A 56,214-nucleotide genomic window follows, 5' to 3' on the forward strand; every position below is an offset into this window, starting at 1 on the left:
TCCACGGCTCACCCTTCCAGGACGTGGCGTGCGCGGGCTGGTTCTCCATGCCCTCCCACCACACGTCGCCGTCCTCGGCGAGCGCCACGTTGGTGAACACCGAGTTGCCGCGCTCGAGGGTGCGGATCGCGTTCGGGTTCGTGGTCTCGTTGGTGCCGGGCGCGACGCCGAAGAACCCGAACTCCGGGTTGACGGCGTAGAGCCGGCCGTCCTCCCCGATCCGCATCCAGGCGATGTCGTCGCCGAGCGTCTCGACCTTCCAGTCCGGGATGGTCGGCGCGAGCATGGCGAGGTTCGTCTTGCCGCACGCGCTCGGGAACGCCGCGGCGACGTACTTGGTAACGCCCTGCGGGCTGGTCAGCTTGAGGATCAGCATGTGCTCGGCGAGCCAGCCCTCGTCGCGCGCCATCACGCTGGCGATCCGCAGGGCGTAGCACTTCTTCCCCAGCAGCGAGTTGCCGCCGTAGCCGGAGCCGTAGCTCCAGATCATCCGCTCCTCGGGGAAGTGCGAGATGTACTTCGTGTCGTTGCACGGCCACGGGACGTCGTCCTGGCCGGGCTCGAGCGGCGCGCCGACCGAGTGCAGCGCCGGCACCCAGTGGAAGGCCTTGCCCTTGGCGTCCAGGTCCTCCATCGCGCGGAGGATCTCGCTGCCCATCCGGGCCATCACGCGCATCGAGGCGACGACGTACGCCGAGTCGGTGATCTCCACGCCGAACATCGGCTTCTCGGCCTCGAGGTGGCCCATCACGAACGGGATGACGTACATCGTCCGGCCCTTCATGCAGCCCGCGTAGAGCTCGCGCATGGTGGCCTTCATCTCGTCGGGGTCCATCCAGTTGTTCGTCGGCCCCGCGTCCTTCTCCTCGCGGGAGCAGATGAAGGTGCGGCCCTCGACCCGAGCGACGTCGGAGGGGTCGGTGCGGGCCCAGAACGAGTTGGGCTTCTTGGCCGGGTCGAGCTTGACGAACGTGCCGCTCGCGACGAGGGCGTCGGTGAGCTCGGTCCACTCCTCGTCGGAGCCGGTGCACCAGTGGATGCGGTCGGGGGTCGTCATCGAGGCGACCTCGGTGACGAACTCGACGATGCCGCGGTGCGTCGTCGGGAGGGACCTCGAGTCGCCGTGCTCGTCGTGGTCGTCGTGGGTGGTGGGCCGGGTCTGCGTGTCAGCAGTCATCTGCGGTGCTGTTCCTTCCGTACGTCGCGGTGGTCACCGTGCCCTGCCCGAGCAGGTCCGAGAAGGACCACCGGTCCGTCGTGTCGACGGGGTGAACGTGAAGTGCTGCGATCGGCCGGCGTCGTTGTCGCCCGACGGCGTTGTGCTGTTGTCGTGCTCTGGACGTTACCGGTGTCAGGAGTCCTGACATATTGGATCGATCCAGCACCCGTGGCCGAGGTCACAGGTCTTGACGTACCCGATCTCGGCGTACTCACGCCGGTCCGCGCGTGGAGGCTCAGGGGTGCGGGTACCGCGTCCGGGACGAGAGGACACGGGTGTGAGCGAGAGGATCGACGACGACCTGTGGGAGCAGTTCCACGAGGTCGTGAACATGACGTCGCGCGAGCTCGAGGACTGGCTCCGCGAGAGCGAGGCGCTGCCCGACACCGAGCCGTTGCCGGACCAGGCGGGTTCCCCGGCAGGGCGGCAGGTGCTGGCGGTGCTGGGCAAGTGGCGCGGAGACCTGACGCCGGACGACGCGGACGTGATGCGCGCGGTCGTGGACCGGGTGCGCATGCAGCGGGGGGGAGCCGACGGCCGGCTCCACGGCCTGGCGGCACAGTCTGATGGGGCTGGGCCACGACCCGCTCAAGCCGGCCGGCGGCGCCGACCGCTCTCAGCGGTACGGCGAGTAGCGGATCTCGGCGAGCGCCCGGTCGAGGCTGAACGCGCCCGACTGGTGTGCCAGCCAGGGACGACTGACCCACAGGTAGCCGTCCACGAGCTTCTCGGCGGCCGCGGTCCGGCGGTCCGACAGCCCCCACTCGGGGGCGCCCACATCGGTGGTCGGCGGGATGCCGAGCGCCACGCAGTGCGTCTGGTCCGCCGACGCGCAGGGCTCTGCATAGCCGAGCGGCTTGCTCGGGTGGTGCTGGTGGTACCAGGCGCCGGTGAACGCGTGCCCGTTGTCGGAGGTGTCGATCACGAAGTGCCGGTGCGGGATCCCGTCCTGGGCGAGGGCGGACACGATGCTCGCGCCGAAGTCGATCTGGCGCCCGACGGAGTCGAAGTGGGAGGTGTCGAGGGCGAAGCCGCGGGCGTACTGGACGTCGGCGGCCCGGAGCATCCGCACGGCGTCCGCGGGACGGTCGCGGAACCAGTCCGCCGACCCCATCTCGACGTACACCGAGACGTTGGGCTGCGCCGACAAGGTGCGCGCCGCGTAGCTGAGCAGGCCTGCCGGGACCGAGGAGCCACGCGGGACGCAGCGCAGGAACGGCCCGTCGGGCTGGAGGATCACCGCCGCGTGCGTGTCACCGAGGGTCTGCGCCACGATGTCGACATAGCGCCGGTAGGACCTGCGCTCGGCCTTGGTGGGCAGCCGCTGGCAGGCCTCGCTCTCCCACGGCACCATCCGGAACAGGGTCAGCTGGACGAGCACGTCGGGGTCGCCGCCGGTGGCGTTGGCGACGTACTGGCGCACCTTCTCGGCGATCTCGGAGTCGGGGATCCAGGCACCGAAGAACTTCGCCTTCGGCGCCAGCGCGATCGTCGCGAGCTTCTGCTTCCGGGTGCCGGAGGCGTTGACGTAGGGCTGCCAGGCGGGGTCGGCGGGGCCACGGAAGACGCCCCACGCCCGGCCGGCCAGCGGGTTGCCCGGGTTGGCGGTCGGCGCGGGTGGCATCGGCACGGTGAGCGCACTGCTGCTGGACCTCGAGGCCGCGGCCGCGGCGTCCCCGGCACCCGGGACGCCGGTGACCAGGCCGAGACCGGCCAGGGCGAGCAGGGACGCGACGGTACGGCGGGACGGGCGCTTCACGCGGGGACGGTAGGTCGGCCTCGTCGCGTGCGTCCCGGAGTCGGCGAAGGACGGCCCGTTCGGTCGGCGTACCCCCTCCGGACGGACCAGTCCGCACTGGTCACCGGCGGTCGCCACCGATTCGGCGCCCCCTGGCAGGTCGGCTATCCTCGACCAGTCCTCGTCGCCGCTTCGCGTAGAAGCAGCGTGACCGGGACGCTGCGCCCGTAGCTCAACGGATAGAGCATCTGACTACGGATCAGAAGGTTGGGGTTTCGAATACCTCCGGGCGCGCAGCTGGACCCCGGTCGACCGATAGGTCCCCGGGGTCCTTCTCGTGGGGGCGGTGCGAGACGTCATACGGACGGTGCCATCCATGGCACTACCCGGATGACGTCCCGAGTGCCTCGCGCCCTTGACCCGGGCGGATCGCGGCGTCAAACTCCTTGTTGTTCCATAACACGCACAACTCTGCGTCATACGCAACAAGGAGTCTCCCGTGGCAGACGTCCCCGGAACGGCGCGCTGCGTCGTCATCGGTGCCGGCATCGTCGGCAACAGCCTGGTCCACCACCTGGCCCGTCTGGGCTGGCGCGACATCGTGCAGATCGACCAGGGGCCGCTGCCCAACCCCGGCGGGTCGACCGGTCACGCGTCGAACTTCATCTTCCTCACCGACCACTCGAGGGAGATCACCGATCTGACCCTCGACTCGGTCGAGCAGTACAAGGAGCTCGGCGTCTTCACCGAGTGCGGCGGCTTCGAGGTCGCCCGCACCGAGGAGCGGATGGAGGAGCTTCGCCGGCGGATGTCCTCGGCGAAGGCCTGGGGCATCGAGGCCGAGATCGTCGGTCCGGAGTTCGTCCAGGAGAAGGTGCCGTTCCTCGACAAGGACCAGATCATCGGCGCCTTCTGGCAGCCCGGCGTCGGCGTCGTCGACTCGTTGCGCGCCGGCACGATCATGCGCGAGGGCGCCGTCGCCTCCGGCGCACTGACCACGGTGCCGAACGTCGAGGTCGTCGGCCTCGACGTCGTGGACGGCCGGATCAAGCGGGTGCGCACCGACAAGGGCGACATCGAGGCCGAGTACGTCGTCATCGCGTGTGGCGTGTGGAGCCCGAAGATCGGCGACATGGCCGGGGTGAGCATCCCGCTGACGCCCGCCGTGCACCAGATGATCAGTGTCGGTCCCTGCCCCCAGCTGGCCGGGAAGGAGGGAGAGATCTCCTTCCCGATCGTGCGCGACATGGACACCTTCTGCTACGAGCGCCAGCACGGCGCCGACATGGAGGTCGGCTCCTACGCGCACCGGGCGATCCTGATGGAGCCCGAGGACATCCCAACGATCGAGCAGTCGAAGCTGTCGCCGACCGAGCTGCCCTTCACCGAGGAGGACTTCGACCCGCAGCTCGAGCAGGCCTACGAGCTGATGCCCGAGCTGCTCGGCGCCGACGGTGCCGAGATCCGCTACGCCATCAACGGCCTGTTGTCGCTCACCTGCGACGGCGCGCCGATCCTCGGCGAGAGCCATGTGAAGGGTCTCTGGACGGCGTCGGCGGTCTGGATCAAGGAGGGTCCGGGCGTCGGCCGCGCGGTCGCGGAGTGGATGACCCACGGCTTCTCCGAGATCGACCTCGCCCACAGCGACATCGCGCGCTTCCAGGAGCACCAGAAGCGCCGCGAGCACACCCGGCTACGCACCACCGAGTCGTTCATCAAGACCTACGGCATCATCCACCCCGCCGAGCAGTACGAGTCCGACCGCAACCAGCGCAAGTCGCCGATGTACGACAGCCAGCAGAAGCTCGGTGCGTTCTTCTTCGAGACCGCCGGTTGGGAGCGGCCGCACTGGTACGAGTCGAACGCCGGCCTCGTCGAGCTGTACGGCGAGGCCGTGATGCCGCGCCAGCACGAGTGGGACTCGCGCTGGTGGAGCCCGATCATCAACGCCGAGCACCTGCGCATGCGCGAGGCGGCGGGCGTCATCGACCTGACGGCGTTCCAGGTCTTCGACATCGAGGGGCCGGGCGCGCTGGAGAGCGTGCAGCAGACGTGCGTCGCGCAGTGCGACGTCGCGGTCGGCAAGGTCATCTACACGCCCGTGCTCGACGCCAACGGCGGCTTCCGCTCCGACCTGACCGTGATGCGGCTCGGCTCTCCCGAGTCCGGCGGAGACCACTTCCGTGTCGTCACCGGCGGCGCGCACGGCCCGGCCGACCGGCAGTGGTTCACCGACCACCTGGTCGGTGAGGCCACGCTCACCGACCGCACCGACGAGATCACGACGATCGGCCTCTGGGGCCCGAAGGCGCGCGACATCCTCGCCTCGCTCACCGACGCCGACGTCTCCGGCGAGGGCTTCCCGATGCTCACCTGCCGGGAGATCACGCTGTCGACCTCCGGCGGCGACGTGACGGTGCTGGCCTCGCGCATCTCCTACGTCGGCGAGCTCGGCTGGGAGCTGTACGTCGACTTCGACGACGCGGCCGCGCTCTGGGAGGCGCTGCTCGACACCGGTGACAGCCACGGCACCGTGCCGGTGGGGATCGGCGTCTACGGCACGACCGGCCGGATCGAGAAGGGCTACCGCGCGTACGGCTTCGAGCTCGACGCCGAGCGGAGCATCGTCGAGGCCGGTATGCAGCGGCCCAAGGTGAAGGCCGCCGACTTCGTCGGCAAAGAGGCCTACCTGGCGCAACGTGAGTCTGCACCGAAGACGGTGCTGTGCACGCTGACCGTCGAGGACCACACGTCCGCATCGGGGATGAAGCGGTACATGCTCGGCGGCGAGCCGATCCTGACCCGCGACGGCGGCACGCTCACCGACGGCCACGGCCACCACCCCTACGTCACCACCGCCGGGTCCGCGCCGTCGCTGGGCAAGCACGTGCTGCTGGCCTACCTTCCGCCGGAGCAGGCGGTGATCGGCACCGAGCTCGCGGTCTCCTACATGGAGGAGCTCTACCCGGTCACGGTCCGCTCGGTGGACGCGACCCCCCTGCTCGACCCGAGCAACGAGCGGATGCGCTGATGGTGCAGCCGCTAGGGGTGCTGGTCTGCGTGAAGCGGGTCCCCGACATCACCGAGGAGGTCGTGCTCAGCGAGGACGGCCAGTCGGTGGACGGCCGGCGTTCGGGCTTCACCATGAGTGCGCACGAGGAGTGCGCGGTCGAGCTGGCCGTGCAGATGGTCGGCGCAGGTGGTGGTGAGGCGACCGCGCTCACCATCGGCGACGCGGAGGCGGTCGAGCAGCTGCGCAACGCGCTCGCCGTCGGCTGTACGGCAGCGACCCACGTCGTGGGCGAGCCGTTCGCCTTCGGCCCCGCGGACGTCGCGCGCGAGGTCGCGGCCGTCGTCCGCGACCACGAGGCCGCCGGCCGTGCGCACGACCTGGTGCTGCTCGGCAACGACGCCGCCGACACCGGTGACTTCCAGGTCGGCATCCGGCTCGCCTACGAGCTCGGTCGACCGGTCGTCAACGGCGCGCACACGGTCACGGTCGAGGACTCGTCCGAGGGCGCGGTCGTGGTCGCGGTCGGCGAGGGTCCGGACGGCCAGGAGACCTACCGCGTGCCGCTGCCGGCCGTGGTGACGATCCGCGAGGGCGGCGTGGAACCGCGCTACCCCTCCGTGCCCGGCCGGCTCAAGGCCAAGAAGATCCCGATCGAGGAGCGGCAGCCGGTGTCCGAGCCCCGTGGGCCCGGCCGGGTCCGGATGGTGCTTCCTCCGCCCACCCCGAGCGCGGTCCAGATCCTCGGCGAGGGTCCCGAGGCCGCACCGGCGGTGGTCGACGTCCTCGAGAAGCTGGGAGTGCTGACCCCCGGAAAGGTGGCACCGTGATCCTCACCCTGGTCGAGACCGACCTCGACGGCGCCGCCACCGAGGTCTCGCTCGAGGCCGTGAGCTTCGCACGCGACATCTCGGCGGCGGGCAACGGCGTCCCCGTCGACGCGGTCGTGTTCGGCGACGTGTCGGAGGACCTGCGGGCCGAGCTGTCGGCGTACGGCGTGCGCACGGTGCACCGGGTCGGCGGCGACGACGTCGCGGCGTACTCCGGCGCGGGCTGGGCCTCCGCCATCCTGACCGTGCGCGACGCGGCCGGCTCGGTCGTGATCATGGCCGCCGGCACCGACCGCGGCAACGAGCTGATGGCGCACGTGGCCGCGCGCTCCGGCGCGTCGATGGCCGCCAACGTGCTCTCGTTCTCCGGCCTGACGCCGTTCGTGGTGACTCGTCAGGTCGTCGGCGGCGCGGCCATGGAGGAGATGAACCTCCACCAGCGGCCCGCCGTCTTCACCGTCGCCGGCCATGCCGTCGAGGCCAAGCCCGCCGACGTGTCCGGTGCCGGCGAGCTCGTCGAGCACACGCCGACTATCGCGCCCGAGGACCTGGTAGCACGCGTCGTGTCGACCGCTGAGCCCGAGGCCGACGAGTCCGGCGACCTGACCTCTGCGAAGGTCGTCGTCGGTGCCGGCCGGGGTGTCGGTGGGGCCGACAAGTTCGGCGACGTGGTCGAGCTGACCGAGCTCCTCGGAGCCGCCCTCGGCGTCTCGCGCGTGGTGACCAGCGCCGGATGGCGCCCCCACCACGAGCAGGTCGGCCAGACCGGCAGCCGGATCTCGCCCGACCTGTACGTCCCGTGCGGGATCAGCGGGGCGATCCAGCACTGGGCCGGCTGCTCCTCGGCCAAGACGATCCTGGCGATCAACTCCGACGCGGAGGCGCCGATGGTGACGCGCGCGACGTACGCCGTGATCGGTGACCTGCACGAGATCGTGCCGGCCATCAACGCCGAGATCCGCAAGCGCGGTTACGGAGCCTGACGCCGTCAGTACCGGACTTCCAGAGGCTCGCGCGACGGGTCGTCAGTAGAAGATCGCAGGCACCGGGTGACTCGAATCCTCCACGCAGAGCCTGGCGACCGGCCGCGGTGTCAGCGCGCGGGGCCCGGTCGTTCGAGCTGCCAGACACCAGGTCTGGACTTCGTCATCAGCCCCTCGTCGATGAGTGCCACGCGCGCGCGCCGAGCGGCGTACCTCCAGCGCAGCTCGCCCTCGGGGGTCGTCTCGCTGTCCTCGGGCAGCAGCCGGCCCTCGGTCAGGGTCTCCAGCTCCTGGAACACCTCGTCGGCCTCCAGCTCCCCGCCCGCGCGTTCAAGCACGGTGATGATGAGGGGCTTGAACGCCTCGGGGGGAGTCCAGCGCCGGTTCACGACCTTCGCCGGGGGCGTCGACGGGCGAGTCGGCGTCGTCGGCCGTCGCTTGGGCTTCGGCGGTGGGGTGGCCTTCTTCGGTGGCGGCGGTGGCAGGCCGTGCAGACATTGGGACCTGGGCAGGTCACACAGCTCGCAGTAGTCGTCGGATGCATCCATCACGACCAACCTAGCCAAGCCGCGGGACCATCCGTCCTCAGGTCAGCAGTTCCTCGGGCACTGCGGCCAGGGCGGCCTCGATGGCCGCGACGAGCTCGCGCGCCGAGGTCGCGGTGAGCTCGAGAGCCACCCGGGCACCCGGCCCCGTCGCCGGGTCGGACAGGTCGACGTTGAGCGTGTGCTCGGCCATCGCGTGGACCGGGTGGTCGTAGTAGACCGTGGCGTCCGTGACGTGGAACCACCCGCTCCCCGGCCCCTTGGCGCTGCCGTCGATGTGTGCCGTCTCCGTGGTGTAGGTGCACATGTCGGTCTCCTCAGCTCAGGTGGGTGCCGAAGAACGCCGCGATGCGCTCCCAGCCGTCGTTGGCCGCCACCACGCGGTACGACGGGCGGTCGACCGCGAAGAACCCGTGGCCCGCGTCGTCGTACCGGTGGAACTCGTAGGTCGATCCCTGGCCCTGCAGGATCTGCTCGAGCTCGTCGACCTGCTCGGGTGAGGGGAAGGAGTCCTCGTTGCCGAAGAGACCGAGCAGCGGGGCGGCCAGGTCGGGCAGCCGCTCGACCAGGTTCGTGATCGGCCGGTCGGGAGGCGGGGTGCCGGTGACGAAGGCGCCGTAGCAGTCGACGGCGGCCTGGAGGTCGAGGTGGCACGCCGCGAGCACCGCCTGGCGACCCCCGGAGCAGTGGCCGATGACGGCCACCTTGCCGTTGCTGCTGTCGAGACCGCGGAGGTACGCCGCGGCGCCGGCCACGTCGCCCACGAGCCGCTCGTCGGGCACGCCGCCTTGGGCGCGCGCGGTGGCCGCGGCGTCGTCCGGCGCGGCTCCGGGAGCCTCGCGGTGGTAGAGATTCGGACAGACGGCGTCGTAGCCCAGCTCGGCGAACCGACGCACCATCTCCTTGGTGGCCCGGTCGTAGCCGGGCATGTGGTGGATGACGACGACCCCGCCGCGCGGGGCGACGTCCTGCTCGCCCTCGGGCCGCGAGAGGTAGGCCTCGATCTCGGTGCCGTCGGCTCCCGTGATCGTCACGGTCGCGGCGCTCAGCGTGTCACTCATGTCTTGGATGAAAGCACGGAGCCCGCCACCTCGCGGTGGCGGGCTCCGGCGTTCTCGCTGGTCGGGCTCAGGGAATCAGGTGCCCTGCAGCCACTGGTTGACCAGATCCTGGTTGGCGGCGATCCACTTGTCGGCAGCCGCAGGACCGGGCATGCCGTCCTTGGCGATGTACTCGGCGACCTGGTTCTGGTCGTCGTTCGTCCAGTGGAAGTTCTTGATCAGCGTGACCGCCGGCGAGCCGGAGTCGGCGAACTTGGTCGAGATCAGCTTGTTCAGGTGGTACGGCGGGTAGTCGCAGGCCACCTTGGCCGGGTTGGAGTCACAGCCCGGCGTGTACTTCGGCAGGTGCACCCGCACCAGCTTCTCCTCGGAGAAGAACCACTGGGGCTCGTAGAAGTAGGCGAGCAACCAGGTGTGGTTCTTCTCGGCGGACCGGAAGCTCTGGATCAGAGCCGCCTCGCTGCCGCCGACCACCACCTTGTAGTTCAGGTGCAGGTTGGTGACCAGCGCCTGGTCGTTGGTGACGTACGACGGGTCGCCGTCGAGCAGCTGCCCCTTGCCTCCGGACTCGGAGGTCTTGAAGTCGCTGGCGTACTTGTTGAGGTTCTTCCAGTCGGTGATGTCGGGGTGCGCCTTGGCGATCCACGGTGGGACGTACCAGCCGATGATGCCCTGGTTCCCGGTCATTCCGGCGTCCTCGACCACGTGCTGCTGGGTGATGTACTTCTTCACCAGGTCGTCGTGGCCCCAGTTCTCCAAGATGGTGTCGACGGTTCCATTGGCCATCGCGCTCCAGCTGGGCTCCTCGGCGAGCTTGACGTACTTGACGTTGCAGCCCAGCTTGTTCTTGGCCAGCTCACCGACCACGTAGGCGTCGGCGTAGTAGCCGGTCCACGCGTTCATGGCGATGTTGAGATCACCGCAGGTCTTGCCACTGCCCGCCGTGGTCTTGGAGATGTTGCCACCGCCGCAGGCACTCAGGCCGAGTGCGCACGCGGCTGCGAAACTGATCCAGCCTGGCAGCCGGAGGTGTCGTCGTGCCATGCGTCCTTCTTCCTTGTCGATCCCGCCAGGGCGGCGAGATGTCCGGTGAGGCGAGCGGTCAGGTCCGCCCGCGGTTGGCGGCGGCCCGAGCCGTCCGGTCGAGCAGGATGCCGAGCGCGGTGACCGCGATGCCGGCGTTGATGCCCTTGCCGAGCAGGTTGTCCTGCGCGAAGCCCGAGATCGCGAGGTAGCCGAGGCTGCCGGCACCGACCATGCCGCCGATGACCACCATCGACAGCACGTAGAGCAATCCCTGGTTGGCGGCCAGAGCGATCGAGGAGCGGGCCATCGGCAGCTGGACCTTGAAGATCATCTGCCAGGTGGTGATGCCCTGCGAGCGCGCGGCCTCGATGGTCGTCGCGGAGACCCCGCGGATGCCGTCGGCGACGAGCTTGACCGCGATCGGCGCGGCGTAGAGCGTGGCCGCCACGATCGCGGTGAAGCGTGACGGCGAGAACAACGCCAGGGCAGGGATCAGGTACACGAACGACGGGAACGTCTGGAAGGCGTCGAGTATCGGCCGGATGATCCGGTCGGCGGTGCGGCTGCGCCCGATCCAGACGCCCACGATCAGTGCGATGATCATCACCAGGACGGTGGCGACGATGGTCATCGTCAGCGTGGTCATGGAGTCGTTCCAGAGCCCGACGCCCAGGATGACGCCCTCGCACACCAGCGTGGTCAGGAAGGGCTTGAGGCCGCCCACGACCCAGGAGATCGCCAGGAGGACCGGAGCTGTCAGCCACCACGGTGTGCTGGCCAGCAGGTCCTGCAGCGGGTTGAGGAAGCCGTAGCTGATCGCGTTCTTGACCCAGGCGGTGAAGGTGTCGACGTGGTTGACCACGGTGTCGGTCACCGAGTTGATCCCGTTGGAGAGGTGCGTGCCGACGTTCCATGCCGTGGGGAACTGGGCCAGGTCGAGATAGCTGTGGGAGAAGTAGACGCACACCAGCACCGGGACCAGGGTCACGAGGAGCACGATCCGGCGCATCAGCGGCGAGGGCCGTCGCCGTGGCGCGCGGGTGTCCTGGCTCGCCCACCGGGGAAGGTGCTCGAGCACGACGCTGACCAGCATCACGCCCGGGCTCGAGACGGCACCGAGCGACCCCTGCGTGCGTTCGCGGCGCTCGCTCGCCGCCGTGGTGGTGCGGTCGAGCACGATCGCGATCACCACGATCAGCAAGCCGGCGACGGCCCCGTCGCCGACGTTGAGGTTGGCCAGGGCGTAGATGACGTCCTGGCCGAGACCGGGGCCGTTGATCAGCCCGGCGATCACGGCCATCGACAGCGCGGCCAGCGTGCACTGGTTGACCCCGACGATGATGGTGCGTCGGGCCATCGGTAGCTGCACCTTGCGCAGCAGCTGGCCGCGCGTGACGCCCATCGAGCCGGCCGCCTCAATCGTGGTTGCGGACACGGACCTCAGGCCGTGCTCGGTGATCCGGACGAGCGGGGGGATCGCGTAGATGGTGGTGATCACCAGTGCGCAGGTCGCACCCGGACCGAAGATCACGACGGCGATCGGGATGTAGGCCAGCGATGGCATGGTCTGCATCACGTCGAGCACCGGCGTCAGCGTGGCGGACACCCACGGGCGTCGGGCCATCGCGATGCCGACCGGGATGCCGATCACGATGCTGACGACCACCGCCAGGATCGTGATGATGACGGTGTCGACGCTGTCCTGCCAGTAGCCGAGGACGCCGAACAACAAGGTGCCGACCAGCACCAGGCCGGCCGAGCGCAGCCCGGCGACGGCGTAGGCGATCCAGGTGAAGATCGCGACCACGCCCAGCCAGCCGACCTCGGGCACCGGCCGGCCGCCCGACGGGGTGGACAGCCATCCCTGGAGCTCGCCGATGACGTGGTCGTTGACGAACGTCGAGCCGTTGCCGATGACCCCGTGGAAGAACCAGTTGTGCAGGCCGGCCGCCTGGATGTTGTCGCGGATGTGGTTGAACCACTTGTCGAGCCCGTTGAGCTGGACGAACGGGCGGGACAGGGTGTCGTGGTTCTTGAACAGGAAGTAGCCGAGGCCCCACACCACCGCGATCGCGAGCAGGTAGAGACCGGTACGCCGAGTGCCGGTCTCGGCGACGCGAGGCTGCTCCTCCTTGGAGGTCGGCGCAGGAGGGGCAGGTGTCGCCTCGAGCGTGGTCACGAGCCTTGCTCCTCCGCGACCACGACGCGGAGGATGTCCTCGTCGTCGACCACGCCCACCACCCGGTCACCGTCGACCACGCGGACCGGGCCGTCGGCCGCGAGCACGGCACGGGCCGCCTCGCGGACGATCGTGTCGGACGGCAACGCGGGGGCGCCCTCGCCCTCGCCGGGCTGGGCCTCGCGCATCACCCAGCGCAGCGTCAGGACGTGGGACTTCGGGACGTCGGAGACGAAGTCCTTCACGTAGTCGTCGGCGGGTGCTCCGACCACCTCGTCGGGTCGTCCGACCTGGACGACCTCGCCGTCGCGCATGATCAGGATCCGGTCGCCGAGCTTGAGCGCCTCTGCGAGGTCGTGGGTGATGAACACCATCGTCTTGCCGACCTCGTGGTGCAGCCGGATCACCTCGTTCTGCATGTCGCGACGGATCAGCGGGTCGAGCGCGGAGAACGGCTCGTCGAACAGGAGCACGTCGGGATCGGAGGCCAGCGCCCTGGCCAGCCCCACGCGCTGCTGCATGCCTCCCGAGAGCTGGTCGGGATAGGAGCGCTCGTAGCCCGAGAGTCCGACCAGGTCGACCATCTCCTGGGCTCGGCCGCGGCGGTCGGAGCGATCCTCGCCCCTGACCTCGAGGCCGAATGCGACGTTCTCGATCACCTGGCGGTGCGGCAGGAGGCCGAAGTGCTGGAAGACCATGCCGACGCGCTTGCGACGTAGGTCGCGCAGGGACTTCTCGTCGGCGGAGGTGACGTCGTCGCCGCCGAGGTGCACGCTGCCCGCCGTCGGCTCGATCAGCCGGGTCAGCATCCGCACCAGCGTCGACTTGCCGGACCCCGACAGGCCCATCACGACGAACACCTCGCCCGGTGCGACCTCGAACGAGACGTCCTTGACCGCCATCACGCAGCCGGTCTTGGTCTGCAGCTCCTTGCGCGTCAGATCAGCGTCCGGCGTGCCGATGATCTTGCCGGCACCGGAGCCGAAGATCTTCCAGAGCCCGTCGACCTTGAGGGCGGCATCGCCGCCGTCGGCGGCCGTGGCCCGGGCGGACGTCGGGTCGATGGTGGGTGCGGTCATCGGGTGACCTCCTGGTTGTCGGCGGGGTCCTTCCGGTCGTCCCCGGGGGGATGGAGCGGCATGCCGTCGCGATACCGGTAGTAGGGGACGTCGAGCGCGGGTAGAGGCGTGTTGCCCAGGATGAGGTCCGCCGACTTCTCGGCGACCATCATCACGGGGGCATAGATGTTGCCGTTGGTGACGAACGGGAAGACCGACGCGTCGACCACGTGCAGGCCCTCGACGCCGTGGACGCCCATGGTGGTCGGGTCGACGACCGCTTCGTCCTCGATCCCCATCTTCGCGGTGCACGACGGGTGCAGGGCGGTCTCGGCGTCGCGGGCGACCCACGCGAGGATCTCCTCGTCGCTCTCCACCGACGGGCCGGGGGAGATCTCGCCGGCGTTGTACGCCGCGAGGCCGGGCTGGGTGAGGATGTTCCGCGCCACCCGGATCGCCTCGACCCATTCCCGGCGGTCGGTCGGCGTGGACAGGTAGTTGAAGAGCATCGAGGGGTGCTCGCGCGGGTCGGTCGAGCGGATCTTCACGTGGCCGCGGGTGTCGGCGTACATCGGGCCGACGTGCACCTGGTAGCCGTGGCCCTCCGCGGGCACGCTCCCGTCGTACCGGATCGCTACGGGCAGGAAGTGGAACATCAGGTTGGGGTAGTCGACGACGTCGTTGCTGCGGACGAAGCCGCCACCCTCGAAGTGGTTGGTCGCGCCGAGCCCCCGGCGGTGGAACAGCCACTGGTAGCCGATCCCCGGACGGGCCCGCCAGCGCAGGCCGGGCGCGATGGAGACCGGCTGCTTCGAGGCGTACTGGACGTAGACCTCGAGGTGGTCCTGGAGGTTCTGGCCCACGCCGGGAACGTCCGCCACCACGCGGATGCCGAGGCTGCGGAGCTCGTCGGGGTTCCCGACCCCGGACAGCTGCAGAAGCTGGGGAGTGTTGATCGCGCCGCCGCAGAGGATCACCTGGCCGGCGTCGGCGGTACGCCGTACCCGCCCGCCGCGCAGGTAGTCGACACCGACGGCGCGGGTCCCCTGGAACTTGATGCCGGTGACGAAGGAGAGGGTGTGGACGGTGAGGTTCTTCCGGTCCATCACCGGGTGGAGGTACGCCCGGGCGGCCGACAGCCTGCGGCCGCGGTGCACGTTGCGGTCGAACCTCGCGAACCCCTCCTGCCGGTAGCCGTTCACGTCGTCGGTCAACGGGTAGCCGGCGTCCTGGGCGGCCTGGAAGAACGCGCCGAACAGCGGGTTCTCCGCGGGGCCGCGCTCGAGGACCAGCGGGCCGTCGCCGCCCCGCCAGTCGTTCGCGCCGTTGCTCCCGTCGGGCAGGAGCAACGTCTCCATCCGCTTGAAGTAGGGCAGGCAGTGGGCGTAGTCCCACTCCTTCATCCCCGGCTCGGCCGCCCACCGCTCGTAGTCGAGCGGGTTGCCGCGCTGGAAGATCATGCCGTTGATGCTGCTCGAGCCGCCGAGCACCTTGCCGCGGGCGTGGTAGATGCGCCGCCCGTTCATGTGCGGCTCGGGGTCGGACTCGTACTTCCAGTCGTAGAGCCGGTTGCCGATCGGGATCGTCAGCGCGGCCGGCATGTGGATGAAGGGGTCGATCCGGAAGTCGGAGCGGCCCGCCTCGAGGAGCAGCACGCTGGTCGAGGGGTCGGCGGAGAGCCGGTTGGCCAGGGCGCACCCGGCCGACCCGCCGCCGACGATCACGACGTCGTACGCGGTCATGACGAGCCGCCGAACCAGCGCTGCTCGGTGGGGCGGATGTTGTGCCAGACGTGCTTGGTCTCGCGGTACTCCGCCAGTCCTGCCTCGCCGAGCTCCCGGCCGAAGCCGGACTGCTTGTAGCCGCCCCACTCGGCCTGTGGGACGTAGGGGTGGTAGTCGTTGATCCAGACCGTGCCCATCCGCATCCGGGCGGCGACCCGCTGGGCCTTGCCGGCGTCCTGGGTCCAGACCGCGCCGGCGAGCCCGTAGGTGCTGTCGTTGGCGATCGCCACCGCGTCGTCCTCGGAGGTGAAGGTCTCGACGGTGAGCACCGGTCCGAACGACTCGTTCTGGGTGACGCTCATGCCGCTCGTGCAGCCGTCGAGCACGGTGGGCAGGTAGTAGAAGCCGTCTGCCAGCGCGGGATCGGCGGGCGCCGCGCCGCCGCAGCGCAGCAGGGCCCCCTCGGCGACGCCGGCCGCGACGTACGCCGCCACCTTCTCGCGGTGGGCCGCGCTGATCAGTGCCCCGGTCTCGGCCTTGTCGTCGAAGGGGCCGCCGAGGCGGATCAGCTGCGCCCGCTCGACGAGCGCGTCGACGAACCGGTCGTGCAGCGACTCCTCGACGACCAGACGGGCGCCGGCGGAGCAGACCTGGCCCGAGTGCAGGAACACCGCTGTCAGCGCGTAGTCGAGCGCCACGTCGACATCGGCGTCGGCGAACACGAGGTTGGGATTCTTGCCGCCGAGCTCGAGGGCGACCCGCTTCACGGTCGCGGCAGCGGCGGCCATGATGGCGCGGCCGGTCTGCACGCCGCCGGTGAAGGAGACCAGGTCGACCCGCGGGTCGCTCGCGAGCGGAGCGCCGACCTCGGGGCCTGCGCCGAGCACGAGGTTGCCCACGCCGGCCGGCAGTCCTGCCTCCTCGAGCAGTCGCATCAGGTGGATCGAGGTGTGCGGCGTGAGCTCGCTCGGCTTGAGCACGAACGTGTTGCCCGCGGCCAGGCACGGGGCGACCTTCCAGGACGCCTGCAGCAACGGGTAGTTCCACGGGGCGATCAACCCGCAGACACCGACCGGCTCGTGCACGATCCGGCTGACCACGTCGGCGTTCCCGGTGTCGACGACGCGTCCGGCGTCCTCGGCGGCCACCCGCCCGTAGTAGCGGAGGACACCGACGACGTCCGCGACGTCGTACCGGCTCTCGACCAGGCGTTTGCCGGTGTCCTTCGACTCGGCCAGCGCCACGGCCTCCGCGTCGCGCTCGAGCAGGTCGGCGGTGCGGAGCAGCAGGTCGCCGCGCTCACGTGCGGACGTGTGCGGCCAGGGGCCCTCGTGGAAGGCGCGGTACGCCGCGGCGATGGCGCGTTCGGTGTCGGCCGCGGTGGCCTCGTCGACCTCCGCCACGAGCGTCCCGTCGGCGGGGCAGAGGATGGTGCGCGTGCCACCCGCGGACGCTTCCGCCCAGACCCCGTCCACGTAGAGCTCAGGCATCTGCCGCGCCCACTTCCTCGCACTCGCCGAGTTGCGTGATGTGCAACTCATTGCTTATGTCGCAACAATTCCTATGAACGGAGGATAGGTGACCTGGGCCACACGTCAAGGGGTGTGTCAGGGGAAGGACTAGTGCCGTCGTCCCCAGCCGAGACGGTGGGAGACCTCGAGCGCGGCGGCGACCACCTTGGGCACCTCGTCGGCCAGCCGTTCCTGGTCCAGCCTGAAGGTGGGACCGGAGATGCTCATCGAGGCGATGATGTCGCCGTGGTGGTTGCGGATCGGCGCGGCGGCGGCGGTGAGGCCGTTCTCGAGCTCGTCGATCGCGAGGGCGTAGCCGATCCGGCGTACCTCGGTCAGCTCCTCCTTCAGCCGGCTCCGTGACGTGATCGTCCGGTCGGTGAAGCGCGGCAGGTCGGGGAGGGCGGCCGCGAGGTCCTCGTCGGAGAGCTCGCTGAGCAGGACCTTGCCGTTGCTGGTGGCGTGCAGCGGGATGCGCTGGCCCACCCAGTTGTGCGACTGGAGCGCCGACGACCCGGCCTGCTGGTCGAGGTAGAGCGCGGAGGTGTCCGAGCGGACGGTGATGTTCACCGTCTCGCCGGTGTCGGTCGCGAGCTGCCGCGAGACCGGGCGGGCCTCGGTCACGACGTCGAGCCGGGCGGTGGTCGCGCCGGCCAGCCGGAGGTTCCCGACGCCGAGCCGGTAGCGGCCGCGGTCGTTGACCTGCTCGACCAGGCGGTGCGTCTCCAGGGTCGCCAGGAGACGGAACGCCGTGGACTTGTGGACCCCGAGCCCCGACGCGATCTCGGTGACGCTGGACTCGCCGTCGTGGGCGAGGAGCTCGAGGATGGTGAGTGCGCGGTCGACCGACTGCACCGGCGCCGCACCAGCGCCGTTCCCGGCCGGTGGCTGGATCTCGGCGACGGACATGCGGCGCAGCCTAGGTCAACGGTTGCGCATCGCGCAACCAGACCCGCCACGTGCAACAACTTCCTAGGGCTGACCGGATAGTACGGATCACCAGGCCGCCGCAGACGGTGCCTGGAGCGGCACGGTGATCCGTACTATCCCGAAGCGATGGTCAGCGGAAGACGACCGTCCTGCTGCCGTTGAGCAGGATCCGCGTCTGCGAGTGCCACCGGACAGCGCGGGAGAGCACCTGCGCCTCGACGTCGCGACCGGCGGCCACCAGCTGGTCCGGGCTCAGCGTGTGGTCGACCCGGGTCACGTCCTGCTCGATGATCGGGCCCTCGTCCAGGTCGCCGGTGACGTAGTGCGCCGTCGCCCCGATCAGCTTCACCCCACGCTCGAAGGCCTGGTGGTAGGGCTTGGCGCCCTTGAAGCTCGGCAGGAAAGAGTGGTGGATGTTGATGGCGCGGCCGCTCAACCGTCGGCACAGGTCGTCGGACAGGATCTGCATGTAGCGGGCCAGCACGACCAGGTGGATGCCGAGGTCGTCGACCAGCCGCATCAGCTCGGCCTCGGCCTCGGCCTTGGTGTCGGGCGTGACCGGGATGTGGCGGAAGTCGATGCCGTGCGAGCGCACCAGCGGCTCGGCATCGCGGTGGTTGGACACCACCAGCGGCACCTCGATCTGCAGGTCGCCGGTGGTGGTCCGGAACAGCAGGTCGTTGAGGCAGTGCAGCTGCTTGGAGCACATGATCAGCGTGCGGTACGGCGCATGGGCCGCCCACAGCTCGTAGCTCATCCCGAACCGCTCGGCCACCGGCGCGAAGTCGGACCGCAGCGCCTCGGCGTCGCTCGCCTGCGCGGTCTCGAAGTCGATCCGCATGAAGAAGCGCCCGCTCTCCCGGTCGCCGAACTGCTGGCTCTCGCGGATGTTGCCGCCCTTGTCCAGCAGGAACGAGGAGACCGCGTGCACGATCCCGGGCTGGTCGAGGCAGGACAGGGTGAGGACGTAGTCGCCCAGGGGCTCGATCGTGGAGGTCGTCATCAGTCGCCCAGCTCCTTGCGGCGGCGGGTGACGTAGGCCTCGAGCTCGTCGCGGACCGCGCTGTCGATCGGGGGCGGTTCGTACTCGGCGAGCTTCTGCTTGTAGATCTCGCCGGCTCGGGTCGCGGTGTCCTTCGCGCCGTTGCGCATCCAGCGCTCGTAGTTCTCCGAGGAGGACAGGAAGGGCCGGTAGAAGCAGGTGCGGAAGCGCTCCATGGTGTGCTGGGCGCCCAGGAAGTGGCCGCCGTGGCCGACCTCCTGGTGGGCGTCGAACGCCATCGAGGCCTCGTCGACCTCGAGCGGAGTGAACTCGTGCTGGAGCATCTGCACCAGCTCGACGTCGATCACGAACTTCTCGAAGCCGGCCACGAGGCCGCCCTCGAGCCACCCGGCGGAGTGCATCACCCAGTTGGCACCGGCGAGGAACGTCGGCATCAGGGTCATCAGCGCCTCGTAGCCGGCCTGCGCGTCGGGGACCTGCGACGAGGTCAGCCCGCCGCCGGTGCGGAAGGGCAGGCCGAAGTGCCGGGCGATCTGTCCGGTGCAGAGCAGGCCGATCCCGGACTCCGGCGTACCGAACGTCGGCGAGCCGGACTGCATGTCGATGTTGGAGAGGAACGAGCCGAACACGACGGGCGACCCGGGTCGGATCAGCTGTGAGAGAGCGATGCCGGAGAGCGCCTCGGTGATCTGCTGGACGAGAGCCGCCGGGATCGTCACCGGCGACATCGCGCCCATCAGGATGAACGGCGTGAGCACCACGGCCTGGTTGGCGGCGGAGTACTCGAACTGCGCCTCGAGCATCCGGTCGTCCCACCGCAGCGGGCTGTTGCAGTTGATCAGCGAGATGGTCGCCGGGGTCTGCTCGATCGACGCGCGCGAGCCGAAGAGGATCTCGGTCATCGCGATGGTGTCGGCGGCGTTCGTGCCGCTGACGACGTTGCCCATGTAGATCTTGTCGGTCAGCGTCTGCAGGGCGTAGGTCATGTCGAGGTGGCGGCTGTCGAGTGGGGTGTCGTTCGGCTCGGTGACGACACCCCCGGCGCTGTCGAGCGCCGAGAAGCTCTGGGCGAGCCGGCTGAAGTTGCGGAAGTCCTCGATGGTGCCGTCTCGGCGTACCTCCCCCTCGCGCACGAACGGCGGGCCGTAGACCGCGCCGAAGACCATCGCGTCACCGCCGATGTGCACGCTGTTCTCGGGGTTGCGGGCCTGCAGGTCGAACTCGCTCGGTGCCTTGGCCACCTGCTCGAGCACGAAGTCGGGGTCGAGGAAGACCGTGCGCTCCTCGACCTTCTGCCCCGCCTTCCGGAACAGGTCGAGGGCGCGGTCGTCCATGAACTCGACGCCGATCTCCGACATCAGCCGACGCCAGCCCCGGTCGAGGGTCGCCATCGCATCCTCGGAGAGCACCTCATAACGGGGCATCCGGTTGCGGAACATCGGTCCTCCTGTCTAACCTCATGATGTGGGACCACAGTTCCACATCATGGAACCTTCCCGAAAGACCCCCCTCCCAGAAATCCGTGGAGACAAATGACCGAGCCGAGCAGCGGGACGCAGGCTCTCGACCGCGCCGTCCAGCTCGCGTCGATGGTGGTCCAAGCCGACGAGCCGCTCTCCTTCGCCGAGCTCCAGGAGGCGAGCGGGCTCGCGAAGTCCACGACCTCGCGGATGCTGACCGCCCTCGAGCGCGGCGGCCTGCTGGAGCGTGACGAGAGCGGCGGGTACGTCGCCGGCCGTCTGTTCTGGCTGTACGCCGCCCGGCACGACCCGTGGGAGGAGCTGGTCCGGATCGCCCGTCCGGTGATGGAGCGGGTCGGCAGCGACACCCAGGAGAGCGTGCACCTGTCGGTGATGCGGGGCGACAAGGTCGTGCAGGTCGCTCAGGTCGACTCTCGTTACCTCCTCGGCACCCGCGACTGGACGCAGGTCGACGTACCCACGCACACCTCGGCCCTCGGCAAGGTCTTCTATGCCTGGGGCCTGCTCGACCTGCCGCGCGACGGCCTCGAGCGACTCACGCCGAGGACGCTGACCACACCGCCCGAGCTCCAGCGCGACGGTGCCACCGCGCGCCGGCGCGGCTATGCGGTGACGGTCGACGAGCTCGAGGTCGGCCTCACCGGTATCGCCGCCCCGGTCCGCGGAGCGCACGACGCCGTGGTGGCCGCACTCGGCATCTCGGGACCCACCAGCCGCCTCGACCACAGGGTCGAGGAGCTCGGCCGCAACCTCGTCACGCGCGCTGCCGAGGTCACCGCGGTCCTGCACGGCAGTCCCCACCATCTGAAGAAGGAAGGTGTTGCATGAGCAGTCCGGAGGAGATCCTGCAGGGTCTCTACGACGAGACCCTGGTGGGCAACGGCCCGCGCGTCCTCGAGCTCACCGAGGAGGGTCTCACGCTCGGCATGGAGCCGCAGACGCTGCTCTTCGACGCGCTCATCCCGTCGCTGGAGGAGGTCGGCGCCCGTTTCGAGCGCGGCGACTTCTTCGTGCCCGAGATGTTGATCGCCGGACGGGCGATGGCCGGCGCGATGGAGCGCCTGCGTCCGCTGCTGGCCGAGACCGGCGTCGAGACGATCGGCAAGTTCCTGATGGGCACGGTCAAGGGCGACGTCCACGACATCGGCAAGAACCTCGTCAACATCATGCTCGAGGGCGCCGGCTTCGAAGTGATCGACCTCGGCGTGCAGGTGGCACCGGAGAAGTTCGTGGAGCAGATCCAGGAGCACCACCCCGACATCGTCGGCTTCTCGGCGTTCCTGACCACGACCATGCCGATGTTCAAGGCCAACATCAACGCGCTGGAGAAGGCCGGCCTCCGCGACTCGGTCGTGGTCAGGGTGGGGGGAGCCCCGGTCACCCAGGAGTACGCCGACGCGGTCGGCGCCGACGGGTACGCAGCGGACGCCTCGGCCACGGTCAAGCGCGCCAAGGACCTGCTCAAGCAGCGCCGCGCCAAGGTCAACGCATGAGCGCCTCGTCGACCGCGCCCGCCGAGCCGAAGGAGACCCGGCTCCGCAGCGCGACCAAGGAGGTCGTGATCGGGCACGGCCACCGCTTCTGCATCATCGGCGAGCGGATCAACCCCACCGGTCGCCGGATCTTCCAGGAGCAGCTGCGGGCCGGCGACCTGTCCGCGATCGAGCGCGACGTCAAGGCCCAGGTCGAGGGCGGCGCCGACGTCCTCGACGTGAACATGGGTGTGCCGCTGACCGACGAGCCGGAGCTGCTCGCCAAGGCGATCACGATCGTGCAGGAGCTCACCGACCTGCCGATCTGCATCGACTCGTCCGTCGTCGAGGCCCTCGAGGCCGGCCTCGCCGCGTACCAGGGTCGTGCGCTGGTCAACTCGATGACCGCCGAGGACGACCGCCTCGCCGCGATCCTGCCCCTGGTCAAGAAGTACGACGCCGCGATCATCGCGTTGCCCAACGACCACGACGAGATCCCGATGGAGGCCGACAAGCGCCTCGTCCTGACCGAGAAGATCATCCGCGTCGCCACCGAGGAGTACGGCGTCGCAGCGGCCGACATCGTGATCGACCCACTGGCGATGCCGATCGGCGCCGACACGACCACCTCGCTGGTGACGATGGAGACGATGCGGCGCATCCGCGACCGGTTCGGGGTGAACATGACCTGCGGCGCCTCCAACGTGTCGTTCGGCATGCCCGACCGCCACACGCTGAACTCGGTCTGGCTGCCGATGGCGATGACCTCCGGACTGACCAGCGCGATCATGGACGCCCGCACGCCGCAGATCGTCGAGGCCGTGAAGGCGGCCGACGTGTTCCTCGATCACGACGACTGGGGCATGTCCTGGATCTCCGCCCACCGCGCCAAGCAGACGGCGTCCGCGTGAGCGGTGGTGCGTGAGGACGGTATGAGCCAGAGCGAGCGCGAGGAGCCGGAGTTCTCGCTCGACGCCGTACGCCGGGAGGGGCTGCTCGCGCCGTCCGGTGCGGAGCCGGTCGTCCACGACGGGACGGGGCGGGTGCAGCTCTCGTTCACCGTCGAGGACAAGGAGGCGCCGCCCGCCCAGCGCCAGGTGCGCGTCCCGCCGGGCGTCAGCGTCTTCGACTCCGCGTCGTGGAACGGCATCGCCATCGACTCCACCTGCGGCGGTCACGGCACCTGCCACAAGTGCAAGGTGCGCGTCTCGCCCGCGACGGCGGCGACGCTTCACGACCAGCGAACGTTCACGCCCGCCGAGCTGGACGCGGGCTGGCGGCTTGCCTGCCTGGTGCGGGCCACCCGCGACCACGAGGTCGTCGTACCCCCGCTGACGACCAGGCCGAAGGCCGCGACCGTCGGTGTCGGCCGGCAGGTGATCCTGCGGCCCGCCGTGCAGAAGCGGTACGTCGAGCTCGCAGAGCCGACCCTGGAGGACCAGCGTCCCGACCTGGTGCGTCTGCTCGACGCGATCGACGACCTCGAGCCGGTGCCCGACCTCCATGCCCTGCGCCGCCTGCCGTCGGTGCTCCGGCAGGCCGACTTCAAGGTGACAGCCGTGGTCGTCGACGAGGCGTTGGTCGACGTCGAGGCCGGCGACACCACGAACGTCCGCTACGCGATCGCCTTCGACCTCGGCACGACCACCGTGGTCGCGACGCTGCTCGACCTGGTCACCGGGACGCCGGTCGCGGTGGCGTCGATGCTGAACAAGCAGCAGCCGTTCGGCGGCGACGTGATCTCCAGGATCAGCGCGACGATGCTCGACCCCGCCGCGCTCGGCCGGCTGCAGGATGCCGCCGGGCAGACCCTGGCGACCCTCGCCGAGCAGGTCTGCCGCGAGGGCGGTGTCGACCCGCAGCACGTCTACGAGGCGGCACTGGCCGGCAACGCCACGATGACCGCTCTGGCGCTCGGCATCGACCCCGAGCCGCTCGGGGTGGCGCCGTTCGTGCAGAGCACCGCCACGCCGCCGTCCGTCCGCGCGGACGAGATCGGGCTCTCGCTCCATGCCGGCGCACGGGTCGCGATCTTCCCGGCGTTGGGCGCGTACGTCGGCGGCGACATCGTCGCGGGGATGCTCGCGACCGGGATGGACCGTGACAAGCGGGTGCGGCTGTTCATCGACGTCGGCACCAACTGCGAGATCGTGCTCAGCGACGGCGAGCGGATCCTGTCCACCGCGGCGCCGGCGGGTCCGGCGTTCGAGGGCGGTGCGATCCGCTGCGGCATGCGGGCGGCCGACGGCGCGATCGAGGTCGTGAAGCTGGCGCCGGACGACCCGGACGTGCAGATCGGGGTGATCGGCGACGTCACGCCACGCGGCCTGTGCGGGTCGGGTCTGGTCGACGCGGTGGCCGAGCTGGTCAAGGTGGGTCTGCTCGACGGGAGCGGACGGTTCGTGTCCGACGAGGTGGCCAAGGAGGTCGCGCCCGGACTCTCCGACCGGCTCACGTTCATCGGGAAGGAGCGGGTCTTCGTGCTCCATCGTGAGCGCCCGGACTCCGATCCGGCCGAGGGCGTGGTGCTGTCGCAGCGCGACGTGCGCGAGCTCCAGTTCGCCAAGGCCGCGATCTCGACGGGCTGGACGCTGCTGATGGAGGAGCTCGGGCTCGAGCACCGCGACGTGCAGCAGGTGCTGCTCGCCGGCTCGTTCGGCAGCTACCTCTCGGCCGCGTCCGCGGTGCGGATCGGCTTGGTGCCGAAGCTGCCGGTGCTGCGGATCGTCGCGGCCGGCAACGTCGCCGGCGAGGGCGCGAAGATGGCGCTGCTGTCGATCCGCGAGCGCGCCGGGGCCGTGGCCCTGCTCGAGGAGGTGACGTATGTCGAGCTCTCCGACCGGTCGGACTTCAACGACCGGTTCGTCGACCTCCTTGCGTTCCCGAGCTGACGGGTCGGGCCGCCGTGTCGCCCTCGTCGCGTGCGGCGCCCTGGCCCAGCCCGCGGCCGCGGTCGTCGCCCGTCGCGGCTGGCCGGTCGACGTACACCCGTTGCCGCCGCTGCTGCACAACTCGCCGCACCTGATCGCCGACGAGGTACGCCGGCTCGCCACCGAGCTCTCGGCGTCCTACGACTCCGTGGCGGTCGGGTACGCCGACTGCGGCACCTATGGCGCACTCGACTCGGTCTGCGAGGAGCTCGGCCTGCGCCGGCTGCCGGGGCTGCACTGCTACGACCTGTTCGCGGGCGAGTCGTCCCTGGCGGAGCGACTCGACGCGGAGCCGGGCACCTATCTCCTCACCGACTTCCTGGTGCGTTCCTTCGAGCGGACCGTCGTGCGCGAGCTCGGGCTCGATCGCTGGCCGGAGCTGCGCGACGACTACTTCGCCCATTACACGAGGGTCGTCTGGCTGGCCCAGGAGCCGGACGCCGAGCTGCGCACCCTCGCCCAGCGGGCGGCCGACCGGATCGGGCTCCCGCTGACCGTCGTGCCCAACGGCACCGGTCACCTCGAGCAGGTCCTCGCCGACATCCTGGAGCGATAGTCCCTGACAAGGCGGCCCTCTGGGAGCGCTCCCAGAGGACCGTTCTGTCAGGGACTAGCCCCCACCCCATCGAAGACCCGGAGCAGGCGGTCGGCCTTCCAGCGGGACTCGGCGTACTCCTCGGCCACGTCGGAGCGGACGGTGATGCCGCCGCCGGTGCCGAGCTCCCAGCTGCCGTCGCCGGCCGTGGTGAGGGTGCGGATCACGACCCCGAGATCGGCCTGGCCGTCGCCGGCGATCCAGCCGAACGCGCCGGCGTACGGACCGCGGGGGGTGGACTCGACGTCGCGGATGATCTGCATCGTCCGCAGCTTCGGGGCACCGGTCATCGAGCCGGCCGGGAACAGCGCCCGCAGCGCGCCGATCGTGGTGACGTCGTCGCGCAGGTGCCCGCGGACGGTGGAGACCAGCTGGTGCACGGAGGCGTACGACTCGACCTCCATCAGCACGGGCACCTCGACGGTGCCGACCTCGGCGACCATGCCGATGTCGTTGCGGAGCAGGTCGACGATCATCAGGTTCTCCGCGCGGAACCTCGGGTCCGTCGCCAGCTCTGTACGCAGCCGTTCGTCATCGGCGGGGGTCGCGCCGCGCGGGGTCGTGCCCTTGATCGGCTTGGTCTCGAGCACGCCCTGGCGGTCGATCGTCGCGAACCGCTCGGGCGAGGAGCTCAGCAGGTGGTGGCCCCGGTGCCGCAGGAAGCCGGCGTACGGCGCGGGGTTCAGCTCGCGCAGACGGAGGTACGCCGTCACCGGGTCGAGATCGCCGTTCACGCGGAGCCGGTGGGTGAGGTTGACCTCGTAGCTGTTGCCGGCGTGCAGCTGCTCCTGCACCTCGGCGAAGGCCGCGGCGTACTCCTCCGGGACGGCGACCTCGGGCAGGCGTCCGACCGGCGACGTGGTGACCACGACACGGTCCTCCGGATGCTGGAACACCTGCACCTGCCGGGTCCTCATCCACACCGCGTCCGGCATTGCCCCGGCGGGGCGGAGGAGGGCAGGCAGGTCGGGCCGGCACGCGTAGCCGAAGTAGCCGACCCAGTGCACGTCCGGAGAGTCGGCCGCGAGGTGTCCTTCGAGCACGTCGAACACGTCGTCGCCGACCACCTCGGAGTGTCCGGACGCGTGTCGGGTCACCTCGCGCCGTGCTGCGTCGTACGTCAGCGAGACGTCGTCGTCGTCGAGCACTCCCAGGAGCGAGCGCCGACCCGACCACGGCCGGGAGCCACCGCCGTCGAGCCAGAAGCAGCGATCGTGGGTCCGGGCGATCTCCCGGAACTGCGCCGCCGGGTCGCTCACCCGACCCCCTGCCGCTCGAGGGTCAGGAAGTTCGAGACCAGTCGCGCGCCGTGCTCGCTGAGCACCGACTCCGGGTGGAACTGGACGCCGGCCAGCGGGAGGCTCCGGTGGCGCACACCCATCACGATGTCTCCTCCGTCCGCTCCCGGACAGGTCGCGGTCACCACGAGAGCGTCGGGTACCTGCGTCGCGGCCAGCGAGTGGTAACGGACCACGGCGTACGGGGAGGGGATGCCGGCGAAGAGCCCCTCGCCGTCGTGGATGACCTCGGCGACGTCCCCATGGGCGGGCGTGACGCGCTCGACCAGCCCGCCGTACGTCGTGACCAGGCCCTGCATGCCGAGGCAGACGCCGAGCACCGGCACCGTCCCGGCCAGGAGCACGTCGCGTCCGACCGAGAAGTCCGCCGGATCGGCGGGGTGACCCGGGCCTGGCGAGAGCACGACCCGGTCGAAGGAGAGGACGTGCTCCGCCGTGGTGGCGTCGTGCTGGACGACCTCGGGGAGCAGGCCGGTGACGCTCGCGACCAGGTGCACCAGGTTCTGCGTGTAGGAGTCGTGATGGTCGACGACGACGACCCGCGGTGCCCCCTCCGCGCCTCTCCCCACGCGCGCAACCTACGCCCTTGACGAGGCGGACGAACAGGAGGATCGTTGCTATACACGCATCACGATGCGGATGACGCAACAAACGGGAGGGTGGAGGGTCCGGATGGCGCTGTCCGCCTTCGACCTGTACTCGGTCGGCATCGGCCCGTCCTCGTCCCACACCGTCGGGCCGATGCGCGCCGCGAAGCGCTTCGCCGACGGGCTGGCAGAGTCGGGCCGGCTGGGCGACGTACGCCGCATCCGCGCCGAGCTGTTCGGTTCGCTCGGGGCCACCGGGCACGGCCACGGCTCGCCCAAGGCGGTCGTCCTGGGCCTCGAGGGCGAGGACCCGGCGACCACGGACACCGACCGGGCCGAGGGGCGGCTCGACGAGATCCGTGCCTCGGGTTCGCTGATGCTCGAGGGCACCACCGCGGTCGCCTTCGACGTCGACGAGGACCTGGTGATGCACCGGCGGCGGAGCCTGCCGGCCCACCCGAACGGCATGACCTTCGCGGCGTACGACGCGGCCGACGCGGAGATCTGCGCCCGCACCTACTACTCGGTCGGCGGCGGGTTCGTCGTCGACGAGGAGGCCACCGGTGCCGACCGGGTCGTGGCCGACGAGACGCCCCTGCGGTTCCCGTTCACGACCGCGGCCGAGCTGCTCGCGATCTGCGCGCGCGAGGGGCTCTCGGTCAGCGAGGTGATGTTCGCCAACGAGGCGGCCTGGCGCTCCGAGACCGAGATCCGCGACGGGATGCTCCACCTCTGGTCGGTGATGGCGGAGTGCGTGCAGAGCGGCTTCCGGCACGAGGGCGTGCTGCCCGGCGGTCTGCGCGTGCCGCGGCGCGCGCCCGGCCTCCATCGCGACCTGTCGGCGCGGTGGGAGCACGGCGACCCCGACCCGTTGCAGGTCATGGACTGGGTCAACCTCTACGCGCTCGCGGTCAACGAGGAGAACGCCTCCGGCGGCCGGATCGTCACCGCCCCGACCAACGGGGCGGCCGGGATCATCCCCGCCGTGCTGCACTACTACGTGAAGTTCGTCCCGGGCGCGGACGACGACGGCATCGTCCGCTACCTGCTCACCGCCGCCGCCGTCGGCATCCTCTTCAAGACGAACGCGTCCATCTCCGGCGCCGAGGTCGGCTGCCAGGGCGAGGTCGGGTCGGCCTGCTCGATGGCCGCCGGCGGCCTGGCCGAGGTGCTCGGTGGCACTCCCGCCCAGGTCGAGAACGCCGCGGAGGTCGGGATCGAGCACAACCTCGGGCTGACCTGCGACCCGGTCGGCGGACTCGTCCAGATCCCGTGCATCGAGCGGAACGCGATCGCGTCGGTGAAGGCGATCAACGCTGCGCGGCTGGCCATCAACGGCGACGGCAGCCACAAGGTCAGCCTGGACAAGGCGATCAAGACCATGCGCGACACCGGCCGTGACATGAAGACCAAGTACAAGGAGACCGCGCGCGGCGGTCTCGCCGTCAACGTCATCGAGTGCTGACGTCCCGCTCGCGACCCGGATGGAGGAACCCGTGCCCCTCGCGACACGGATCGACGGCAAGCGTGTAGCCGCCGGAGTCAAGGAGGACCTCGCCGGCCGGGTCCGCCTGCTGCACGACCGCGGCGTACGTCCGGGGCTCGGCACGATCATCGTCGGCGACGACCCGGGCAGCCATGCGTACGTCGCCGGCAAGCACCGCGACTGCGCCGAGGTCGGCATCGCGTCGATCCGGGTCGAGCTGCCGGCGAGCGCGTCCCAGGCCGAGGTCGAGGCGGCCGTGCTGGCCCTGAACGACGACCCCTCGTGCACCGGCTTCATCGTCCAGCTGCCTCTTCCGGCGCACCTGGACATGCACCGCGTGCTCCAGCTGATCGACCCGGACAAGGACGCCGACGGGCTCCACCCCACCAACCTCGGCAAGCTCGTGCTCGGGATCGACGGGCCATTGCCGTGCACGCCGCGCGGGATCATCGAGCTGCTCCGGCAGCACGACGTACCCATCACCGGTGCTCGGTTCTGTGTGATCGGCTGCGGCATCACCGTGGGTCGGCCGCTCGGCCTGATGCTGACCCGGCCGACCGAGCACGCGACCGTCACGCTGTGTCACGAGGCCACCGTCGACGTCGCGGAGCACGCCCGCGCGTCGGACGTCGTGGTCGCCGCCGCCGGCGTCGCCCACCTGGTGCGTCCCGACTGGATCAGCCCCGGCGCCACGGTGATGTCCGTCGGCATCACCCGCACCATCGAGGGCATCCTCGGCGACGTTCACCCCGAGGTCGACTCCGTCGCCGGGAAGATCAGTCCGGCCACCGGCGGCGTCGGCCCGATGACCCGCGCGATGCTGCTGACCAACATCGTCGAGATCGCCGAGCGGTCGCTGAGCTGACGGGGATCTCCGAGTCCCACTGGTCACGGCCGCCGCGGCGGACGGCCACTGTTGTCACTTCTCAGGGGTTGCGGAGGCCGAGAAGTGACGGGATCCCCGGCCCACCGGGGATCCCGACGAGACCCGGGCTCAGCGGCGAGCGGTGAGCTGCCCGAGCAGGTCCCGGCGCCACTTCTCGGTCTCGGCGACCTGGTTGAAGGTGAAGACGTGCACGCCCTCGAGCCCGAGCTCCGGGGCGGCGAGCTCGGCGGCGCACTTCTGCAGGAACTTCTCGCCTGTGAAGCCGCCGGGCGCAGCGAGGCGGGCGAAGGTGCCCTTGTGCTTGACCAGGAACCGGGTCGACTCCCCCACGCCGATCTTGCCGGCCATCGCCAGCAGCTTGGTCCGGTCGACCGGCCCGGGTACGCCGAGGAGCAGCGGCAGCGTGATCCCTCGGGCGCGCATGCGGCGTACCCAAGTGGCGAGCACTGCCGGGTCGAAGGTCAGGTTGCTCACCACGTGGGTGGCGTAGCGACGCTTGTCCCACATCGACTGGATGGTCAGGTCGTCGGTGATCGTGGGGTGTGACTCGGGGTAGCCGGTGATGCCGACCTGGGTGAACGGATGGTCGATCTCGGCGAGGTCCTGGAGCAGGCTGAGTGCGTCGGGGTAGGCGCCGGGCGGGTCGGCGTCGCCCCCGGGCACGAAGATCCGGGTGATGCCCTTGCCGGCCAGCCGGTCGCAGATCTCGGCCAATTCGACCCGGTCGCGCACCATCCGGGCGGCGAGGTGGGGGATGGCGACGTACCCGTGCCCCGTGAGACGTTCTGCGAGGTCGAGGGTCGGCTCGAGCCCCTTGTTCGGTGAGGCCGTCACCGTGAGGGTGCGCTCGACGGGGACGTGCTCGAGGAGCTTGTCCTCGATCGTGGCCGTCGGCAGCACCTCGTAGCGGGTGTTCTCGAGCAGCCGGACCGTCGTGTCGGAGACCAGCGTTTTGTTGCGCATCATGCGACCTATTCCGTAATACGCACCGTTAGTCGCAGTCTAGGCACAGCGGACGGCTCCCGTCGACGGTAGGCGCCGCTCGATTTTCGAGCCGATGTCCACCCCTTCCGGTGATGACGGACGCGCGGGTCGTCGCGCGAGAATCCGGCGCATGCCCGCCGTCTCCGACAGGTTCGCCCCACCCACCGGACGACCACTCGGGAGGACGGCTCTGGACCTCGTCGGTGGCTTCGTCGTGCTGTGTGCCGCGACGGTGGCGGTCGGCTGGTTGCTCACCCATCCGCTCGCCGGCACGATGCGGCACGAGAACGGCGTGAACCGCTGGTTCGCCGACCAGCGGACCAGCGTGCTGACCCGGATCGCGGACGGCGGGACCCTGATCGGCGAGACGTACGTCGGCGGCATCGCACTGGTCGTTCTCGCTCTGGTCTTCGCCGTGTGGCGGCGTACCTGGTGGCCGCTGGTGTTCGTCGGCGTGCTGGATGCCGGGCTCGGGTTGTTCTACCTCGCCGGCACGACGCTCGATCCGCGCCGGAGACCGCCCGTGCGCATCCTTCAGGCCGGGCTGGTCCAGGACGCCAGCTTCCCGTCCGGCCACACCGGGACGGCGACGGCGATCGGCGGCGTCCTGGCCGCGCTGCTCTGGGCGTACACCAGGGTCGCGAAGCCGTTGCTGGTGCTGCTGGTCGTGGTGCCGGCGTACACCATGCTCGCTCGGCTGTACGTCGGCGCGCACCACGTCAGCGACGTGCTGACCGCGTTCGTGTACGCCGCGCTGTGGTTGCTGCTGTGCGCCCGGATGCTGCTGCCCGGACGGCCCGCGGGCCATCCGGATGACGCGCGACTCAGCGTGGTTCGAACCGCTTCGGGATGATCCCGAGCAGGGTGCCGAGGACGGCGACGAGGAACACCGCGACGCCCAGGCCGGCGGCCCAGTTGATGACGACCGAGAAGATCAGGGTCGCGATACCGGTCACCAGCACCGCCACTCCCGCGATCACGATCTGGCTCACGACGTGCCCCACCGCGACCACCCGGTCCTTGACCCTCGCGCCGAAGAGCCGGCGGTGCAGCATCACCGGCATCATGTTCAGCCCGAGCGCCAGGCCGGCGACCACGACCAGGCCGAGGTAGAGGCCCTTCTGGCTGGGGTCGAGACCCTCGAAGACCCGGGTGAAGGGCAGCGTCAGCAGGAAGCCGGACAGGAGCTGGAGCCCGGTCTGGGTGATCCTCAGCTCCTGGAGCAGCTCGCCCCAGTTACGGTCGAGCCGCTGGTTCTTGGACTCGTTGCGCCCGTCGGATCCCGGTGAGCCGGGCGAACCGGATGACCCGGGTGACGTGGTGGCCATGTCGCCTCCTCGTCGCACCCTAGCGTTCGTTGCGCGCCAGCTGGTCGCTGTTGAGCCGGTTCCGGTCCGGCTGGAAGCCGTGGTCGATGCCCCACAGGATCGCCCGCGACCGTGAGGTGACGCCGATCTTGCGATAGGCCGAGCGGATGTAGGACTTGATCGAGTTGATCGACAGCATCGTCGTCTCGACGATGTCGTTGTTCGAGAAACCCTGCGTGATCAGCGACAACACCTCGGACTCCCGGGCCGTCAGGCCCTCCTCGCGCCCCGGCCAGTCTCCGCCGACCAGCGGACCGTGGCCGGAGTCCTGGAGCCGCACCGGCTTGCCGGCGTGGATGCGCTCGAGGGCGTCGACCAGGTCGGACGCGGCGAGCCGCTTGCTGACGTACGCCGAGATGCCGGGCACCCTCGCCACCGCCACCGACGGGTCGTCGGCGCTCCAGGTGTAGACGACGACCTTGGCGATCCGCGGGTCCTTCACCAGCCGGGCGATCCGCTCCCGGTCACGGAAGCTCTGCGCGAAGGTGTCGAACAGCGCGATGTCCACGCTGGCGGTCGGATGGGCGTTGGCGTCGACCTCCACGACCTGGATCCGGTCGGCGTACGAGCGCAGCATCGACGCGAGGCCGTGGACGACGACCTCGTAGTCGTTGACGATCGCGAGTCGGATGGTCACCGCGGACGAGTATGGGCCCGACCACGCCACACGTGCTCACCTGTAGGGGTGTATGCAAGGCCCCGCACTCCGGGAACCGTTGTGGTCGACCCACCTCTCGGTGGCCAGAAGTAGGGAGTGTGTTTCCACATGGCGATCCTCGGATTGATTCTGCTGATCATCGGTCTGATCATCGGCCTCGGCTGGCTCTGGATCCTCGGTCTGATCCTGCTGATCGTCGGGCTGGTCATGAACTTCGTCCCCGTGGGTGGCACCCGGCGTCGCTGGTACTGACCCCCCGGTCCATCCGATCCCACTGCGACCCCCGCAACCGAGAGGCGGGGGTCGTGGTGTGTCCGGAGCGCGGAACGAGCGTCGCCGGTCCGTCCTAGAGTCGGCGCGTGAGCCTCCACCTGCACCGAGCGGTCCGCGCCGACGCGCTGGCCGACGGGCTGGGCCGGCTCCTGGCGATTCCGCTGCCTGACCCGTTCGCGAGCGAGCTGGTCGTCGTGCCGGCGCGTGGGATGGAGCGGTGGCTGAGCCAGCGCCTCTCGCACGTGCTCGGCGCCGGACCGTCCGGCGACGGCGTCTGTGCCGCCGTGGCGTTCCGGTCGCCCGGCTCACTGGTCGCCGAGCTGCGATCGAGCGAGAGCAGGGGCACGCAGGACGAGGACCCGTGGGCGCCGGACGCTCTCACCTGGCCGTTGCTCGAGGTGCTCGACGCCTGTCTCGACGAGCCATGGGCCGAGACGCTCGCGCGTCACCTCGGTCACGGTCAGTCCGGCGAGGAGGCCGACCTCCGGCTCGGCCGCCGCTTCTCGGTCGCCCGTCGGCTCGCCGGGCTGTTCGCGTCGTACGCCGGGCAGCGGCCGTCGCTGGTCGCCGCCTGGTCGGCAGGCGACGACACCGACGGCAACGGTCGGCCGATCCCCCGCGACCTGGCCTGGCAGCCCCAGCTCTGGCGGCGGCTGGTCGAGCGGGTCGACGCCCCGTCACCCCTCGCGCGCCACCGGCACACGGTCGAGCTGCTGCGGGAGGACCCGGAGGCGTTCGACCTCCCGATCCGGCTCTCCCTGTTCGGCCACACCCGGCTGTCGGTGACGGAGATCGAGCTGCTGACCGCGCTCGGGGGCGGACGCGACGTCCACATCTGGCTGCCACACCCGTCGCCGGCCCTGTGGGACGCGCTCGCCGGTCGTGCCGGCGCGGTCGAACGGTCCGCCGACGACAGCCACCAGGTGGTGCGCCATCCACTGCTGTCGAGCCTGGGCCGCGACACCCGGGAGCTCCAGCGTGCGCTGGCTGCCGCCGAGCCCGCGAGCGACGCCGAGGAGCCGGGGCCGGTCACCCCGGACACCCTGCTCGGATGGCTGCAGGCCGACCTCGCCGCCGATGAGGCGCGGCCGTCCGGGCGCACGCTGGCTCCGGACGACCGGTCGGTCCAGGTGCACGCCTGCCACGGGGTCGCGCGGCAGGTCGACGTGCTCCGCGAGGTGCTGCTCGGCCTCCTCGCCGACGATCCCACGCTCGAGCCGCGCGACGTGCTGGTGATGTGCCCGGACGTCGACACCTACGCGCCGCTGGTCGAGGCGGGCTTCGGGCTCGGGGACGTCGTCGGTGCCGCCGGACACCCGGCGCACCGGCTGCGGGTGCGGCTCGCCGACCGTTCGCCGGTCCAGACCAACCCGCTGCTCGCGGTCGGGCGCGCCCTGCTCGACATCGCCGGCGGCCGCGCGCCCGCGACGCAGGTGCTCGACCTCGCGCGCGCCGAGCCGGTGCGGCGCAGGTTCGGCTTCAGCGACGACGACCTGGAGCAGCTCGACACCTGGGCGCGTGAGTCCGGGGTCCGGTGGGCCTTCGACGCCGAGCACCGCGCCGACTTCGGCCTCTCGTCGTACGTCGCGAACACCTGGGAGTTCGGGCTGGACCGACTCCTCACCGGCGTCGCGCTCTCCGACGACTCCTCCGCGTGGCTCGACCGCGCGCTGCCGCTCGACGACGTCGGCAGCGCCCAGGTCGACCTGGTCGGCCGCCTGACCGAGTACGTCGACCGGTTGCGGATCGCGACCGACCGGCTCACCGGCAGGCATCCCCTCGAGCACTGGCTGGCCGCGCTCGACGACGGCGTGGCCTCCCTGACCGCGGTGTCGTCCCTCGACGGCTGGCAGCCCGGCCAGGTTCAGCGGGAGCTTGGTCGCGTGCGGCGCGCGGCCGCCGGTCTCGGGGACGTCGACCTGAGGCTGCCCGACGTGCGCGCGCTGCTGTCCGACCGGCTGGCCGGCCGACCCACCCGCGCCAACTTCCGCACCGGCACCCTGACGGTCTGCACGATGGTGCCGATGCGGTCGGTCCCGCACCGCGTCGTCTGCCTGCTCGGGCTCGACGACGGGGTGTTCCCCCGGCAGGGGTCGGTCGACGGTGACGACGCGCTCGCCCGCGACCCGATGACCGGCGAGCGTGACGCCCGTAGCGAGGACCGCCAGCTGTTGCTCGACGCGATCCTGGCGGCGACGCAGACGCTGGTGATCACCTACACCGGAGCCAACGAGTTCTCCGGACAGCCGCGGCCACCCGCTGTACCCCTCGGTGAGGTGCTCGACGCCCTCGACACGACAGCATCCACGGCCGACGGCCGCGCGGTCTCCGAGGCCGTCATCGTGCGCCACCCGCTGCAGCCGTTCGACGCACGCAACGTGTCACCGGGTGGGCTGGTTCCGGGGACGACGTTCTCCTTCGACGCCGCGGCGGCCGACGGGGCCCGCGCGGCGACCGGGCCGCGCACGCCGGCGGTGCCGTTCCTCGACGGTCCCCTCGTCGGCACCGACGCGGACGATGTGTCGCTGGCCGACCTGGTGCGCTTCTGGACCGACCCGGTCAAGGGGTTCCTGGGGCGTGACGGCGCCGACGTCGCGCTGCCCGCCGACGAGGACCAGCCCGAGGCCGCGCTCCCGGTCGAGATCGACAGCCTCGCCCAGTGGGCCGTCGGCGACCGGGTGCTCACCGACCTCCTCACCGGACTCGACCCCTCGGTGGTGAAGCAGCGCGAGTGGCGCCGCGGCGAGCTGCCGCCGGGCCAGCTCGGCTGGCGGATGCTCGGCTCCATCCTCGACCGGGCCGGACCGCTGCACATGGCTGCCTCCGAGCTGCGGACGACGAGACCCCGCGCCGTCGATGTCGCGGTGGACCTCGGCGGCGGTCGCCGGCTCGTCGGCACCGTGCCGGAGGTGTACGGCGACCGGTTGGTGCCGGTGACCTACTCCCGGCTCGGCGCGAAGCACCGCATCGCGTCGTGGGTCAACCTGCTCGCGCTCGCCGCGTCCGACGACGACCACAACTGGACGGCGCACACGATCGGCCGGCCACACAGCCGCTCCCGTCACGACGTCGCCACCTCGCTGCTCGGGCCGCTCGACCACACTGCGCGCGACCTGCTCCGTGACCTCGTGTCCCTGCGCGACCACGGACTGCGGGCGCCGCTGCCTCTCCCGCTGAAGGCCTCGCTCGGCTACGCCCGCGCTCGTCGTGCTCATGCCGACGTCCCCGACGCGCTGGTCAAGGCCGGCTACGACTGGAGGGACGGGAAGTTCCCCGGTGAGCAGTCCGAGCCGGCGGTGCTGAAGATCTGGGGCCGCATCGACGAGCCGCCCGAGGTCGCCGACGCCCCGGTGGAGGGCGAGGAGTTCCCGGGCGAGACCGGGCGGTTCGGAGCCCTCGCCATGCGCGTCTGGACCCCCCTCATCGAGGCAGAGCAGGGCAGCTGGTGAAGTCGTTCGACCTGGCTGGCCCGCTCCCGACCGGGACGACGTTGCTCGAGGCGAGTGCCGGCACCGGCAAGACGTTCACCGTCGCCGCCCTCGTCGCCCGGTACGTCGCGGAGCAGGGCGTGCCGCTAGACCAGCTGCTGGTGATCACCTTCGGACGCGCGGCCAGCCAGGAGCTGCGCGAGCGGGTGCGTGACCAGCTCGTCCAGGCCGAGCGCGCTCTCGCCGACCCCGCGTCGGCCGACCGCGACCACCCCGTGGTCGCCACGCTCCTGGAGCGCGATGTCGAGCTCCGTCACCGGCGCCTGCGCGACGCGCTCGCGTCGTTCGACTCGGCGACGATCGCGACGACCCACCAGTTCTGCCAGACAGTCCTCCGCTCCCTGGGCGTCGCCGGCGACACCGACACCGGGGCGGCACTCGTGGAGTCGCTCGACGACCTGGTGACCGAGGTGGTCGACGACGTCTACCTCCGGTGCTTCGGGCAGCTCACCACCGACCCGCCGTTCTCGCGCGCGACGGCGCTGACCCTCGCCCACACCGTGGTCGGCGACGCCCACGCCCGGCTGGCCGCGGTCGACGACCCTTCGACAGGCTCAGGACAACGCCCCGAGTCGGAGGCCGGGCAGCGGGTCGCGTTCGCCACCGAGGTGCGCGACGAGATCGACCGCCGCAAGCGGCGCCTCGGCATCCTGTCCTACGACGACCTCCTCGGCCGGCTCGCCGACGCCCTGATCTCCGACGACGCACCCGCCTGCGAGCGGATGCGGCAGCGCTGGCGGATCGTGCTGGTCGACGAGTTCCAGGACACCGACCCGAAGCAGTGGGAGGTGCTCGACCGGGCCTTCTCCGGTCACGCCACGATGGTGCTGATCGGCGACCCGAAGCAGGCGATCTACGCCTTCCGCGGTGGCGACGTCGTCACCTATCTGGGCGCGGCGGCGACGGCCACCACGCAGGCCACGCTCGACGTCAACCGCCGTAGCGACGCCGACCTCCTGTCCCGGCTGCAGGTGGTGCTGCGCGGCGCCGCACTCGGCGACGAGCGCATCGTGGTCCGCGACGTCACTGCCGCCCATCAGGGATCGCGACTGGTGGGCGCGCCGTCGCCCTCGCCGTTCCGGCTGCGCCAGGTGGAGCGGCGGGGCTTCAAGCTGGCGAAGGGGCTGATCCGGGCCGACGACGCGCGGCGGCACATCGCGACCGATTGCGCCGGTGACATCGCGGCGCTGCTCGCCTCCGACGCGACCTGGGACGGCGAGCCGATCCAGGCCAGGCACGTCGCGGTGCTGGTCGGCGAGTGGTCACAGGCCGAGCTGGTACGCCGTGCGCTCGCCGACCGCGGCGTGCCGGCCGTGGTCGGTGGTGGCACCAAGCTGCTCACCTCTCCGGCCGGCGACGAGTGGCTGTGCCTGCTCGAGGCGCTCGAGCAGCCGCACCGCGCCGGCCGGGTCAGGGCCTGTGCGCTGACGTCGTTCCTGGGCCGCACGCTGACCGAGCTCGATGCCGGCGGCGACGCGCTCACCGACGAGATCGCCGACCGTCTGCGCGGTTGGGCACTGCTGCTGCGCGGTCGGGGCGTGGCCGCCCTGTTCGAGGCGACCGAGGAGCGGGGACTGACCGCCCGGGTGCTGGGCACCGTCGGCGGCGAGCGTCTGCTGACCGACCTGCGGCACGTCGCCCAGACCTTGCACGAGACCTCCCGCCGGGAACACCTCGGGCTGACGGGCCTCCTGGAGTGGCTGCGCTCGGAACGCGAGGCCTCCTCGCAGGAGCGCGTGCGACGGCTCGACAGCGACGCCGCGGCGGTGCAGATCACGACGGTGCACCAGAGCAAGGGGCTCGAGTACCCCGTCGTCCACCTCCCTTTCGTCTCCATGAAGTACGTCTGGCCGGTCGACGTCGCCCGCTACCACGACGCCGACGGCACCCGGATGCTCGACGTCGCCGGCGGCGGTTCCGTGTGGGCGGAGCACGAGCGGGCCCATCTCGGCGAGGAGGCGGGGGAGGAGCTGCGCGACCTCTACGTCGCGCTGACCCGCGCCCAGTCGCAGGTCGTCACCTGGTGGGCGCCGACCCGCAACACCCCCGACGGTGGGCTGCACCGGCTGCTGTTCGGGCGGCAGCCGGGGCAGGCCGACGTGCCCGACAGCCAGGGCGTGAAGGACGACCCGTACGTCACCAAGATCCTGGGGCTCCTCGACGAGCTCGGTGGTCCGTCGCCGGAGCTCTCGGTGATCTCGTCCGGGGCGCCGGCGGCCGTCGCCGACCCGGTCGGTGAGCTTGCGGCGAGGGTCTTCGACCGTGACGTCGACACCGAGTGGCGCCGCACGTCGTACTCCGGCCTGATCCGGGTGCAGGAGCAGCCGACGGGGGTGAGCTCCGAGGCCGAGGTCGAGCCGCGTGACGACGAGTACGACGCGGAGGAGCCGGCAGCCTTCGCGACCGAGACCCATCCGGGAGTCCCGTCGCCGATGGCCGAGCTGCCGTCCGGGGCGAGCCTCGGCAGCCTGGTCCACGGGGTCCTCGAGCTGGCCGACCCCGAGGCGCCCGACCTGCGCGACGAGCTCCTCGCGCAGACGCGCGAGCAGCTGCACTGGTGGCCGGTCGGTGTCGAGCCGGACGAGATCGCCGACGCCCTGTTGCCCTCGCAGCACACCCCGCTCGGTCCGCTGGCGTCCGGGCTCCGGCTGGTCGACATCCCGCTGCGCGACCGGTTGTGCGAGCTCGACTTCGAGTTCCCGCTGACCGGGGGCGACCGGCCCGCAGCCTCCAGAGCCGGCGTACGCCTGGGAGACGTGGCCGGGCTCCTGCGCACGCACCTGGCCACCGACGACCCGCTCGCGTCCTACGCCGACCAACTGGTCGGTCCGCTCGGTGAGCAGGCCCTGCGGGGTTACCTGTCGGGGTCGATCGACGTGGTCCTGCGCGTGCCCGGCGCTCGTGACGCCGACGCCGGCCACCGGTACGTCGTGGTCGACTACAAGACCAACCTGCTCGGCGAGCCGGGCACCCCCGTGACCTCGGCCGACTACGGACGCGCAGAGATGGCAGGGGCGATGCTGCACAGCCACTACCCGCTGCAGGCGCTGCTCTACTCCGTCGTGCTCCACCGCTTCCTGCGGTGGCGGCTCCCGGCGTACGACCCGGAGAGCCACCTCGGCGGCGTGCTCTACCTCTTCCTGCGCGGCATGTGCGGGCGCGAGACACCGGTCGTCGACGGACACGTCGCGGGGATCTTCGACTGGTCACCGCCGGCTGCCCTGGTGTCGGACCTCAGCGACCTGCTCGAGGGTGCAGAGCGGGGGGCGGTGCCGTGATCGAGCCCTTCGCGACAGACGACCCGCGCGACCGTCGCTACGCGCTCGGGATGACCGGTGTGCTCGGGCGCTTCAACGCCGCGGGCGTGGTCGAGGCGGCCGACGTCCATGCGGCCCACCGCATCCGGACGCTCGCCGCCGAGCCCGACGACGACGTGGCCCTGGCCGTCGCCCTTGCCGTGCGGTCGCTGCGGCACGGGTCGGTCTGCCTCGACATGGCCGGGCTCACCTCCGACCCACTGCCCGACGGTCTGGCCTGGCCGGGCCGCGAGTGGCTGGACAAGGTCGCCGCCAGCAGCATTGCCCGGGCCGGCGTGGTGCGTGTCGAGGACGGCGTGCTCTACCTCGATCGCTACTGGCGCGAGGAGTGTCAGGTCCGCGACGACCTGGTCGCCCGGCTCTCCCTGCCGCCGCCGGTGGTGGACGACTCGCGGCTCGAGGTGCTGGCCGCGACCTTCTTCGGCGAGCGGTACGTCGAGCAGCGCGCCGCGGCCCTGGCCGCCGCCAGGCAGTGGACGACCGTGCTGACCGGCGGGCCGGGGACCGGCAAGACCACCGCGGTGGCGGGACTGCTCGCGCTGCTGGCCGACCAGTCCGACCGACCGCTCCGAGTGGCACTGACCGCGCCGACCGGCAAGGCGTCGGCCAGGCTCCAGGAGGCGGTGCGCACGGCGCTCGCGGGGCCGGCGTTCGACGACCACCGCGAAGCAGTGGGCGAGCCTTCCGCCCGTACGCTCCACCGGCTGCTGGGCTGGAAGCGGGGGAGCCGAAACCGTTTCCGCCACGACCGCCGCAACCGGCTGCCGCACGACGTGATCGTGGTCGACGAGACATCGATGGTGTCGCTGACGATGATGGCCCGCCTCGTCGAGGCGGTGCGGTCCGACTGCCGGCTGGTGTTCGTCGGCGACCCCGACCAGCTGGCCTCGGTCGAGGCGGGTGCGGTCCTCGCCGACCTGGTCGACGGGTTGAGCCGTCGCGGCGCCGGCGTGGTCACCGCGCTGGAGACCTCACACCGCTTCGGTCCCGAGATCGGTGGCCTGGCCGAGGCGGTCCGCGCCGGGAACGCCGACCGCGTGGTCGACCTGCTCGCAGCCGGCGGCGGCCACGTCGAGCTGCTCGACGCCTCCGATCCGGCGGTCCTCGCCCGGTTGCGCGAGCGCCTGGTCCGCCATGCACTGCGTCTCCGTGAGGCTGCGTCGTCCGGCGACGCGGCAGGGGCGATCGCGATCCTCGAGCAGCACCGCCTGCTGTGCGCCCACCGCGATGGGCCGTGGGGGGTCGGTCACTGGAACCGTCTGGTCGAGCGGTCGCTTGCCGAGCGCACCGGGCTGCCGATCGGCGGCGGGCACGAGTGGTACGCCGGGCGGCCGCTGCTGCTGACCAGCAACGACTACGGCCTCGACCTGTTCAACGGCGACGCCGGCGTGGTCGTCGCCGGCGGCGACGGGGTCCGAGCCGCGATCGCGATGCCGGGACACCATCGCGACCTGGCCACGTCGCGGCTCACCGACGTCGAGACCATGCACGCGATGACGGTGCACAAGAGCCAGGGCAGCCAGGCCGAGGAGGTCACCGTGCTGCTGCCACCGGACGACTCGCGTCTGCTGACCCGGGAGCTGCTCTACACCGCGGTGACCCGCGCCGAGCGGAAGGTGACCGTGGTGGCCACGCCCGACGCCGTACGCCTGGCGGTGCAGCGACCGGCGCAGCGGGCGAGCGGGCTGGCCGGGCGGCTCGCCCACGGGGCGGAAAACCGGGCCGAGCGTTCGTGACGGGTGGTTAGGGTCGAGGCATGCTGCTGTTGCGGGTGGAGCTGCCGAACGTGCCGGGGTCGCTGGGGCGGCTCGCGACGGCCATCGGTGCTGCGGGTGGGGACATCGAGGCGATCGAGATCGTCGAGAAGGGCCTCGACGGCACGGACGTCGACGACGTCCTGCTCGAGGTGGTCGAGGGCGCGATGCCCGACTCGGTGGTGTCGGCCTGCAACGCCGTGGAGGGCGTCCGAGTGCTGTGGATCAGCCGCTACCTCGCCGGGGGCAACCTGTTCCCCGACCTCGAGGTCGTCGAGTCGCTGACGGCCGACCCCGACATCGCGCTCGACCGGCTGGTGGAGGCCCTGCCGGTGGCGTTCCGCTGCGAGTGGGCGGCGCGGATCGCCCTCACCGACGGCGGCCCGGAGATCGAGTGCGCGAGCCAGGGCGCGCCGCCCTCGATCGACCTCAAGCCAGGTTTCGGCGTGGAGCGGCAGACCGTCGGTGACGACCTGCTCGCGATCGCGCCGGTCGGGCACGGCCGGGTCGTGGCGATCGGACGCCGGGGTGGACCGGAGTTCCTCGACTCGGAGCTGGCCCGGCTCGGTCACCTGGTCGGGCTGGCCGCCTCGATCGCGCGGACGTCGTAGGGCGCAGCTGCGTCCGGCAGCAGAGCGATCAACCGCTCAGGCAGCCCGCTCCAGCAGGAACACCGGGATCTCTCGGTCGGTCTTCCTCTGGTACTCCCCGTACGTCGGCCAGGTCTCGACCGCGTAGTCCCACCAGTCCTCGCGCTCGTCGCCCTCGGCGAGGCGTACGGCGTACGTGTGCTTCTCGGCGCCGTCCTGGAGCTCGACCTCGGGGTGGGCGACGAAGTTGTGGTACCACTCCGGATGATCGGGGGCGCCGCCCTTGGAGGCGATCGCGACGTAGGTGCCGTCCCGCTCGACCCGCATCACCGGGTTCTTCCGCAGCTTGCCGCTCCTCGCCCCGACCGAGGTGATCACCACGATCGGGTCGCCGGTGTCGCGGAGCGTGTTCGCCCGAGCGCCTTCAGACGCCTCGAACTCCGCCACCTGGTCGCGGACCCACTGCTGCGCGCTGGGTTCGTAGGTGCCTTCGAGTGCCATGTCCTGTTCAACCAGTGGCACCTCCGCCCCATTCCTCCGGCGCGCCCGCGGTGCTTGACTTCCTGCATGGAGGACATGTGGAGCGTGGTCGCGTCTGAGCGCGGCGCTCTGGCCGACGACCTGGCCGGCCTCGACGACGCGGCCTGGGACACGCGGTCGCTGTGTGAGAAGTGGACGGTCCGGGACGCGGTGGCGCACATGATCGCCACCGCCGAGATGACCCCGCCGAAGTTCGCCGGCAAGATGATCGCCAGCGGCTTCGACTTCCAGAAGATGACCGCCCGGGAGATCGCGGACAAGCGCGAGGCCGACCCGGCGGCCGAGCTGAAGCACCTACGAGCGGTGCGCGACCGGCGTACCGGCCCGCCCGGCCCGACCACGTCGTGGCTCGGCGAGACCATCGTCCACGCCGAGGACGTACGCCGTCCGCTCGGACTCAGCCGCACCTACCCCATGGATGCGGTGGTCGCGGTCGCCGACTTCTACCGGGGCTCGAACATCCTGATCGGGTCGAAGAAGCGGATCGCGGGGGTCACCTTGAAGGCGACGGACACCGACTGGTCGCACGGCACCGGGCCGGCCGCCGAGGGACCGATGCTGTCGCTGCTGCTCGCGATGACCGGGCGCACGAGCGCACTGGCCGACCTCGCCGGGCCCGGCGTCGAGACCCTGCAGTCCCAGTCGTAGGTCACGAATCGTCAACCATTCGAGAACGGTTGGTGACGCTTCCCGCACGACCCTTTGAGATATCTCGGATTCCGATATAAATCGGAAGGAACCGAGCGAAGGGAGTCATCGTGCTGAAGCTCTCCGACCAGGCGCACGAGGTCATCCGCAAGATCCCGACCCGGCCCGCGCTGCCACCGTCCGCCGGCCTCCGGATCGCCGTCGGCAGCACCCGGGTGCTCAGGGTCCGGCCCGCACCGAAGCCGAAGGACGGCGACGTGGTGGCCTAGTACGACGACGCACGGGTCTTCCTGGACCGCACGGCCGCGGCCACGCTCGCCGATCGGGAGCTCGACGTCGCGCTCGGCAACGACGGGCGCTGGCACTTCCAGTGCGCCACCCGTTCCTGACCAGACGAAGGGTTGCCCATGTCCGGTCCTCGGGCCGTGATCGTGGTGATCGCGATCCTCATCATCGTGGCGATCGGCTGGAGGCAGCAGCGCGGTCGCTGACGGCATCCGGCCGGTAGGTTCGCGCTATGAGCGCCATCGACGGTGTCAGCGAGATCTTCGATCCCGAGCAGTGGGACGACGTCCCCGGGTTCACCGATCTCACCGACCTGACCTACCACCGGGCCAAGGCGCACGGCACGGTCCGAGTCGCGTTCGACCGGCCCGACGTCCTCAACGCGTTCCGCCCGCACACCGTCGACGAGCTGCTGCGCGTGCTCGAGCACGCGAGGACCTCGAGCGACGTCGGGTGCGTGCTGCTCACCGGGAACGGGCCGAGCGAGAAGAACGGCAAGTGGGCGTTCTGCACCGGCGGCGACCAGCGCATCCGCGGCAGGTCCGGCTACCAGTACGCCGACGGTGAGACCGCCGACACCGTCGACAAGGCCGAGCTCGGGCGGCTCCACATCCTGGAGTGCCAGCGACTGATCCGCTTCATGCCCAAGGTCGTGATCTGCCTGGTGCCGGGCTGGGCCGCCGGCGGCGGACACTCCCTCCACGTGGTCTGTGACCTGACCGTCGCCAGCCGCGAGCACGCGCGCTTCAAGCAGACCGACGCCGACGTCGGCTCGTTCGACGGCGGCTTCGGGTCGGCGTACCTCGCCCGGCAGGTGGGTCAGAAGCTCGCCCGCGAGATCTTCTTCCTCGGCCAGGAGTACGGCGCGGAGGACGGCGTCCGCATGGGCACCGTCAACCGCGCCGTCCCGCACGCCGAGCTCGAGGCGACCGGGCTGGAGTGGGGCCGTCTCGTCAACGGCAAGAGCCCGACCGCGCAGCGGATGCTCAAGTACTCCTTCAACCTGATCGACGACGGCCTCGTCGGCCAGCAGCTCTTCGCCGGCGAGACCACCCGGCTGGCCTACATGACCGACGAGGCGCAGGAGGGACGCGACCAGTTCCTCGAGAAGCGCGACCCCGACTGGTCGCCGTTTCCCTGGTACTACTGAGCGGACGCGTTTGCGCAGGTCAGAGGCCTGAGGAGGCCTCGTGCGTGGCAGATGCGTGGCAAGAACTGCCGACGCCATTCCTGAAGCTGCCGCTCCGGCCTTGTCCGCGACCTTCTGCTCATCGACCGCCAGGTGCTGCTGGGTCGCCTCGTCGATTCGGCGGAGGCAGCGAAGGCTGCCGACGACCTGGTTGAACAGTTGACCAGCGCTCGGGAAGCCCTCCGCAGGGTCCGCCGGGGCGCCATCCGCGAGCTAACTGCGCGGACGGTCGTCGGCGTTCTGGTGAGCATCGCCTGCCTGACGTGGTCAGATGGTCGGCGTGAAAGTCTTCGGAGCGCACTCAGCAGGCGGCGTCCTGTGGTTTGCGTGCGCCGGCGAAGACGGGTTCCACGACATCGGCGAGGATTTCCGCGTCGCGGTTCCCACGGCGTTGGAGTCCGGGGAGGCGCTGGAGCGCACCCAGGAGGACTTGGCTCGAGTGCTGCGCCGTCACCGCCCGGACGAGGTCTGGCTGGTGGCGCCGGAGTCGTCCTATCGGGCGGGGTACAGCGAGTTCCTGCTCCGCGCGACTGTGGAGACGCTTCTCATCCTCGCGTGCAACGCGGAGGGCATCCCGGTCGAACGGAAGGCCCGTCAGACCATCCGAGGTCTCCTCGCCTTGCCGAGGAAGGGTGGTCTCGCCACCCACAGTGACGTCGTCGGGGAGAGGTTTGCGCCCCATTGGGGTCCGAGCAAGCGCGACCTGGCCGCGATGGTCGCGCTGGCTGCGGTGAAGGAGCTCAGCAATGACTGACGCGGCCCCGCTGCTCGGCGAGTACCTCGACGGGCCGACCTATACATTCCTGAAGACCGTCGGAGCAGGAACCAGCGGGAAGTCCCGGCTCTGGCTAAACGAGGTCCTCGGCATCAAGGTGGTCTCCAAGACCATCGACACGTTCGGACTCATCGGCGGCATCGCGAAGTCAGAGCCACGGTTCCTCGCGAGCTTGAAGCACGACCACCTCGTCCGGATCTGGGAGGCGCAGTTCGACGAGGGGTTCGACCCCTCGCTGAAGGTCGTCACCTTCACCACGACCTACCACGAGGGCCGTAGCGTCGCGACCGCGCTCGAGGAAGGTCACCAGTTCTCGGTCGCGGACGCGATCCGGATCAGCGCCGACGTCCTCGACGCGCTGGCCTACATGCACGAAGACCACCGGCTGCTCCACCGCGATGTAAAGCCTGGGAACGTGATGCTCGACGCTGACCGACGCCGCGGGTACCTCGGCGACCTGGGTAGCGCGGCGGAGCTCGACACCTCCGGCCAGGCGCCGGCCTCGGGATGCACCTTGGCGTACCGGCCACCCGAATTCGCGACCGGAAACGTCACGGTGAGGTCCGACATCTACGGGGTCGGGTTGCTCGCCCTCGAGATGCTCAACGGACCCATCCCCTGGGACGAGCAGAACGGCGATGCCATGGAACGGCGTCTCGCCGAAGGTCGGCGTGCGCTGCCCAACCGGTTCTACGACCCAGCCCCATGGGTGCCGCCTCAGGTGGCACGTGCCGTCCGCCGCCTAGCAGCCATTGCCGCCGACACCCGGCCCGAGAGCGCTGCCGCCGCCCTCCGATCCCTGGCCAGCGCATCATGCGTCGATTGGAAGCGCGCCGACGGGACAGGCCTCGTGGGAACGTGGGATGGCACCTACCCACCCGGGGTGCCGACCCGGCGGGCACGGGTCTTCCGTGTCACCGCGAAGCCCATCGAGTCCGGCAAGTACAAGGGTCTGGTGCAGCTCACCGCTGGCTGGCGCAACGGCGGTTCGGCCGACTGGCGTGGTTACGCGAGTTTGACCCGGCGAGTCGCTGCCGGCGATCCGGGTCCCTTGGCCACGTTCTTCCGCGAGGTCGAGCGCAAGGCCCAGGACGCGCCGACTCGGTGAAGCACGGCGACCTCAGCGGCAGGTAGGCGCAACAGCGTCCGGCTTGCGTTCGCGCGCTGCGTTGGGGTCAGTCGGTAATCCCCGGATCCGTCCGAGTTCTCGTGAGCCGTAAGCAGGTTCGCGCCCACGGCCTCCCACAATGCCGGTCGAACCCCAGGAACAGCACGCATCACACCGGGGTCAGCAAGCGTGTCCGGTCGGCCCCCGTGCCTGCGCCAGACCCGTTCGGCGGCGTCCCCAGCGTCGTCGGCGAGATCAACCAGAGCTGCGTGAAGGAACCGCTGATCGTCCGCGGGTAGCGCAACAACCTCACCGGCAGCCATGATGGTGACGATGAGATCAGACAGACCTCTGACAGACATATATCTAGAGTAGGAACGGGCACCGACATGAACGGCCGGCGACACACCCCGCAGAACGTCGAGGTTTCCCTCGCCGACTGCCCGGAACGTCAGTTCGGGTTCCGCTGGCCGCTGCCGCTCGATATGCGCCTGGACCAGCTGGTCGAAAGGGCCGCTGAGGTTGGCGAGAAGACAAACCGACGCGAGCTTCTCGCTGCGCTGCTACTCAACGCTGACTTCACCGCCGACGAGCTCTCGCTGATGATCCGCAAGTTCCGGCTCGCAACGGTCGGGGACGCTGTTCTCGGAGCAGACGGGGACGTCATCGACTTCCCACACCACCGTCCCGGTCCTCGAACTGCCGGATAGGAGCGTCAGAACTCGATCGCGCCGCCAGAGGTAAGAGCCGACGAGCCCCGCAGGGCCCCGGCCAACCAGGAGAAGTACGCGGAGCACTCAGCCAGTCCCAACTGCCCGGTGGCCCGGCGTAGCCCACCATCGCCTGTCTGAAGCCTATTGGGCCTTGTTGCGTGGCAGGACCTTGGCAAGAACTGCTGCAGCCATTCCCGATGCTGCTGCGCGGGTCGTGTCCTCAGCCGTTGGCCACAGGTGCGCGTAGGTGCTCAGCGTCGTTGTCGCTGACGCGTGACCCATAGCGCGTTGCACGGTGACGACGTCGCATCCGGCGGCGATGAGGCCGCTGGCGAAGTAGTGCCGGAGGTCGTGGAGCTTGTGGGTAAGTCCGGCGTCGGTGCGGGTCGAGCGCCAGCGGTAGTCGACGAGGTTGTCGTGCCAGGGCTTGCCGTCGTCGTCGAACAGCCAGCGGTCAGGCATCCCGGTCGGCGTGTGCTCGCGGACGTGCTCGGAAAGGATCGCGATGAGCTCGTCGGGCAGGTAGATCGTGCGCTCGGACTCGTACTTCGGTCGACGCGCCACGACCGTGATCCCGCCCGCCGCGTTGACGAGGTCCTTCCCGGCCGCGATGTCAGCAGCCTTTGCGCGTTGCAGTTGGCGAGTGACGCGCAGCGTGCGGCCGAGGAAGTCGACGTCCCCGACTTGGACGCCGAGTGCCTCGCCGCGGCGGAGGCCGGCGAAGGCGCACAGCGCGACGTACGCGGTGAAGCCGGGCCGCGAGTGCGGCCGCCGAGGTGGCTCGGCGGCGTTCAGCAGCTTCGCCACATCGGCGTGGGTCGGGATGCGCATTGCCGCTTCTGCCTTCCGCTTCCGCGGCAGGACGACACCGACCGTTGGGTCGCTGGCGATCAGCCGATCCGCAACGGCGGCGCGGAAGACGCCGCGCACGATTGTGAATCTCGTGTCGATCGTCGTCGGTGCGAGCCGGGAGGTCATGTTCTTTACCCACGCCTCGATGTGCGAGCGCCGGATCGATCGGAGCTGCATGTCGCCGAACGTCACGCCTGCCGTGGCGAGGTCCGCGTTCTCGCGCGTCGACGAGAGCCAGACCTGCCTCGGCGCCCAGTCGGCGTAGAAGGCCGCGAACGTCACCTTCCCGGCGGCGGGGTCGATCCAGTCGCCGCGAACGACCTTCGCCTCTTCGGTCGCGATCCAGCGCTTGGCGTCGACCTGCCTCTTGAACGACTTCGTGTGCTGCTTGCCGGCTTCGTCGCGGTACGACCCGCGCCAGGATTGACGTTCCTTCCAGACCCAGCCCATGGCTGTCTCCTTCCGAGAGATCTTCATGATGCGCCCGGCCAGCGACGGCCGACGAGACGTTCAGTGGTGCTGGGGGCGGTTCATCTGCTCGGTGAGCCAGAGGACGACGTCGGCCTTCCAGTAGCGGACGTGGCGGCCGACCTTGAAGCTGCGCGGGCCGGCGCCCGTCACCCGCCAGTAGCGGAGCGTGTTCTCGGGGACGCGGAGCAGCGCGGCGGTCTCGTTGAGCGTGAGCATCTCGTCGCCGAGGTTCTTGCGCGGGTTGGGGACGGAGGGCTGTGCGGTCATGACGGTTCTCCTCGATGGATGCGACCCGGGTGGGTCGCGAGGCGGCGGCTCCGCCTCATCCGTGAGGTGTGCATGGCATTCCAATCGATGATCAGCGATCATCGAGAGATGTCCTCTCGGACCGTCATCGAGGCCGCCCGCCGCGCGGCGGGCCTATCCCAGCGCCGTCTGGCCGAGATCGCGCGGACTCAACAGTCGTCGATCTCGGAGTACGAGCGCCGCCGCAAGTCCCCGACGCTGGACGTGGTCGAGCGACTCCTCGACTCAGCTGACCACGAGCTGGACGCCAGACCGATGGTCTTCTGGGACCTCGTCGAGGATGGCGGGGTCGACTCGTTCTGGGTGCCGGACAAGCTGTGGACGGTGCCCATCCCCAAGTGCTTCGCCAAGGTGCAGGCCCTCAAATTCCTCTTCCCTCCCGACGCCACGCGCGACTGGAAGCGATTCACCCGGACCTGGGACTTGTCAGTGACGAGCGAGCGCATCGACTACTACGAGCTCGTCCTGCAACACGGCCTCCACAACATGATCGAGGCCTCGGTCGACGGAATCCTGCTGCTCCAGGCCTGGGCGGACCTGACCTTGCCCGCCGCGGTACGCAGTGCTTGGCAGCCACTCATCGACGAAGCGACCAGGTCCCAGGACGGGAAGGCCATCGATCCCGGTGGGGCGAGCGAGTGGATGGCCGGGGAACTCAAGCTCGGCTGGCCTCTGCCGAAGCGGTGGCAAGGCGCGATTCCGAGTTCGTAGGCGTCACATCGAGAGCCCGTGGTCGTGGACTGGGGCGACGGCTGGCGGCGGCGGTGGAGCGGGGCGGCGCCGGGCAGCCGTGCCGTAGCGGTCGATCGCGTCGATTGCCTGGCGTCGGGCGCGGGACGGTCCAAGGTCGGCGCGATCGCGGCTGAAGGCGTCGACCCACTGCTGCCGTGCGTCATCGACGGACTCGGCCACGAGGTGGGCGGTGTTGCTCTCGCGGCCGCGGGTCATGGCGACGTACGCCGCGGCCGCTCCCGTTGTGTCGCTCAGCGCAACGTGTGCGCGGTCTACCGTGTCGCCCTGGGCGCCGTGAACGGTCGTCGCGTAGGCGAGCTCGACGTGCCGAGCGGCGTACTCGGCCGGGACCTGTCGCTCGCGCCCGCCGCCGCGCAACAAGAGCCCACCGTTCTCGTCGATGGCGGCGATGGCCCAGGTCTGTCGGTTTGCCACCTTGAGGTCCGGCTCGTTCCGCCGGGTGGCGACCCGATCGCCGACGCCCAGTTGCTCACCGCCAGCGGTCGTGACGACCGGTTCGTCCCGCTCGGCGCTGCGCCGCTCGTCGCGAATCGCGGCATTCAGGTCGGCGACCTGATCCCGGCGATCAGCGACGACGAGGTCACCGGCGGCACCGAGTTCGGCAAGCGTGGCGGTGCGCTCAACGTCAGTGGCGTGGACGACGATCTGTCCGCGGCGGTTCAGCTCGTCGAACACGCTCGCCGGGTCGCCGCCCTTTCGCATCCGCAGACTCAGAGCCGCGTAATCGGGATCAGCGAATCGGTGCGCCTTCTCCAGCGAGATGACCGCGGTTGGGTGAGCCCATGCGATGGCGTGGTCGAGTACGCCGCCGCGGCCGACGGCAGGCAACTGGTGTCGGTCTCCAACGAACGCGACGCGGGCCCTGGCCTCGTCGGCGATCGTCAGGAGTCCTCGGGCCGTGTCCTGATCGAGCATCCCGGCCTCGTCGATCAGCAGGAGATCACCGGGCCGCAGGAGTGCCGCCGGATCAGGTGTCGAGTCCTGTCGTGACCAATGGCCATCGTCGTCCCAGCGCCAGCCGTGCTGGTGGATCAGCCAGGAAGCCGAATGACCGTCCGCGCCGGTCTCGCCTGCGGCCACCTCGGCTGCCTTCAACGTGGGCGTCACGACGACCAGCCGATGCCCGTGTCGCGCGAGGACGGCCTGGGTCGTCCGTAGCGCAGTGGTCTTCCCGGCTCCGGCGGCGCCCTCGACCACGATCAGCTCGCCGTCGCCCACCAGTGTGCCGACGACTGCAGCCTGGGTCGGATCGATCCTGTCTATGGCGCGGGCGCCAATGCGGGCCCGTGTTGCCGGTTGCGTCGAGCGTCGGGAAAGGCGCGAGATCAGGTCTGCCTCGACGTCGAGCACGTGCGGGGACGTGAGCGACCGGACGTGCTCAGGTACGCCGGTTCCAGTCAGCAGACGGTGGCAGCGATCGACAGCGCGCGCGGTGATGTCCTCGGCCAACTCGACCCGCACGGCAGAGTCGGCAAGCAGACAGGTCTGCGCGAGCAGGACTTCGGTCTTCCCGCGGATATCCGCCTCGTTCCACGCCGACCTGTTCGATCCGAGCAAGGAGACGATCAGGGCTGCGGCGGCATCCCGGTCGATCCGCCCGGGCTGCGTGCCCCTGAGCTGCACGGCCCCTGTCGGATCGCGGTAACCGAGCTCCCGCAGCTCGTGGTTCCAGCGCTCGACCAGTTCTCGTCCGTCGCGGGGGACGACCTTGTCTGGACGAGCCTCGGCCCATGCCCGCCGATCCCACGCCTCTCGGAGTCGCGGTCCTGGCTCCTCGCCGGGATGCTCGCTTCGCCATTCGGCCTCGTAGTTGTCGACGTTGCGCCGTATCTGTGAGGTTCTCGCGCTGAACGCGCCGACGTACGACATCAGCTCGCGGATTTCGCTCGTCTCGGGATCGATGGTGAGCCCGCGCACGGCGAGTGCGGACCGGAACTCGGGATCGGTCGCGACTGCCGCGTGTCCGATGCCATTGATGGCCTCGATCGAGTCCCGGAAGCCGACCGAGTGGAGGCCGCGCCAGCCGCCGGCGGCGTACACGCGGGCATTGATCTGGAGGTGGAGATGGCGATGCGGGTCTCCGGTGCGGGAGGTGTAGTGCCGAATCGCGGCGGCCTCGATCTTCTCGACGGGAACCTGCACCTGACGTCCTCGCGGCCCGACACGGGTGGTCGCGTGCGACGCGACCCAACCGACGATCTCGTTCGCCGCCTTGTCCTGGGCGGCGTCCAGCGCGGCCGAGATCTCGGGGTGCAGCGCGGCTGCGAGCGACCAGGTCTTGGGTCCGTTGACGGTGACTTCGACGAACCTCAGCGCGTGTTCGTCCGTGAGCAGCCTTCCCTTCTTGGCGCCGGTGTCGATGTCGATCCCGGCGACCCACTGCTCGTAGGTGTCGCCGTCCATCGAGCCCTTGTGCTCTACGCCGTCCGGGGTGGCGGCGAAGCGCTCGGCGACGCCGCTGCCTTCGGCGAGGTAGTAGTCATCGGCCCGGGATCGGTCCCGCTCGACGTAGGCGCGGGCGGCCTTCGCTGCGCCGCGGTAGAACTTCACTCCGCCGTGCACGCGAATCACCCCCGCACAAACGTCCGTCGACTACCGTCGATAACCACATATCCGCAGGTCACAGGCCATTTTCGGCCTTGATTCCTACGATCCTTCGTAGCATGCGTGCCGACTGAAATGGGGGTGTGGAAAGGGAGGAAAAGTGGGTGGCTGAAGGGGAGGTGATGGTGATTGGTGGAAAGGGATGAAGGCTTGAGAGAGGTGGAGGGATGGGAGTCGGGGAGGCGGAGGTGTGGCGGAGGGCAACGGCCAGCGCGCCGGAACTCCCGTCCTTCGCCGACGCTGGCGAACGGCACCTGGCTACCCCTGCCCTCGGATCTCCCAGCCCGTCACGGGCATGACCCCGAGTACCGTCAACGCTCGAGCGCGCGTCGAGCCTCACCGGCTTGCTGTCGTAGCGCCTTCCTCATCTCATGGCCGGTATGGGCGGCCGTGGGGCCGAACTGATGTTGGCCATCGAGGGTCTGGACTGTAGTGCCGACGCTGTCCTCGCCAGCGAAGGCCATGGCGAGGGTGGTCTCGACCATCGCCTCTTCACTGCGAAACCTGACTGTGATGCTGCTTGGGCGACGCCCCAAGTCGGGTGCGTGCTCGGCGCTCTGATCGAAGCCACGTTCGCCCAGGAAGGCGAATGCCTCAATCGCCTCCGGCTCGAACGTCTTCACTCGCCAGTCCACGGGATCAGTTTGCCGAATGCAGGCACATGGCGCGATCCGGCCCACCGCTCGGCCGAGTACACGGTCCTGTGGCAGCGTATGGCTGTGGTTGACCTCCCCGAGCACGAGGCCCGGTACATCCGGGAATACGTCAACAGTCAGTCGCACGCGGACGACCAAGCTGGACTTGTGCAGAAGATCGGCTCACGGCGAATGCTCGGGCGCGTCCACGACATGTATGACGTGCATTGCGAGAAGACCCGCTGGTGGGTGATCACTCATCCGACGAACCTCTATCTACAGACCGACTTCCCCGAGGTTGAGCAGGCGCTGATCTTTCACCTCGGGCTGGATGTGTTCATGGCGGAGCGCAGCCGTACCGAGATTGATGAGGATCACGAGGAGCATGTCTCGGGCTCCTGGCGCAGGTTCCGCCAGGCCGTAGCCACGATGGATTCAGCGGGAGAGGCTGAGGACTTCCAGTCAGTGGGTATCAAGTGTCGCGATGCGCTGATCGCTCTCGCCAAGGATCATGCTGGCGACGAATGGGTGGGTGAAGTCGCGGAGCCACCGAAGGCTGCGGATTTCAAGGGCTGGTCAACCATCTTCGCTGAGCGGCTGTCCGATGGCCGTGTTCGCTCCTACCTGAAGGCGCTGGCTGAGAAGACTTGGGATCTGACTGTCTGGCTTCAGCACAACAGCAACGCGACCCCAGATGATGCCGACGTCGTGCTTGAAGCGACCGCGAACGTTCTCACAGCCTTCGGACGCCTATTGCGCCGACGCGAGCAGGGTGAGCCTGAGCGCTGTCGGCGGTGCGGTTCGTACCGGCTGGACGAGGACCTTGAGGTCGTGGACGAGCCGGAGGCAGGTGCGTACAGCTCGACGGTCTGTGGAGGATGCGGTTGGCGATCTGATCGTGAGTTCACCAGTTGGGTTGACCATTTCGAAGGCACAGACGGCGTGGGCTATCTGATGCGACCACCTGATGACCCGCCTGACCGTCTCCATCGAGCAGAGCGCGCGGCGGAAGAGGCGGTGCGATCAAAGCGACCATCCCTGAATGGCACGGCGTGAGCGTCCGCCGATCAACTGCGCGTGAGGATCCGGATGCGCGCGGATGCCGCTACAGGGTGCAGGTCCTCGGGGAGTTCGCGATACTGACTGGATGGGGCGCAAAGCGGCAAAGTGGCGCAAGCAGGTGGAGCCGCACTTCGGGTTCCTGGCCCAACTGGGCTTCGGCAAGGTCGACGTCGACGACAGTTCCTTCTGGTCGCTCTGGGTTCAATACCGATCGAAGACCTCCGCGATCCGCATCAGCAAGAGCAACGAATTCATCCGCTCTGAGGTCCACTTGATTCGACTTGTCGACGGCGAAGTGCCCGCATACCCGATCTGGATCACAGATGATCGGATCGACTGGACGCTCCTCGATAATGTCGTGGTGTCTCGGCGGCCCGATCTCGCGGGCGAACTAGCCAAGCAGACCGGCCTCGCAGACCAGGAGCTCGATCAACAGTTGGGGTTTTGGGCGCGGGTGCTTCGTGAAGTGGCGGAGGACTTCCTGGAGGGCGACTTTGCGCCGCTCGATGAGGCAGGTGCGCTAGTCCGAAGTCATGTCGCTGAGAATCCGCAACAGGTTCAGGTCTGGATCCCTAGCGACGCACCAGCGGGGACCGAGGCTGCGGAGCAGGAGAAGGTGCAGGGAACTGTTCCGCCCAACGTCGGCGTATCGGTCCGTCGCTACTGGCGGGGACGCACGTCAAAATCAAAGCCTGGATGACCGCCGCTACGCCGCCGAGTGTGCGCTCGGTCAGCTGGCGTCGTAGCCGTACTCGGTTCGGATCGTGGCGATCCCTGTGACGAGTTGCTGGGCGACCTGCAAGTCAATCGGACCGAGAATTTCGATGACCTGGTCGACTGTGACCGGCGTCCGCCACTTCAACAGCCTCGAGATGTACGACTCGTACTCGTCGTCGGGCGCACCGTAGTCGCGGATGTAGCCCCAGGGGTCCACCTTCGCGAAGAGCTGGGTCATCGCCCAGCGGTAATCCGAATAATCCCAACGCTGCACCACCGATCGAGTATCTCTTGAAGCGCCGTCCTCTGCCGCCCTGCGCGCGCTTGTAGGCGCATGCTCCTGCCTCGGGCCGGATGCTGAGGGCCGCCCAGCCGTCGTCCGCCAGACGTACACTCATGACATGACGTTCAGTGCGGCGGAGTTCTACGAGGCGGGGATGACCCTGCCTCCTGACGTGCGCAAGGACGTCGCTCTCCGGCTGCTCGAGTCGGTCGAGTCCGACGACGCATTCGACGAGGCAGCCGAGAGCTGGCTTCAGACCGAGGCGGCTGCCGCCTACGACGCGCTGAAGGCGGACCCGTCTCGCGCGATTCCCGCCGAGGACGTTCGTACCGAGCTCGAAGCGAAGTGGGCCGCCCGTTCATGACGGGCAGGATCAACTTCACCCCTGAGGCACGGCAGCAACTCCATCACCTCGACGAGTGGATCACCGACAAGGCGTCGGCAGACACCGCTCGGCGCTTCCTGGCGGCGATCCTCGACCACATCGACACCATCCTCGTCTTCCCGCTCGCCGGTCGAGCTCGCGACGACGTGCGACCGGGCATGCGGACGATCACCTTCAAGAAGCGGACCGTCGTCGCTTATGAAGTGGATGAGTCGTCCGGTGAGCTCGTGGTCAACGTCCTCGGTGTCTTCCACGGTGGCCAGGACTGGGAGGCCGCTCTCGGCGAGACCGAGAGCGACCCGGAGGCGGGCCGATGACGCGTCCGTGCGTGGCAAAAGCGTGGCAGGAGAGTCGTCGGAGCCCGTCGACCACCAACGTCGACAATCACGTTTCCGCAGGTCAGCCGCAAAGTGCCGTCGATGACCACCAACACACGCTGAGCGTGCCGCGCTTTCCCTGGTACTACTGACCTTGACGGCCCAGCCGGCTGTGCGTCCCGTACACGACGACCTCCTGACCGTGGACCCGGGTCTGGTGTTCGACAGCCATCCCGAGCTTCTCGGCGACGCGGGGGGAGGGAACGTTGAGCGGGTTGATGATGGCCACGACATGCGACGCACCGATCGGACCCGTCGCCAGCTCCAGGCAGGATTTCGCCGCCTCGCTCGCATATCCCCGACCTTGGTGGGCGCGCATCGTGTGGTAGCCGACCTCGAGGGCGCGCTCCTCGCCGATCGGTTGCCAGGTGAGCCCGCAGTCGCCGACGAAGTCGCCCTCGCGGGTCTCGACGATCCACAGCCCGTGGCCGTGCTCGGCGTAGTTCGCCCGGTTCCAGAGGATCCAGTCCAGGGCCTCTGCGCGGGTCTTGGGTCGCGGGTAGTAGGTCATGACCTCCGGGTCACCCG

The 56,214-nt window shown here is 69.9% G+C and carries 51 protein-coding genes, 1 tRNA gene and 1 pseudogene (1 of these 53 only partly in view); 29 read left to right on the top strand and 24 right to left on the bottom strand.

Annotation, left to right across the window (positions count from 1 at the left end; all coding sequences use genetic code 11):
- Window positions 1-1,177: phosphoenolpyruvate carboxykinase (GTP) (locus VGK78_RS19290; RefSeq protein WP_331529364.1), on the bottom strand; the 1,177-nt coding region annotated here is incomplete at its 3' end.
- A 373-nt stretch (window positions 1,178-1,550) separates the two neighbouring features.
- Here VGK78_RS19290 and VGK78_RS20440 point away from each other — a divergent pair.
- Window positions 1,551-1,682, top strand: a pseudogene (locus VGK78_RS20440) (DUF3140 domain-containing protein); the annotation flags it as partial.
- A gap of 153 nt (window positions 1,683-1,835) precedes the next feature.
- Here VGK78_RS20440 and VGK78_RS19295 read toward each other — a convergent pair.
- Window positions 1,836-2,978, bottom strand: a complete 1,143-nt coding sequence (locus VGK78_RS19295) for a glycoside hydrolase family 6 protein (RefSeq protein ID WP_331529365.1) — start codon at window positions 2,976-2,978, stop codon at window positions 1,836-1,838.
- A 200-nt stretch (window positions 2,979-3,178) separates the two neighbouring features.
- On the opposite strand from VGK78_RS19295, the gene VGK78_RS19300 reads away from it, so the two are divergent.
- The 4 genes from VGK78_RS19300 to VGK78_RS19315 all read left to right on the top strand — a co-directional run bounded on the left by VGK78_RS19300 (window position 3,179) and on the right by VGK78_RS19315 (window position 7,780).
- Window positions 3,179-3,251, top strand: a tRNA-Arg gene (locus VGK78_RS19300).
- 205 nt (window positions 3,252-3,456) lie between these two features.
- A complete protein-coding gene (locus VGK78_RS19305; RefSeq protein WP_331529366.1) occupies window positions 3,457-5,988 on the top strand; it encodes an FAD-dependent oxidoreductase in 2,532 nt (843 codons plus the stop codon).
- Window positions 5,988-6,797, top strand: coding sequence for an electron transfer flavoprotein subunit beta/FixA family protein (locus VGK78_RS19310; protein WP_331529367.1), 810 nt, complete (start codon window positions 5,988-5,990; stop codon window positions 6,795-6,797). The genes VGK78_RS19305 and VGK78_RS19310 overlap by 1 nt, the downstream gene beginning before the upstream one ends.
- The gene (locus VGK78_RS19315; RefSeq protein WP_331529368.1) at window positions 6,794-7,780 is read left to right on the top strand and encodes an electron transfer flavoprotein subunit alpha/FixB family protein; all 987 of its coding nucleotides are present in this window, start codon (window positions 6,794-6,796) and stop codon (window positions 7,778-7,780) included. Before VGK78_RS19310 ends, VGK78_RS19315 begins: the two co-directional genes overlap by 4 nt.
- A gap of 110 nt (window positions 7,781-7,890) precedes the next feature.
- Here the strand turns inward: VGK78_RS19315 and VGK78_RS19320 are convergent, their stop codons facing one another.
- The 11 genes from VGK78_RS19320 to VGK78_RS19370 form a co-directional block, all read right to left on the bottom strand.
- Entirely contained in the window at window positions 7,891-8,328 is a 438-nt protein-coding gene (locus VGK78_RS19320) for a hypothetical protein (RefSeq protein WP_331529369.1), read from the bottom strand.
- Window positions 8,329-8,365: 37 nt separating this feature from the next.
- On the bottom strand, window positions 8,366-8,632 hold the full coding sequence (locus VGK78_RS19325) for a DUF6295 family protein (RefSeq protein ID WP_331529370.1): 267 nt from the start codon (window positions 8,630-8,632) through the stop codon (window positions 8,366-8,368).
- Window positions 8,633-8,642: 10 nt separating this feature from the next.
- Entirely contained in the window at window positions 8,643-9,386 is a 744-nt protein-coding gene (locus VGK78_RS19330; RefSeq protein ID WP_331529371.1) for a dienelactone hydrolase family protein, read from the bottom strand.
- A gap of 75 nt (window positions 9,387-9,461) precedes the next feature.
- Complete coding sequence (locus VGK78_RS19335) at window positions 9,462-10,430, bottom strand: ABC transporter substrate-binding protein (RefSeq protein WP_331529372.1); 969 nt, start codon at window positions 10,428-10,430, stop codon at window positions 9,462-9,464.
- A 58-nt stretch (window positions 10,431-10,488) separates the two neighbouring features.
- Window positions 10,489-12,591, bottom strand: coding sequence for an ABC transporter permease (locus VGK78_RS19340; RefSeq protein ID WP_331529373.1), 2,103 nt, complete (start codon window positions 12,589-12,591; stop codon window positions 10,489-10,491).
- Complete coding sequence (locus VGK78_RS19345) at window positions 12,588-13,670, bottom strand: glycine betaine/L-proline ABC transporter ATP-binding protein (protein ID WP_331529374.1); 1,083 nt, start codon at window positions 13,668-13,670, stop codon at window positions 12,588-12,590. Before VGK78_RS19345 ends, VGK78_RS19340 begins: the two co-directional genes overlap by 4 nt.
- Entirely contained in the window at window positions 13,667-15,391 is a 1,725-nt protein-coding gene (gene betA / locus VGK78_RS19350) for a choline dehydrogenase (RefSeq protein WP_331529375.1), read from the bottom strand. The genes VGK78_RS19345 and betA overlap by 4 nt, the downstream gene beginning before the upstream one ends.
- Window positions 15,388-16,863 (bottom strand): aldehyde dehydrogenase family protein, encoded by a 1,476-nt coding sequence (locus VGK78_RS19355; RefSeq protein WP_331529376.1) that lies wholly within the window; start codon window positions 16,861-16,863, stop codon window positions 15,388-15,390. The genes betA and VGK78_RS19355 overlap by 4 nt, the downstream gene beginning before the upstream one ends.
- A gap of 129 nt (window positions 16,864-16,992) precedes the next feature.
- Entirely contained in the window at window positions 16,993-17,793 is an 801-nt protein-coding gene (locus VGK78_RS19360; RefSeq protein ID WP_331529377.1) for an IclR family transcriptional regulator, read from the bottom strand.
- 151 nt (window positions 17,794-17,944) lie between these two features.
- Window positions 17,945-18,817 (bottom strand): formyltetrahydrofolate deformylase, encoded by an 873-nt coding sequence (gene purU, locus VGK78_RS19365; RefSeq protein WP_331529378.1) that lies wholly within the window; start codon window positions 18,815-18,817, stop codon window positions 17,945-17,947.
- Complete coding sequence (locus tag VGK78_RS19370) at window positions 18,817-20,256, bottom strand: trimethylamine methyltransferase family protein (RefSeq protein ID WP_331529379.1); 1,440 nt, start codon at window positions 20,254-20,256, stop codon at window positions 18,817-18,819. The genes purU and VGK78_RS19370 overlap by 1 nt, the downstream gene beginning before the upstream one ends.
- Before the next feature lie 93 nt (window positions 20,257-20,349).
- Here VGK78_RS19370 and VGK78_RS19375 point away from each other — a divergent pair, with 93 nt between their 5' ends.
- The 5 genes from VGK78_RS19375 to VGK78_RS19395 are packed head-to-tail and all read left to right on the top strand — an operon-like array spanning window position 20,350 to window position 25,256.
- A complete protein-coding gene (locus tag VGK78_RS19375; protein ID WP_331529380.1) occupies window positions 20,350-21,126 on the top strand; it encodes an IclR family transcriptional regulator in 777 nt (258 codons plus the stop codon).
- A complete protein-coding gene (locus VGK78_RS19380) occupies window positions 21,123-21,791 on the top strand; it encodes a corrinoid protein (protein ID WP_331529381.1) in 669 nt (222 codons plus the stop codon). Before VGK78_RS19375 ends, VGK78_RS19380 begins: the two co-directional genes overlap by 4 nt.
- Entirely contained in the window at window positions 21,788-22,681 is an 894-nt protein-coding gene (locus VGK78_RS19385; protein ID WP_331529382.1) for a dihydropteroate synthase, read from the top strand. Before VGK78_RS19380 ends, VGK78_RS19385 begins: the two co-directional genes overlap by 4 nt.
- 21 nt (window positions 22,682-22,702) lie before the next feature.
- On the top strand, window positions 22,703-24,661 hold the full coding sequence (locus VGK78_RS19390) for an ASKHA domain-containing protein (RefSeq protein WP_331529383.1): 1,959 nt from the start codon (window positions 22,703-22,705) through the stop codon (window positions 24,659-24,661).
- Window positions 24,645-25,256, top strand: coding sequence for a DUF1638 domain-containing protein (locus VGK78_RS19395; protein WP_331529384.1), 612 nt, complete (start codon window positions 24,645-24,647; stop codon window positions 25,254-25,256). Before VGK78_RS19390 ends, VGK78_RS19395 begins: the two co-directional genes overlap by 17 nt.
- Window positions 25,257-25,303: 47 nt before the next feature.
- Here the strand turns inward: VGK78_RS19395 and VGK78_RS19400 are convergent, their stop codons facing one another.
- Window positions 25,304-26,554 (bottom strand): anthranilate synthase component I family protein, encoded by a 1,251-nt coding sequence (locus VGK78_RS19400; protein ID WP_331529385.1) that lies wholly within the window; start codon window positions 26,552-26,554, stop codon window positions 25,304-25,306.
- On the bottom strand, window positions 26,551-27,162 hold the full coding sequence (locus VGK78_RS19405; RefSeq protein ID WP_331529386.1) for an aminodeoxychorismate/anthranilate synthase component II: 612 nt from the start codon (window positions 27,160-27,162) through the stop codon (window positions 26,551-26,553). The genes VGK78_RS19400 and VGK78_RS19405 overlap by 4 nt, the downstream gene beginning before the upstream one ends.
- A 103-nt stretch (window positions 27,163-27,265) precedes the next feature.
- On the opposite strand from VGK78_RS19405, the gene VGK78_RS19410 reads away from it, so the two are divergent.
- The gene (locus VGK78_RS19410; RefSeq protein ID WP_331529387.1) at window positions 27,266-28,645 is read left to right on the top strand and encodes an L-serine ammonia-lyase; all 1,380 of its coding nucleotides are present in this window, start codon (window positions 27,266-27,268) and stop codon (window positions 28,643-28,645) included.
- A 31-nt stretch (window positions 28,646-28,676) separates the two neighbouring features.
- A complete protein-coding gene (locus VGK78_RS19415) occupies window positions 28,677-29,531 on the top strand; it encodes a bifunctional methylenetetrahydrofolate dehydrogenase/methenyltetrahydrofolate cyclohydrolase (protein WP_331529388.1) in 855 nt (284 codons plus the stop codon).
- A 129-nt stretch (window positions 29,532-29,660) separates the two neighbouring features.
- Here the strand turns inward: VGK78_RS19415 and VGK78_RS19420 are convergent, their stop codons facing one another.
- Window positions 29,661-30,518, bottom strand: coding sequence for a methylenetetrahydrofolate reductase (locus tag VGK78_RS19420; RefSeq protein ID WP_331529389.1), 858 nt, complete (start codon window positions 30,516-30,518; stop codon window positions 29,661-29,663).
- A gap of 148 nt (window positions 30,519-30,666) precedes the next feature.
- On the opposite strand from VGK78_RS19420, the gene VGK78_RS19425 reads away from it, so the two are divergent.
- Window positions 30,667-31,389 (top strand): phosphatase PAP2 family protein, encoded by a 723-nt coding sequence (locus tag VGK78_RS19425; protein WP_331529390.1) that lies wholly within the window; start codon window positions 30,667-30,669, stop codon window positions 31,387-31,389.
- Here the strand turns inward: VGK78_RS19425 and VGK78_RS19430 are convergent.
- Both VGK78_RS19430 and VGK78_RS19435 read right to left on the bottom strand, forming a co-directional pair.
- Complete coding sequence (locus tag VGK78_RS19430; protein ID WP_331529391.1) at window positions 31,361-31,864, bottom strand: DUF6328 family protein; 504 nt, start codon at window positions 31,862-31,864, stop codon at window positions 31,361-31,363. The genes VGK78_RS19425 and VGK78_RS19430 overlap by 29 nt on opposite strands.
- A 19-nt stretch (window positions 31,865-31,883) precedes the next feature.
- Window positions 31,884-32,540 carry a response regulator transcription factor gene (locus tag VGK78_RS19435; protein WP_331529392.1) on the bottom strand — a complete coding sequence of 219 codons (657 nt, stop codon included), beginning with the start codon at window positions 32,538-32,540 and terminating at the stop codon, window positions 31,884-31,886.
- A 129-nt stretch (window positions 32,541-32,669) separates the two neighbouring features.
- On the opposite strand from VGK78_RS19435, the gene VGK78_RS19440 reads away from it, so the two are divergent.
- From VGK78_RS19440 to VGK78_RS19460, 5 genes are all read left to right on the top strand, one after another.
- The gene (locus VGK78_RS19440; protein WP_331529393.1) at window positions 32,670-32,813 is read left to right on the top strand and encodes a hypothetical protein; all 144 of its coding nucleotides are present in this window, start codon (window positions 32,670-32,672) and stop codon (window positions 32,811-32,813) included.
- Between the two features lie 107 nt (window positions 32,814-32,920).
- Complete coding sequence (recC, locus tag VGK78_RS19445) at window positions 32,921-36,283, top strand: exodeoxyribonuclease V subunit gamma (protein ID WP_331529394.1); 3,363 nt, start codon at window positions 32,921-32,923, stop codon at window positions 36,281-36,283.
- Window positions 36,280-39,600 carry a UvrD-helicase domain-containing protein gene (locus VGK78_RS19450; protein WP_331529395.1) on the top strand — a complete coding sequence of 1,107 codons (3,321 nt, stop codon included), beginning with the start codon at window positions 36,280-36,282 and terminating at the stop codon, window positions 39,598-39,600. Before recC ends, VGK78_RS19450 begins: the two co-directional genes overlap by 4 nt.
- On the top strand, window positions 39,597-41,375 hold the full coding sequence (gene recD, locus VGK78_RS19455; RefSeq protein WP_331529396.1) for an exodeoxyribonuclease V subunit alpha: 1,779 nt from the start codon (window positions 39,597-39,599) through the stop codon (window positions 41,373-41,375). Before VGK78_RS19450 ends, recD begins: the two co-directional genes overlap by 4 nt.
- A 20-nt stretch (window positions 41,376-41,395) precedes the next feature.
- Window positions 41,396-42,004, top strand: a complete 609-nt coding sequence (locus VGK78_RS19460) for an amino acid-binding protein (protein ID WP_331529397.1) — start codon at window positions 41,396-41,398, stop codon at window positions 42,002-42,004.
- 36 nt (window positions 42,005-42,040) lie between these two features.
- Here the strand turns inward: VGK78_RS19460 and VGK78_RS19465 are convergent, their stop codons facing one another.
- On the bottom strand, window positions 42,041-42,484 hold the full coding sequence (locus tag VGK78_RS19465) for a nitroreductase family deazaflavin-dependent oxidoreductase (protein WP_331529398.1): 444 nt from the start codon (window positions 42,482-42,484) through the stop codon (window positions 42,041-42,043).
- 66 nt (window positions 42,485-42,550) lie between these two features.
- On the opposite strand from VGK78_RS19465, the gene VGK78_RS19470 reads away from it, so the two are divergent.
- The 6 genes from VGK78_RS19470 (at window position 42,551) to VGK78_RS19495 (ending at window position 47,238) form a co-directional block, all read left to right on the top strand.
- Window positions 42,551-43,171 carry a maleylpyruvate isomerase family mycothiol-dependent enzyme gene (locus VGK78_RS19470; RefSeq protein WP_331529399.1) on the top strand — a complete coding sequence of 207 codons (621 nt, stop codon included), beginning with the start codon at window positions 42,551-42,553 and terminating at the stop codon, window positions 43,169-43,171.
- 110 nt (window positions 43,172-43,281) lie between these two features.
- Window positions 43,282-43,440 carry a hypothetical protein gene (locus VGK78_RS19475; RefSeq protein WP_331529400.1) on the top strand — a complete coding sequence of 53 codons (159 nt, stop codon included), beginning with the start codon at window positions 43,282-43,284 and terminating at the stop codon, window positions 43,438-43,440.
- A gap of 248 nt (window positions 43,441-43,688) precedes the next feature.
- Window positions 43,689-44,606: a 1,4-dihydroxy-2-naphthoyl-CoA synthase gene (locus tag VGK78_RS19480; RefSeq protein ID WP_331529401.1), complete on the top strand. Its 918-nt coding sequence runs from the start codon at window positions 43,689-43,691 to the stop codon at window positions 44,604-44,606.
- 319 nt (window positions 44,607-44,925) lie between these two features.
- Window positions 44,926-45,399 (top strand): hypothetical protein, encoded by a 474-nt coding sequence (locus VGK78_RS19485; RefSeq protein WP_331529402.1) that lies wholly within the window; start codon window positions 44,926-44,928, stop codon window positions 45,397-45,399.
- The gene (locus VGK78_RS19490; RefSeq protein ID WP_331529403.1) at window positions 45,392-46,528 is read left to right on the top strand and encodes a protein kinase domain-containing protein; all 1,137 of its coding nucleotides are present in this window, start codon (window positions 45,392-45,394) and stop codon (window positions 46,526-46,528) included. Before VGK78_RS19485 ends, VGK78_RS19490 begins: the two co-directional genes overlap by 8 nt.
- A 389-nt stretch (window positions 46,529-46,917) precedes the next feature.
- Window positions 46,918-47,238, top strand: a complete 321-nt coding sequence (locus VGK78_RS19495; protein WP_331529404.1) for a hypothetical protein — start codon at window positions 46,918-46,920, stop codon at window positions 47,236-47,238.
- 144 nt (window positions 47,239-47,382) lie between these two features.
- Here VGK78_RS19495 and VGK78_RS19500 read toward each other — a convergent pair whose 3' ends face one another.
- The gene (locus VGK78_RS19500) at window positions 47,383-48,543 is read right to left on the bottom strand and encodes a site-specific integrase (RefSeq protein ID WP_331529405.1); all 1,161 of its coding nucleotides are present in this window, start codon (window positions 48,541-48,543) and stop codon (window positions 47,383-47,385) included.
- Window positions 48,544-48,603: 60 nt separating this feature from the next.
- The gene (locus tag VGK78_RS19505; protein WP_331529406.1) at window positions 48,604-48,831 is read right to left on the bottom strand and encodes a helix-turn-helix domain-containing protein; all 228 of its coding nucleotides are present in this window, start codon (window positions 48,829-48,831) and stop codon (window positions 48,604-48,606) included.
- 72 nt (window positions 48,832-48,903) lie between these two features.
- On the opposite strand from VGK78_RS19505, the gene VGK78_RS19510 reads away from it, so the two are divergent.
- Complete coding sequence (locus VGK78_RS19510; RefSeq protein WP_331529407.1) at window positions 48,904-49,581, top strand: helix-turn-helix transcriptional regulator; 678 nt, start codon at window positions 48,904-48,906, stop codon at window positions 49,579-49,581.
- Between the two features lie 3 nt (window positions 49,582-49,584).
- Here VGK78_RS19510 and mobF read toward each other — a convergent pair whose 3' ends face one another.
- On the bottom strand, window positions 49,585-52,173 hold the full coding sequence (gene mobF / locus VGK78_RS19515; RefSeq protein WP_331529408.1) for a MobF family relaxase: 2,589 nt from the start codon (window positions 52,171-52,173) through the stop codon (window positions 49,585-49,587).
- Window positions 52,174-52,598: 425 nt separating this feature from the next.
- Between mobF and VGK78_RS19520 the strand changes: the two genes are divergently transcribed.
- Entirely contained in the window at window positions 52,599-53,918 is a 1,320-nt protein-coding gene (locus VGK78_RS19520; protein WP_331529409.1) for a hypothetical protein, read from the top strand.
- 91 nt (window positions 53,919-54,009) lie between these two features.
- The gene (locus VGK78_RS19525; RefSeq protein WP_331529410.1) at window positions 54,010-54,624 is read left to right on the top strand and encodes a hypothetical protein; all 615 of its coding nucleotides are present in this window, start codon (window positions 54,010-54,012) and stop codon (window positions 54,622-54,624) included.
- Between the two features lie 30 nt (window positions 54,625-54,654).
- On the opposite strand, the gene VGK78_RS19530 is transcribed toward VGK78_RS19525, so the two are convergent.
- Entirely contained in the window at window positions 54,655-54,879 is a 225-nt protein-coding gene (locus tag VGK78_RS19530; protein WP_331529412.1) for a hypothetical protein, read from the bottom strand.
- A 163-nt stretch (window positions 54,880-55,042) separates the two neighbouring features.
- Here VGK78_RS19530 and VGK78_RS19535 point away from each other — a divergent pair, with 163 nt between their 5' ends.
- Window positions 55,043-55,288: an addiction module protein gene (locus VGK78_RS19535; protein ID WP_331529413.1), complete on the top strand. Its 246-nt coding sequence runs from the start codon at window positions 55,043-55,045 to the stop codon at window positions 55,286-55,288.
- Entirely contained in the window at window positions 55,285-55,626 is a 342-nt protein-coding gene (locus VGK78_RS19540; protein WP_331529414.1) for a type II toxin-antitoxin system RelE/ParE family toxin, read from the top strand. Before VGK78_RS19535 ends, VGK78_RS19540 begins: the two co-directional genes overlap by 4 nt.
- Window positions 55,627-55,771: 145 nt before the next feature.
- On the opposite strand, the gene VGK78_RS19545 is transcribed toward VGK78_RS19540, so the two are convergent.
- A protein-coding gene (locus VGK78_RS19545; protein WP_331529432.1) for a GNAT family N-acetyltransferase crosses the window boundary here: on the bottom strand, window positions 55,772-56,214 show its 3' portion. It continues 106 nt past the right edge of the window; only the last 443 of its 549 coding nucleotides appear in the window; its start codon lies beyond the right edge, outside the window; the stop codon is at window positions 55,772-55,774.

This window comes from Nocardioides sp. (assembly GCF_036503465.1).
Taxonomy (GTDB): domain Bacteria; phylum Actinomycetota; class Actinomycetes; order Propionibacteriales; family Nocardioidaceae; genus Nocardioides.

What these genes read in the sequence shown, in the direction of transcription:
- VGK78_RS19310 (WP_331529367.1), top strand. Translation starts at nt 5,988, where the DNA reads ATGGTGCAGCCGCTAGGGGTGCTGGTCTGCGTGAAGCGGGTCCCCGAC.
- VGK78_RS19320 (WP_331529369.1), bottom strand. Translation starts at nt 8,328, where the DNA reads ATGGATGCATCCGACGACTACTGCGAGCTGTGTGACCTGCCCAGGTCC.
- VGK78_RS19325 (WP_331529370.1), bottom strand. Translation starts at nt 8,632, where the DNA reads ATGTGCACCTACACCACGGAGACGGCACACATCGACGGCAGCGCCAAG.
- VGK78_RS19330 (WP_331529371.1), bottom strand. Translation starts at nt 9,386, where the DNA reads ATGAGTGACACGCTGAGCGCCGCGACCGTGACGATCACGGGAGCCGAC.
- VGK78_RS19335 (WP_331529372.1), bottom strand. Translation starts at nt 10,430, where the DNA reads ATGGCACGACGACACCTCCGGCTGCCAGGCTGGATCAGTTTCGCAGCC.
- VGK78_RS19345 (WP_331529374.1), bottom strand. Translation starts at nt 13,670, where the DNA reads ATGACCGCACCCACCATCGACCCGACGTCCGCCCGGGCCACGGCCGCC.
- betA (WP_331529375.1), bottom strand. Translation starts at nt 15,391, where the DNA reads ATGACCGCGTACGACGTCGTGATCGTCGGCGGCGGGTCGGCCGGGTGC.
- VGK78_RS19355 (WP_331529376.1), bottom strand. Translation starts at nt 16,863, where the DNA reads ATGCCTGAGCTCTACGTGGACGGGGTCTGGGCGGAAGCGTCCGCGGGT.
- VGK78_RS19360 (WP_331529377.1), bottom strand. Translation starts at nt 17,793, where the DNA reads ATGTCCGTCGCCGAGATCCAGCCACCGGCCGGGAACGGCGCTGGTGCG.
- purU (WP_331529378.1), bottom strand. Translation starts at nt 18,817, where the DNA reads ATGACGACCTCCACGATCGAGCCCCTGGGCGACTACGTCCTCACCCTG.
- VGK78_RS19370 (WP_331529379.1), bottom strand. Translation starts at nt 20,256, where the DNA reads ATGTTCCGCAACCGGATGCCCCGTTATGAGGTGCTCTCCGAGGATGCG.
- VGK78_RS19375 (WP_331529380.1), top strand. Translation starts at nt 20,350, where the DNA reads ATGACCGAGCCGAGCAGCGGGACGCAGGCTCTCGACCGCGCCGTCCAG.
- VGK78_RS19380 (WP_331529381.1), top strand. Translation starts at nt 21,123, where the DNA reads ATGAGCAGTCCGGAGGAGATCCTGCAGGGTCTCTACGACGAGACCCTG.
- VGK78_RS19385 (WP_331529382.1), top strand. Translation starts at nt 21,788, where the DNA reads ATGAGCGCCTCGTCGACCGCGCCCGCCGAGCCGAAGGAGACCCGGCTC.
- VGK78_RS19390 (WP_331529383.1), top strand. Translation starts at nt 22,703, where the DNA reads ATGAGCCAGAGCGAGCGCGAGGAGCCGGAGTTCTCGCTCGACGCCGTA.
- VGK78_RS19410 (WP_331529387.1), top strand. Translation starts at nt 27,266, where the DNA reads ATGGCGCTGTCCGCCTTCGACCTGTACTCGGTCGGCATCGGCCCGTCC.
- VGK78_RS19420 (WP_331529389.1), bottom strand. Translation starts at nt 30,518, where the DNA reads ATGATGCGCAACAAAACGCTGGTCTCCGACACGACGGTCCGGCTGCTC.
- VGK78_RS19425 (WP_331529390.1), top strand. Translation starts at nt 30,667, where the DNA reads ATGCCCGCCGTCTCCGACAGGTTCGCCCCACCCACCGGACGACCACTC.
- VGK78_RS19430 (WP_331529391.1), bottom strand. Translation starts at nt 31,864, where the DNA reads ATGGCCACCACGTCACCCGGGTCATCCGGTTCGCCCGGCTCACCGGGA.
- VGK78_RS19440 (WP_331529393.1), top strand. Translation starts at nt 32,670, where the DNA reads ATGGCGATCCTCGGATTGATTCTGCTGATCATCGGTCTGATCATCGGC.
- VGK78_RS19460 (WP_331529397.1), top strand. Translation starts at nt 41,396, where the DNA reads ATGCTGCTGTTGCGGGTGGAGCTGCCGAACGTGCCGGGGTCGCTGGGG.
- VGK78_RS19465 (WP_331529398.1), bottom strand. Translation starts at nt 42,484, where the DNA reads ATGGCACTCGAAGGCACCTACGAACCCAGCGCGCAGCAGTGGGTCCGC.
- VGK78_RS19470 (WP_331529399.1), top strand. Translation starts at nt 42,551, where the DNA reads ATGGAGGACATGTGGAGCGTGGTCGCGTCTGAGCGCGGCGCTCTGGCC.
- VGK78_RS19480 (WP_331529401.1), top strand. Translation starts at nt 43,689, where the DNA reads ATGAGCGCCATCGACGGTGTCAGCGAGATCTTCGATCCCGAGCAGTGG.
- VGK78_RS19490 (WP_331529403.1), top strand. Translation starts at nt 45,392, where the DNA reads ATGACTGACGCGGCCCCGCTGCTCGGCGAGTACCTCGACGGGCCGACC.
- VGK78_RS19495 (WP_331529404.1), top strand. Translation starts at nt 46,918, where the DNA reads ATGAACGGCCGGCGACACACCCCGCAGAACGTCGAGGTTTCCCTCGCC.
- VGK78_RS19500 (WP_331529405.1), bottom strand. Translation starts at nt 48,543, where the DNA reads ATGGGCTGGGTCTGGAAGGAACGTCAATCCTGGCGCGGGTCGTACCGC.
- VGK78_RS19505 (WP_331529406.1), bottom strand. Translation starts at nt 48,831, where the DNA reads ATGACCGCACAGCCCTCCGTCCCCAACCCGCGCAAGAACCTCGGCGAC.
- VGK78_RS19510 (WP_331529407.1), top strand. Translation starts at nt 48,904, where the DNA reads ATGGCATTCCAATCGATGATCAGCGATCATCGAGAGATGTCCTCTCGG.
- VGK78_RS19520 (WP_331529409.1), top strand. Translation starts at nt 52,599, where the DNA reads ATGGCCGGTATGGGCGGCCGTGGGGCCGAACTGATGTTGGCCATCGAG.
- VGK78_RS19525 (WP_331529410.1), top strand. Translation starts at nt 54,010, where the DNA reads ATGGGGCGCAAAGCGGCAAAGTGGCGCAAGCAGGTGGAGCCGCACTTC.
- VGK78_RS19530 (WP_331529412.1), bottom strand. Translation starts at nt 54,879, where the DNA reads ATGACCCAGCTCTTCGCGAAGGTGGACCCCTGGGGCTACATCCGCGAC.
- VGK78_RS19535 (WP_331529413.1), top strand. Translation starts at nt 55,043, where the DNA reads ATGACGTTCAGTGCGGCGGAGTTCTACGAGGCGGGGATGACCCTGCCT.
- VGK78_RS19540 (WP_331529414.1), top strand. Translation starts at nt 55,285, where the DNA reads ATGACGGGCAGGATCAACTTCACCCCTGAGGCACGGCAGCAACTCCAT.